Origin of the sequence: Kitasatospora sp. SC0581 (assembly GCF_048159585.1) — a bacterium.
Lineage (GTDB): Bacteria > Actinomycetota > Actinomycetes > Streptomycetales > Streptomycetaceae > Kitasatospora.
This window is the reverse complement of sequence record NZ_JBLRWA010000043.1, coordinates 1-47,927: the sequence shown is the minus strand read 5'-3', so window position 1 is coordinate 47,927 and position 47,927 is coordinate 1. Positions and strand designations below refer to the sequence as shown.

Genomic DNA, 47,927 nt, shown 5'->3' with positions numbered 1-47,927 from the left:
TACGCGGTGCCGGCCGAGGCGCAGGTCGGCCTCGATCCGCTGGTCCAGCGCGCAGAGCCGGGTCTCCTCCAACCGCCGGGCCTCGACGGCGAGTTGGCCGCCGACCGGGACGTCCGCGAAGGCCGGCCCGCGCCACAGCGCGAGCGCCTCGCCGAGCAGCCGGGCCGCCCCCGGGTAGTCCTCGCCGTCCATCGCCCGGTAGCCGGTGCCGGCCAGGCGCTCGAACTCCCGGAGGTCCGTCAGCCCGCCGCCGCTGTTGAGCATGTAGCCGCCCGGCGAGGTCACCAGGACGTCCTTGGCGCAGGACACCCCCCGCGCCGTACCGGCCGTCGCGAGCGCCCGGTCGATGAGGTCGCGCAGCTGGAGCACGTACGTCTGCACGGTGGTGCGTGCGCTGCGCGGCGGACGGCCGGACCACAGCTCGTCGGCCAGCACCCCGGCCGACACCACCTGGTCCGCCCGCAGCGCCAGCAGTCCCAGCACCTGCCGCGGCTTCGGCGCCGACGGCACCACCGATATCCCGCACACCCGGACGTCCAGCGCCCCGAGCACCCGAATTTCCACGATGACCACCCCAATCACACGGAACGCCGCAGCCTCCACGACCACGGCCGGCACCCGGGTCGACACCCTGGGTCAACTGCTACCAGTCAAAAACAGGACGCGCGGTTTGTCAATACAAAACCGAACGTGCTGTTTGTTTTGCGCGGACGTTGCGGCCCGCCACCCTCGGCAGTGCCACCGCCGCACCGCGTGACCGGGCCCGGGCAAACCAAAGGCGGCGCCGGACCCCCGTGGTCCCGTCGCCGCCGATTCGCCCGCCCCCGCCGCCCTCGCTCACCCGGATTCCCGCAGGTGGGTCGGGCGGTGAACCGCCGTCAGCCCACCCCGACCTCCGTCTGCACCTCGGCGCGCACGGCGCCGCCCGCACCGTCCGGACCGCCGTCCGGACCGCCGTCGATGTCGCCGCCCTCCGGGTCGCCCTCCGCCGCCGCACGGGCCGCCGCGGCCTCGGCCACCACCTGGGCACCGCGGTTCGGCCCCATCTGCAGCGAGCCGAGCACGCCCGGCACCGCGATGCTCGGCATCAGGTGCTGGTACAGCGCGGACACCCGCAGCTCCAGGTCGGCCCGGCCGCAGAGCTTCTGGGACTGGATCTGCACCCCCGTCCACGCGGCGACGAGCAGCCACGCGGTGTCCGCCGGCACGACGTGCGGGAGCAGCTCGCCGCGCTCGCCGGCCGCGACCAGCAGCGCCTCGAACCGGCTGATCCAGCCGGGGATGGCGCCGCCGCCCAGATCGTCGAAGAGGTCCTGCCCGAGCGACAGCCGGGCACCCGCGCTGAGCAGCGGGTCGCGCGGCATCAGGTACGCCACCACCATCCCGGTGTCCACGAACTCCTGGAGCTTGCAGCTCCGTTCGGGAACTCCGTCCTGGACGAACTGCTCCTCCACCACGCCCTGCGCCAGATCGCGCTTCGAGGCGAAATGGAAATACACCGCACCGCGCGTCACACCGGCCCGGGAGACCACCTCGCCGATGGTCGCGCCCTCGTACCCGAACTCGTCGAAGACCGAGGCCGCCGCCTCCAGGATCAGCCGACGTGTCCGGAGCGCCCGTTCCTGCCGTACCACCGAAACCACCCCGCCCTGAGCTCCCGGAAAACAAAACCAAACACCCCGTATCTTAGCTTCGCCCCACCCACGACCGACAAGACGATGCCGAGGAATCCCGCCAACCACTCCCCCTCCCCACACCCCGTCAGGCCCCACCGCCCCGTGGGTGACCGCACGCCTCGGCCGCCCCGGCGGATCGGCCTCCGGCACACCGCCTCCCGCGCCCGAAAAACCGAACGAACGGTTTCTTCCAGGCGTTCGCCTCCGTACCAACATTCGCTCCCATCCGTACGTGACCTCCGAGCCGGGCCGGTCGTTGCACCGGATCTGCGGGATTCCTCGACGGAAGCGGGTGCGGATGGGCCTCAGGCTGGGCGTGGTGGTACTGACGATGGGCGACCGGCCCCGGGAGCTGGGCGCGCTCCTCGACTCGGTGGCCGCCCAGGAGGGCGAGGCCGCCCGGGTCGTGGTGATCGGGCAGGGCGTGCGGCTTCCGCCGCTCCCGGACTGGGTCGACGCGGTGGAACTGCCGGAGAACCTCGGCATCCCCGGCGGCCGCAACCTCGGTGCCCGGCGGCTGCGCGAACTCGGCGGCGTGGACGTAGTGGTGAACCTGGACGACGACGGCCTGCTCCCCCGCACCGACACCTTCCGGCTGGTCCGGGAGGCCTTCGAGCGGGAGCGGCTCCTCGGCGTCGTCGGCTTCCGGGTCGCCGACGGGACGGGGCACACCCAGCGCCGCCACCTCCCGCGCCCGGGCTCCTCCGGCGCCCTGCGCTCCGGCGAGGTGACCACCTTCCTGGGCGGCGGCCACGCGATCCGGATGAGCGCCATCGACCGGGTCGGCGGCTTCCCCTCGCGGTTCTTCTACGCCCACGAGGAGACGGACTTCGCCTGGCGCGTCCTCGACGCCGGCTGGTCGATCCGCTATCGGGCCGACCTCCTGCTCCAACACCCCCGGACCGAGCCCGCCCGACACGCCGCCTACTACCGGCTGACGGCCCGCAACCGCGTCTGGCCGGCCAAACGCCGACTGCCCGCCGTCCTGGTCCCGCCGTACCTCGCCTCCTGGTCGGTCTACACCCTCTCCCGCCGCCCGCCCGCCGCCGGACTGCGCGCCTGGTACTCCGGCTTCCTGGAGGGCGTCCGCACCCCGTGCCCACCCCGCCGCCCGATGCGCTGGGCCACGGTCTGGCGGATGACCCGACTGGGGCGTCCCCCGGTGTTCTGACACCCGGGCGCGGGGGCCCGCTGTGGGCCCTGCTCTTGTAGCACCCCCTACCAGTCGCTACGCTCACCGGTATGAAGCAGTTGAACGTCCGACTGGACGACACCGTGCACGAGGCCCTGGAGCAGCGCGCGGAGGCCGCCGGGATGAGCCTGCCGGACTACGCGCGCAAGGTGCTGGCCGAGGAGGCGGACGAGCGGAGGGAACGGTTCCTGACCGCCGCGGCGCACTTCGCCCAGACCTGGGGGCCCGCCTTCGAGGAGGAGTTCGGGCCCTATCCCCTGAGCACCCGCGCCGCCGAGGCGGACGCCGCGTGATCCTCCGGATCGACCGGGCCTGGCTGCTCGACATCGCCCACCAGTTCCTGCCGAGCGACCCGGACGTCACCGACTACGGCACCCTCGCCGCCGCCGTCGCCCGGCACGCCGACACCGTCATGGAGGTACCGGTGTACGGGGCCGCGCACCAGCGCGCGGCAGCCCTGATGCACCAGCTGATCCGCGTCCCTGCGCTGGACTCCGCCAACGAGCACTTCGCCGCCGTGGTCGCCGCCTCCTACCTCAGCGCCTCCGGCGTCATCGTCACCGCCGAGCCCAAGCAGGCCGTCGAGCTGGCCGCCCGAATCCGGGCCGGCGACGCCGACGTCCGGGAGACCGCGGCCGCGATCCGTACCTGGTACCGCTGAGCCTTCCGGGGCAGCGCGAGAAGTCGGCCGATCCGACTTCTCGCGCGCCCGCACGTACCGTCTCCTCCCCGCAGGTGCCGGGCTCAGCCGGCGGGGCCGTCGAGGGGCCAGGTGGCGCGGTCGCGGACGTGGTCGTAGGCGGGGACTTCGGCGGCCAGGACGTCGAAGTGGAGCAGCGGGGCCCACAGGGCGCGGTCGCCGATGACGTAGAGGCGGCGTTTGGCGCGGCTGGCGGCGACGTTCAGGAGGTGTGGGGTGCCGGCGGCCCAGTTGCGGGCGCCGGGGCGGCCGGCGCCGAGGAGCAGGATCACGACGTCGGCCTCCTTGCCCTGGGCCTTGTGGACGGTGGCGCAGCGCTCGTCGAGCAGTTCGGCCGTCCAGCCGGGGAGCGTGCGGCAGGTTTCGCGGGCTTCGGCGATGAGGGCGCGGAAGGGGGCGATGATCCGCAGGCGTTCGACGGTGACGCCGTGGTGGTCGAGGCGGCCCAGGAGGAAGGTGAGGGCGCGGCGGTCGCGTTCGCCCCAGGGGGCGTCGGCGGGGCGGTCGGGGTCGGGGGTGTCGAGCCAGCGGCTGGGGAGGAGGCCGTCGTGGTCGGGGTCGGGGAAGGGCTGGGGGTGGGTGCCGTGGACCATGAGGCCGCCGTACGCGACCTCGTTGCTGACGGTGAACATGGGCTCCTCGCAGCGGCGGTGGACGCGCAGCGGTGAGCCGACCCAGACGGTGTCCTCCTCCGCGCCGGTGGGCGCGGGCAGGTAGGTGCCGTAGCGGTTGACGCGGTCGGCGACGGCCTGGGCGGAGGTCGCCGAGGGCAGCCATTCCTCGTCGACGCCGTAGGCGAGCAGGAGTCGGCGCTGCAGGGCGGTCGGCATGGTGACGACGGGTTCGAGCTGGAGCGGGTCGCCGACGAGGACGGCGCGGCGGGCCCGCCAGAGGGCGCCGACGGCGGCCTGCGGGGTGGCCTGGCCGGCCTCGTCGACGAGGATCCAACCGATGGATCCCTGGCCGAGGCGGGCGAACATGCTGCCGATGGAGGAGAAGGTGGTGGAGACGACGGGGACGAGGAGGAAGAGGGTCTGCCAGGCCTGCAGGACCTGCTCCTCGGGGACGGGCCCGCTGTTGCCGGCCATGAGCTCCACCAGGACCTGGAGGTTGCCGCGGATCCGCTTCGCGGTGTTGGCGACGAGGGCGCGGTGCAGGTCGAGGGCGCGCAGGAACAGGTCGCTGCGGGCGGTGCTCCAGGCCTCGTCGGCCCAGGGGGCGCCGAGTTCCTGCTCGTGGTCGGGGAGCCGCGGCCAGTCGAGGGGCAGGGACGGGAGGTCGGCGGCGGCCGCGCGCAGGGCCCGGTGGGCGGCGTCGAGTTCGGCGGTGGCGCCCTCCAGCTCGCGCCGGGCGGCCCACGCCTCCTGCCGGGCCCGCTCGGCGTCCGTACGGGCCGTGGATTCGGCGGCGCGGGCGGCGGCCTCTTGGGCGCGGGCGCGGCCGGCGGCCGCCTCGGCCTCGGTGACGGCCGAGGTGGAGCGGGTGTCCAGGCCGGCCGCGACGTCCTCGGCCTGGGCGCAGCGGGCGACGTGGGCGTGGGCGGCCTCCAACACGGTGCGCTGCTGGACGAGTTGGGCGAGGAGTTCGCCCCGGCTCTGTTCGCGGTGCTGCTCGGCGGCCTCGCGTTCGGCGCCGCTCCGGAGCAGTCGGCGCAGCCCGGCCCGCAGGCCCGGCTGGGCGCCGGGCGGCTCGTCGTGCAGGGCCGTCAGCACGTCGACCTGCCGGCGGTGCCCGTCGGCGTGTTCGCGGGCGGCGGCCAGCGCGGCCCGGGCGTCGGCGAGGGCCTCACGGGCCCGGGGGACGCGCTCGACCGCGGTCCGGTGGGCGGCCTCGGCGGCACGGGTGGCGGTGCGGGCTGCCTCGACGGCCGTGCCGGCGGCGGCCTGGCGGGCCTCGGCGGCCGCCGCGCGGTCGTCGGCGCGGGCGATGGCGGCGCGCAGGGCGTCGAGGCGGTGCTGTGCCTCGCCCGAGGCCGTCTCCGCCAGGGCGGCGGCGAGGCGGACGCGTTCGGCGCGCAGGCGCTCGACCTCAGCCTGGGCGGCCTTGAAGGCGGCGACGGCCTCGGGCCAGGAGGGGACGGGCTGGGCGGAGGCGGCGGGCGTGGCGGGGACGGTGGATGTGGCGGTGGGTGCGGTCGTGGCCTCGGCCGTACCGGTGCCCGGGGCGGCGCGACGGTCGCTCGGGGTGCGGGCCGGTCTGGGCACGCTGGGCGGGACCCAGTCGCCGAGGACGGCGTTCATGCCGCGCAGCGGCGGGAGCCCGGCGGCGTCGCGGGCGTCGGTCTCGTCCTCGGGCAGCCGGCCCCACCAGAAGCGCTCGGTGAACCTCGTCCGGTTGGACTTGTTGCCGAGCACGGCGGCGACCAGCCCCCAGGCGGGGGCGCCGCCGAGCAGGGCGGAGGCGAGGTCGGAGAAGTGGTCGGGGCCGCCGTGCCAGTGCTCGTCCAGGGCGTCGGCGCCGGGCAGTTCGGCGGTGATGTTCTCCACGGCGCCGTTGTTCGAGGAGGTCACCACGATCTCGCGGCCGGTGAGCCGCGGGTCGAGGGCGGAGACGAAGCGCGCGTGGACGCCCTGGCGGTCCTTGCCCCGCCAGGGGCGGCCGACGAGCGCCTCCTCGGGCCGCCGGTAGCCGGCCATCACGGCGGCGCGTTCGACCACGAGGGCGGCGACGAGGTCGCGCAGCATGGTGGTCTTGCCGGTGCCGGGCGGGCCGTTGACGGAGAACAGGCCGCCGGCGTCGGCGTCCGCGGCGGTGCGGTCGGCGAGCATGCGGTCGACCGCGAACTGCTGGCTCAGCGCGAGCGGGTACCGCGCCTTGGCGGGCCAGCGCCCGGCGGGGACGAGGGCCGGGTGGACGCCGTCGAGGACGGTGAGCCGGTCCTCGCGCAGATCGGTGCGGGCGCCGACCGGGATGTCCCGGCGGCCGGTCAGGTAGGCCTCCAGCGCCGGGCCGAGGCCGGCGTCGAGCGCGGCGCGGACCCGGGCCAGGTCGGGCGGCAGCAGGCTGTTGAGGAACGGCTGCGCGGCGGCGGGCTTGGCCTTCGGGTCGCGCGGGCGGTGGACCAGCCGGCTGCGGACCCGGATCACCCGCGGATCCAGGTGCTCCTCGACGCCGCAGAGGTGGGCGATCTGGGCGGTCAGGGCGACCAGGTCGGCGAGCCCGACCGGGCGCGGGCCGGTGTCCCGCGCCACTTCGTCAGCGGGCGGCTCCGGCGGCACGGGCGCGGGCGCCCCCGTCGCGCTCTCCTCGTCCGGACGGCGGGCCGCCGACCAGTCGGCGACGCGCCGCACCAGCGGCTCCGTCGCCCCGCGCACCGCCGCCCCGGCGACCTCGCCGAACAGCGCACCGACCGCCGCCACCGCCGCGCCGCCCAGGATCTCCGCGATCAGCTGCCGCCAGCCGCGGACGGCCTCCTCCCCCACGGTCACCGGGTTCGGGAGCGGCGAGGGCCCCGGCGCGTACGGGATCGGCGTGGCGGTCAGCCGCCCCACCGCGACCTCGAACGCCTCCCCCAGCTCCTCGAACCCGTCCAGCCACCCGGCCACCGACGGCCCCGGGTCGAAGAGCCGACCCGCCGCCCAGCCGCACGCGGAGACCACCGAGGTGTCCTCGACCGGCCGCCCGTGCTCGTCCAGGACCAGCGCGAACATCGCGCTCCGCCCCGACAGCACCAACTCCTCGTCCGGCACCCCCGGATCGGGGTCGGTCCCCTCCGGCAGCACGGCGATCATCGCCTGGCGCAGCAGCTCCAGGTCGTACACCCCGCCGTACACCTCGTGCCGCCACACCATCCCCCGCGGCGCCCGCCGCGCCGCCGTCTCCGGGTGCTCCGGCGCCCACGGCAACAGCACCGCCGCCTGCCCGGCCACCGGCGTCACATCGACGACGACCGCGTCCGACGCCCGAGGCCGGCCCGCCCGACGCTTCCGCGGCACCTCCGGAATCGGCGGCGGACTGAACAACTCAACGGCCCGCCAGCACTCCAGCAGACCCCCCACGCGCCCGTCCCCGCTCCGCACCCGTCGCCCCCTGCGTCGAACCCACGGCACCCGGCCACTTCGTGTGCCGATCAACCGGGCGCAGAATCTACCGGACGCCGGGCGGGTAGGCCGAGTCCCAGCGCACGCGCACGCCTCCCCGCGCCGCACGGCAGGATGCCCCGTGGCACTCCGGCACAGGCGCCAGCAGTGGATCGAGGTCTAGGCTCACGGGAGTTGACGTTCCTCGGCTTCGGGAGGATGCCCCATGGCAGCCGTGCACGTGACCGTCTGGGATGACCGCGACCGGGTCGGCGGAGGCCCGGCCCCGACAGCTTCGGAGGCCCCGGCGGCCCCGACGGCCGTCCCCGCCCTCTTCGTCCACAACATCTTCACCTGGGGCAGCGACCCCGCGTACGGGTTCGCCGGGCAACGGCCCCTCGCGGACAGCCGGCGGCTCCTCCTGATGGACCGCCGGGGCTACGGCGACAGCCCGGACACCACGCGCAGCGACTTCGACGTCGACGCCCAGGACATCGAGGGGCTTCTCGGCGACGGGGCCTCCGCCGCGGGGTTCGGCGGCGCCCACCTCGTGGGGCACGGCAACGGCGCCGTCGCCGCGCTCATCGCCGCCGCGCGCCGACCCGACCTGGTCCGCTCCCTCGCCCTCGTCCAGCCCTCCGCCTTCACCGCCGCCGCGCACCACCCGGTCGTCGCCGAACTCCTCGACCGGGTGCGCGACGGCGCCCCGGGCATCCCGGACGACGTCACGCCGGAGCAGTACCTGCGGGCGTCCACCGAGGGGCTGGGGATGGCCATGCCCGAGCCCACGCCGCGCCGGCTCCGTGCCGTCGCCACCTCCATGGGGGAACGGCCCGTCTGGGAGGCGCGGATCCCCCTGGAGCCGATCCGGCGCGCCGCCCTGCCGGTCCTGGTGATCTGCGGAACCTGGGAGCACGCGCCGGCCGCGTACCGCGAGCACGTGGGGCTCCCCCTCATGGCCGTGGCCGAGTCCCTCACGGACTCCCTCGGCGGCCGCCTCCTGCGGGTGCCCGGCTACTACCCGCACACCCAGGAGCCCGCCGCCGTCAACGCCGCCCTGCGGGAGTTCTGGGGCTGAGCCTGTTCCGCGAGGGGAGCCGCCACGCAGCTACCAGCTTGTCGATCAACTGGTTTGTTTCGTCGTGGAGATGGCCGGCCCGGCGCCGGCTGCGGGGTGGTCCCGCAGCCGGCGCCGGGCGGTGGCACCCGGAGCGCGCGTGCCGAGGGCGGGTGCTCAGGCGGAGATGCCGCAGTACTGCTGCTGCTTGCCGATCGCGCGGTAGACGCAGTCGGCCGTCTCCACCAGGCGGAGGACCGCTTCGCGGTTGCGGGCGGTCTCGCGGCCGATGACCTCGTCGGGCGGGTAGAAGCCGCTGCTGCCGTTCGGGCCGGGGTACATCTCGAAGGTGTAGGCGAAGACCCGCTGGGCGCCCCACAGCCAGTCGTCGATCGCGCCGTCGGTGATGTAGAGCTCGCTGGACTGCTCGGGCGTGTAGCCGTTGGTGCCGGCCATGTCCCGGCCGATGGCGGCGAAGGTGTTGTACTCGTCGGCGGTCATGCCGGGGACGGTCTCGGCGGTGGTCCAGCCGAACGGCCAGAGCACCAGTTCGCTGTAGGTGTGGAAGTCGATGGCGGCGGTGATCTGCTGCTTGCCGCCGACGACCCGGCTGCGGACGAAGTCGGCGACCACCTTGGTCTCCTTGGCGGACTCCGGGGCGCTGCCCCGGTAGGTCTCGTTGGAGGTGGAGCCGGAGGAGCCGCCGCAGCAGCCCCACTTGTAGTTCCAGTTGCGGTTGAGGTCGGTGCCGACGCTGTTGCTGCCGGAGTTCGGCTGGCGGTCCTTGCGCCAGCTGCGGTAGCGGCCGGTGGCGATGTCGTACTCGCCGCCGTCCGGGTTGAGGTCGGGGATCACCCAGATCTCGCGGCTGTTGACGGCGTTGGCGATGCGGCTGTCGGTGGCGTACTTGTCGCCGAACTCGTGCAGCAGGTAGAGCGCCATCTCGACGGTGAGGTGCTCGCGGGCGTGCTGGTGGGCGGTGAACAGCACCTCGGGCTCGTCCTCGTCGGTGCCGACGTTGTCGCTGATCTTCACCGCGACGATCGGCCGGCCCTCGTAGGAGGTGCCGATGACGCGCTTGCTCATGATGTCCGGGTGCGCGGCGACGACGGCGTCGATGTCGGCGGTGGCCTCGGCGTAGTTGTGGTAGCCGGAGTCGGCCGGCGGGAAGTCGTACTCCGGCCCGGCCAGGCCCGCGCCGCCTCCGTCGCCTTCGTCGCCGTAGCGGGGGCCGGGCAGCGCGACGGGCGACCAGCCGAGCGTCCGCAGCCGGGCGGCCTCGGCGGGGGTGGCGGTGACCACCACCGCGTCGGGCAGGACGGCGTCGACGGAGGCACCGGTGGCGGCGACGGCGGTGCGCTCGGCGACGGTGCGGGGGCCGTCGAGCCGGTACTGCCGCGCGCCGTCGTTGTCGGCGGCACCGATGGTGAACGGGGCGGGGGTGCCGGTGTCGGCGGCACTGGCGGTGAGCGGGGTGGCGAGGGCGAGGGCCAGCAGGACGGCGGTGGCCGCGGCGGGCTTCCCTCGGCGGGGCAGTCGCATGACTGTCCTCCTGTGGGGGTCCGTGGGGGGCGGAACGGTGGAGGAGGTTCGGCGCGCGCCAGCTTGATGGTCCGCCAGTGTCATGGGTTCGTCAAGACATCGGAAAGCCCGCGATCCGGCGACGGCCGGCACGGGCGAACCAGAAGGCCCGACGGACCCCACAGGTCGCCAACCCGCACCGGCGCCGCCGGCCGCTCGCGTCCAGGAGGAGGTCGTCAAACGCTTACCGATGGACCTGACGCCGTCCCTCCTGCCCCACGGGTGAACAACCGGAGAGCGAGCACTGGCTCGGGACACGGATCGCCCAGCGGGAGGCTTCGGGCGGCGGCGGCCCGGGGATCGTGGTGAGAATCCGGTCGGGGGCGCCTGCCAGGCTGGGCCCCCGCACGTCCGACACCTCGCCAGGAGGACCGATCATGCGACGAATCCTGCTCACTGCCGCGGCCACGGCGCTGGCCGCCGTCACCGGGCTGGCGGCCGCTCCGGCCGGCGCCGCGACCGTCCCGCCCGCCTCCGCCGCTTCCTCTGCCGCTTCCTCCGACGCGCCCGGGGCCGTCGCCGGTCAGGGCGGGTGGGAGGCGTGGCCCACGTCGGCGTCCGACCTCCCGGCCGGCTCCCGCTGCGACTTCCCCGTGCACCTGGAGCCCGTCGTCGACGAGGGGCAGCGGCGGGTGCTGGAGTACGCCCCCGACGGCACCACCGTGCGGCGCGCCGCCTTCCGGGGCGCCCTCGTCCTGCGGATCACCAACGCGACGACGGGCGCCTCGTACGTCGCGGACGCCGGCGGCCGGGCCGTCGTCGACTACCGCCCCGACAGGTCCCAGACCTGGCACGCCCACGGCCCGGTCCTGCTCGGCGTCGGCCCGAACGGCGGCAACCTGCCCCGCGACCTCTATCTCGTCGACGGCGTCTACACCATCGACATCGGCTCCACCGGCTACAAGACGCTGACCCTCAGGCACGGCTCCGCCGAACCGCTCTGCGCGAAGCTCGCCTGACAGCCGCTGGAGCATCCCCGCCAACTCCTGCGGCTGCCCCGTCCGGCGCAGCGTGGCGCGCGCCGCGGGCGGGGGCCTGCGATCTTCGGAGGGCACCCGGTCGCCGCCCGACGGCCGGGTCCCGTCGTCCCGAGACCGTGGAGGCCCGGATGTGGCAGGCTCCTCCCGCCCCCGTCAGCCGTGAGTGGCTCCCGGTGCTGGACATGCCGGCGCCCGCCCCGCAGAACCGCTGGACGGTGCTGCTGCGCGCGCTGCTGCTGATCCCCCAGTTCGTGGTGGTGTGGGTGCTGTCGGTGGTGGCGTTCTTCGTCACCGTCGTCGGCTGGTTCGGCGCGCTGGTGCTCGGCCGGCTGCCCGACTTCGTGGCGGACTACCTCACCGTGTTCGTCCCGTACGACACCCGCGTCACCGCGTACCTGATGCTCACCGTGGACCGCTATCCGCCGTTCCGGTTCGAGGTGCCCGAGTACCCGGTGCAGGTCGAGCTGCGGCCGGGCGAGCTGAACCGGCTGGCCGTGCTGTTCCGCATCATCCTGGTCATCCCGGCCTCGATCGTGCAGGGCCTGGTGTACGCGGGGTGGTGGACGGTGTCGTTCGTCCTCTGGCTGGTGGTGCTGGTCCTCGGCCGGATGCCGCAGCCGCTGTACGAGGCGACGGCCGCGATCCTGCGCTACCGGGTGCGCTGCACCGCCTATCTGACGATGATCTCGTCCGCCTACCCCAAGCGCCTGTTCGGCGACGAGCCGGGCAGCGAGCCTGCGGGCCCGGTCTCGGCCACCCGCCCGCTGGTCCTGGGCGGTGCCGCGCGTGGCCTGCTCGTCCTCTTCCTGCTCCTCGGCCTGGCCTCCTCGCTGACGGGCTCGATCACCGCCTCGGTGACCTCGGACGACGACGACAACGACGACAACGACAGCACCGCCCCGACCCAGCGCGTCACCGCGCCCCTCGTGCCGGGCCCCGCCGACCGTGCTCCTCGGGGGCCGCTCGGCGAGGCGTAGCGGGTAGCAGGTAGCGGGTGACGGGTGACGGGTAGCGGGTCGCGGGCACGCCCGATCCGGGGGCGCGTACGCACCGGCGCACCGCTGCCGCGTACGCGCCGTCTGATCGAGAAAGCAAGGTTACCGGCGGTATGTGCGCGGCTACGTTTGGCATATGACGCACTCTCGAGTCCGCCGACTCCTCGTCCGTACCGCCGGGGCCCTCGTGCTCCTGGTCGCTCCCCTCGGGGCGCAGGCCGCCGCCGCGCCCAGCCAGGCCGGGGACCAGAGAGCCATCATCACCTCCCTGAGCGACGGCGACCGCGACGTGCTGCAGCAGGCGGTGGACGCCCAGCTCGCCGCGGGCAAGGGCGGTCGGCAGACCGCCGCCAACGAGATCACCTTCCCGGACGGAGCGGTGCTGGTGCTCCCGCTGCCCGGGCAGGCGCAGGCGCCGCCGTGGAGCGGCGACCACCGCCGCCGCACCGTCCGGAGCCCGGACTGGAAGCACTGCCCCACCCCGGTCAGCGAGCCGTCCTACTACTGCTTCTACTCCGACCGGAACTGGGGCGGCCGCCGGCTCCAGTTCAACCTCTTCCACGAGGACGCCGCCGTGTACTTCACCGACTACGGGTTCCGCGACCAGGCGAGCAGCTGGGTGAACACAGCACGCGGTCTGGAGGTGATCGTGGACAACGACCCGGGCGACGGCCAGTGGCAGATGCTCTGGAAGGAGCCGGCGGAGTCGCTGTCCGCTTCGGTCGCGTACGACAACATGGCCGACCGGTTCTGGGCGGTCCGGCAGTAACGGCCGCCCCCGCCTCCGGACACCGGCCGCCCGCTACCGGCTACTGGCTACCGGCTACCGGCCGAGGCAGCCGAGGCCGGGGGCGAGACCGCGCCGGTGGCGACCGGCTCCGGCGTGACCGTGATGTAGGTCGGCGCCGGAGCGGTCTGCCGGGAGTCCGCCGCGAACCAGCCGGCACCGAACGCGACGATGCCGAGCAGGAGGCCCGCGAGGACCAGCGTGACGATGTGCTGTTTCATGGCCCAAGGGTAGGGGCGGAGCGGCCAACTTCCTTGCAAACACGGCCCGCTGGGCACGGTAAGCGTCAATCGGCGTTGACACGGTGGCGGCCGCCGCCCCGCTCGGCGGGACCCGTCCGCGGACCGTCGCCGCCGACTGGGAGAATCTCCGCATGACCTCCCCGCTCCACCCCGTCCGCGTCCTCCGGGTCCTCGGCGACCGCCCGTTCGCCGAGGTCGGCCGCCCCGTCCTCGCCGTGCCCGACGAGGCGCGCGGCCTGCTCGCCGTCGCGGGCGAGCGCGCGTTCGCCCGGACCGCGACGGTGGGGGTGTACGGCACGGGGGACCTCGGCTGCCGGGCCGTGCTCCGGACGCGTTTCCCGGTGCACGCGCTGGCCTTCCACCCCACCGCGCCCCTTCTCGCCGTCGGCACCGGCGCGTACGACGGCGGCTACTTCTTCGAGGGCGAGCTGCTGCTCCTCGACTGGGAGACGGGCACGACCACCTCGCTCATCGAGCACGACTTCGGCCGCAGGGTCCTCGGACTGACCTGGCTCGACGACCAGGCCCTGCGCGTGCTGATGTCACCGCCGGACGACTGGAAGGACCGGAAGGCGCACGTCGAGGGCCACGTCGCCGTCGTACGGCGGCCCGACTGGCGCACCGCCGCGCCCCGTTCGCTCACCTTCGACGACCTGGCCGGCCCGCGGGTCCCGGCCCCGCGGGCCGACGGACGCGAGGAGGCCCACCGGGCGCTCTCCGCCCTGAGCCCGGACTGGGAGCCCCGGCGGCACGTCCTCGCCGTCGAGGAACGACCGGACGGCGCGGTCCTGGCCACCCTCGCCCGCGAGGAGGACGACGAGGAGGGCGACCAGGACGACGCCCCGGAGCAGCCCGGGTGCACCACGCTCCCCGACGGCCTGCTGCTCCGGCACCGCACCGTCCCGTATCTCGACGTGCACGACCGCCTGCGGATCCGGCGCGGGAGCCGGGACTACGCCAACCAGGCCCCGCCGCCGGGCCGTCGGGAGACGGAGCCGTACGTGCTCTCGGTGCGCTCCCCCGACGGGGCGGCCCCCCAGCCCCTGTTCCCGTTCTCCTGGGAGCCCGGGGAGACGCACTTCCCCGGCCCGGGCGCCGAGACCGCCGACGGCGACCTGGTGTACGCCGGCACCGTCTACAGCGGCCACGGGCTGCAGCCCGGCGGCTCCTTCGTCGTCCGCCGCTCGGGCACCGACGGCACGCCGCGCTGGGTGTTCCGGACCGACCACGTCGCCCTCGACCTCGACACCGACCCGGACACCGCCCACCTCGCCTACCGCGACGGCGAACTCCTGGCCCTCGACCTCCGCACCGGCGCCCTCCGTCGGCGCCACCGGCTGACCGTCGCCGGTGTCCCCGTCGTCCCGACCGCGCTCACCGCCACCGGGGCCGGCCGCCTGCTCGTCGGCACGGCCGACGGCCGGGTCCTGGAGTGCACGACCGGTTGGCCCTCCGGGCCCGGGGCTGCGGACCGGGAGGGCACCGTCTGAGCTTTCCTCCGGCATCGGCGAACTCCCCTTGTATAAAGGGACGGAGGGGACCGAGGAGGTCGCAGCATGCACTCGAGGGAACAGCCGCAGAAGGCCGGGCAGCCTCAGCGCGACGCGGGCCCGGCCCGGCGCCCCGGCACCGGAGCACGCTCCGAAGGGGACGCGCCCGCGCGGGGCGCCGCGGCCCTGCAGCGCACCGTCGGCAACGCGGCGACGGCGCGCATGATCGCGGAGCAGCGGGACGGCACCGGCCGGGACGACCGCCGGGCGGCCGTGGGACTCCAGCGCGCACCGGGCGACCAGGCCGCCCCGCGCCGGCCCCGGGTGCAGCTGGACCAGAACAACGTGCTGAGGATCTGCGAGGCCGCCACGCCCGACGGGCAGGCCGCCTCCGGCGGACGGGCGGCCGACCTGCGGAACATCGTGTGGGAGGACCACTGGGCCGCCATCTCCGAGGTGTGCCGGAAGCACAAGTACACCATCGCCGTGCGGGAGACCGGGGAGCACTCGATCCGGCGCATCGCGGAGGGCGCCAAGCCCAAGCCGCACACCATCCTGGAGAAGTCCATCAAGCCCTCCTCCGTCCGCAAGAAGTACGGCACCGGGCCCGGGCAGGCCGAGGGCGACCCGGCGACGGTGCTGCGCTGGCTGCAGGCCCAGGACCTGAGCGGCTTCGTCGGCCACTGGAACGACCAGGGCCTGGCCGGCATCCGGATCGACCGCCCGCCCCGGTCCGTCCTGGACCTGGGCATCGTGCAGACCGGCCCCGGGGGCGAGCAGTACGTGCCGATCGACCTGCGGACACAGGACGGCGGCCCGGCGCTGACCCGGCTGAAGGCCGATCCGCACTGGAAGCGCTACCTCTACACCGGCGACTACGACCTGCACGAGGTCTACTCCGCGCAGGGCGGCACGGGCGGCGGCCAGATCCCGGAGGCCACCCCCGAGAAGGCCAAGCTGCTGGACCGGCTCAACGCCGGGATCGCCGGGACGGCCCAGGAGGGCGAGGTGGTGCGCAGCGGCAAGGTGGCCATGGAGCACGGCCGGCTGCACATGGCGGGCGGCTCGGAGTACGCCATGTTCCAGCACGGCGACCAGGCCACCTACCGGATGAACCAGTACCTGGAGGCGCTGGAGGGCGAGGTGGCCCGGCACGCGGCGCAGCTGGTGCGGGCGGTGGCCACGGAGGCCGACGAGCCGCTGGCCTGGTGCCGCATGGGGCAGTGGTACGTGACCAGGAACCGCGAGGAGCACGCCGTCCTGCGCGCCCGCTGGAAGCTGGCCGTGCCGCACACCTGGGGCGCCGACGAGGTGGACCGCACCGCCCGCGGCGGCTACCGCACGGCCGGCTACATCGACTGACCGCGGAGCGGGCCGCGCCGCCGGACAGGCCGTGCCGCAGCACCGGCCGTACCGGGGCCGCTTCTCGTGCGGCGGCCCCGGCGGCCGGGCGGCCTGTCCTGACGGTCGGTCGTACGGCTCGGCGCGGTGTCAGGCGGCGGTGGCGGCGGGGTGTCAGCTGTCGGAACCGCCTCCCGTCCCGTGGCCGTCGGAGAGTTCGGCGGCGTAGCGGTCGGCGGCCTCCGCGAGCTGGTGGGTCATCCGGTCCACCTGGCTGCCGAGGTGGCCGGAGACGACGCGGTGGGCGCCGTCGAGGTCCCCGCCGAGCAGCTCGCCGGTGATCACCAGGGTGTTGTCCGGGAGCATGCGGCGTCCGGACATCCGCCGCTGGACCTCGTCCATGCCGGCGTCCGCCAGCGTCTGCCGCAGCTCCTCGGTCAGCGGGGCGAGCCAGCGGGCGCGCAGCGCGTACTCGCCGTGGTCGGCGAAGGTCGGGTGGAGCCGGGCGAGGAGCTGCGCGGGGTACTCCTCGACGGGTTCGGCGAACTGCGGGTAGTCCTTGGCGAATTCGTCCCAGTCGACGTCGAGTCCGGTGATCTGCTCCGGGAAGACCGGCCAGTACAGGCAGTTCGGGTCGGACTGGGTGAAGACCTCCCGGAGCAGCTCGTACGGAACCTCGGCGGTGCGCGAGAGCAGGGCCGCGTCGTACAGGTCCTTGCCCTGCGGGTGGATGTCCGAGACGAGCCAGAGGATCTTCCAGGCGAGGGAGAGCTCGGGCGTGGCGCCGAGCAGCGGGCCGGTGACGCCGGGGAGCAGGTAGGGCTGCGGCGGGACGGGCAGGTGCTCGGTGAAGACGAAGTCGAGCTGGACCGACCCGCCCGGAACGCCCGGGGCCGTCCACGGCAGGACGAGCCGGCGCCCGGGCACCCGGTCGTAGGTCCAGATCTCGTCGCTGACCGCCTGGTCGGCGTGCACCCGCACGGTGCCCGAGAGCCGTTCGGCGCCGGCGGCGAGCTCCCGGAACATCCGGCCAGTGCGCTCGTCGGCCAGCTCCCAGTCGGCCGGGCGGACCACGAAGTCGAGGTCGCCCGGCTCCCGCGCCTGCTCGCCGTACCAGGCGCGCAGCAGGACGCTGCCACGCAGCACCAGGTGGTCGGCCCACGGCGAGTCGGCGACGGCGGAGAGCACGGTGGCCAGCGCCTCGCGCCGTGCGGCGAGCCAGCGTTCGGCGAGCCGCGGGTCGGCGAAGGCCGGCTCGCTGGGCCGGAGGGCCCGGGCGTACCCGGCGAGGGCGGGGTCGAAGACCGGCTGCTGGCTGACCGCCTCGTCGTCGACCGGCCGGATGGTCCTGGGCAGGTCCCGGTCCTCACGGACGTCCTCCGACGGCGGCCGCTTGGGCAGCACCACGTTCTGCCACGGCCCCCACTGCAGTTCCTCCCACGCCACCGGCGACGGGGACTTGCCCTCGGTCATCCTTGCTCTCCTTCTCCGTCTCCGTACGGCCGGGCGCCGTGCCCGTGCTCGCTGATCCATCCCGCGTCCAGGTCCTCGTGGCTGTCCACGACGACGAACTCGCGCTCCACGGACACCACCTCGCGGCCGTCGGCGGCGAGGTCCCGCAGCAGCGCCTCCAGCCGGCGGCCAGCGGTGTCCAGGCCCACCGAGCGGCACCGCTGGGTCACGAACCACTCGTACCGGCCGTCCGCGCGCACCCGGCGCGGATTGCGCGACAGGTGCGCACCGTGCCGGACGGCCAGCTCGGTGAGGGTGGCGAGGCGCGCGTCGTCCGCCTCGGGCACCGGGCCCGGGAGCAGCAGCTTGACGTGGTGTTCGAAGTACCGGCCGGCTCCGTGCGGCACGGCGTCCTCGTCCGAGGCCGGGACGCCGTGTGCCCACGGCGCGGCCTCGATCTTCGCCCGCAGGACGGTGAACCCGGCTCGGGCCAGCCCCTCGGCCGTCCGGGACGTCACCGCGGCGACCTCCGCCAGCGTGCCGTCGGCGCGCAGGGTGAGCATCGGCTGCGAGGGCGCCGCACCGCGGGCCAGCAGGATGTGGGTGAACTTCACGTCGTGGCCCCGCGCCCACGCGGCCAGCGCCTCGGCGGCTCCGGGCTCCACGGTCAGGTGGACCTCGAAGTCGCCCCGGACGTCGGGAGGCGCGGGCCGGTCGTCACGGCGCTGGTCGGAACGGGTCAGGAGCATGGGGAGCATCCTGCCAAGCCGCTCCGACAACGCCGCGGGCGCCCCGGTGCCGCCGCGGCCCTCCTCCGCCGGGACGGCTGGTCGGGGCCCGCCGGCCCCGTCGACTCCGGTCGGCACCGGTCGACTCCGCTCGGATGAGGACGACTCAGGAGGGCAGGACGGCCACGGCCTCCACCTCCACCAGCTGGTCGTGGTACCCGAGCACGGCGACGCCGAGCAGGGTGCTCGGGGCGTCGTGCTCCCCCATGTAGGCGCGGTAGACGTTCCACACCTTCACCAGGTCCGCCTGGTCGGCGGAGGCCACGTAGACCGTCGTCCGGGCGATGTCGGTGAGGGAGGCGCCGGACTCCTCCAGCACGGTTATCAGGTTCCGCATCACCTGGTGGGCCTGGGCCTCGAAGTCGCCGACGGCGACCGTCCGGCCCTCCTCGTCGAGCGGGCAGGCCCCGGCCAGCCAGAGCGAGCGGACCGGGGCGTCGACCTCCGCCGCGTAGGCGTAGTCCACCGCCCTGGTCAGCCGCGTGGTGCGGATCAGTTTGACGGCGCTGCTCATGTGGTCCTCCGACGGTCCCGACCGAACGTTCGCGCCCATCGTTGGCCTCTCCTGAGCGACCGTCAAACCATTTAACCGGTGAACTCCCTTCCGTTCCGGGCCTCCTGCGTCCACGATTCACCGTTGCGGGGGATGGCGGACCGGCCTGCCGGAGCGCCATCCTGGTGCCTGCGCCCGGGGACCACGCCCCCGGGCGCTCATCCACCTCCAGCCCCGGGAGGCACCGCCATGGAGCCCCAACCGTCCGGCCATAACCAGGCTTCCGGAGTCCGTCGGCGCCGCATGCTCGGACTCGCGCTCGGGGCGGGCCTCGTCCCGGCGCTCGGCCCGGCGGCCCAGGCGGCGTCCGACACCCCGCCGGAGACGGCCGGGTCGCTGCCGGCGGCAGCGCTGGGCCGCCGGGTCGCCGCCGTGGCCGCGAGCCAGCTCGGCGTGCCGTACGCCTGGGGTGGCGGCGACCGGCTGGGCGCGAGCCTCGGCTTCTGCGACGAGGACAACGGCTGGTTGAACGGCGTGTGCATGGGCGAGAAGACGGTCGGCTTCGACTGCAGCGGCCTGTCGCTCTACTGCTGGTACCGGGCCAGCCACGGCACCGTCGAGCTCGGGCACTACACCGTCGCCCAGTTCAACCTCAGCGCCCCGGTGGAGCGCGACGCGCTCGCCCCGGGCGACCTGCTCTTCTTCTCCCGCCCCGACGCCCCCCTGCACCACGTCGGGATCCACGTCGGCGAGGGCGCGATGATCCACGCCGAGCGGACCGGCACCCTGGTCGCCCGGGTCGAGAACGTGCTCGACGTCCCGCGCTGGGCGGGCGAGTTCGCCGGTGCCCGCCGCCCGGGGCAGCCCACCGCCTGAGCCGGTCAAGCCGACCGGCTGTTCACAGGCCGCCGCGCCGCTCCCCCATCCCGTGGTACACCCGCAGCAGCAGCTCCTGCAGCGTCCGCCGCTCCCCCGCGTCCAGCGGCGCGAGCACCTCGTCCTGCACCGCCCGCGCCTGGGCGTCGAGTTCGGCGAGCAGCGCCCGTCCGGCGTCGGTGACGGAGACCGAGACCCGCCGCCGGTCGGTCTGGTCCCTGGCGCGCTCGACGTACCCGGCGGCGGCGAGCTGGTCGGCGACCTTGGCCAGGTCGCTCGGGTCGATGGCCAGCCGCCGCACCAGGTCCCGCTGGGCCTGCGGGCCGAAGTCGGCAAGCGCCGCCAGCACCGCCATGTCCCAGAGCCGCAGCCCGCGTTCGGCCAGCCGCTCGGCGAACCGGCCGCGCGCCGCCTTGCCGACCCGGGAGAGCAGGTAGGTGGTGAGGTCCAGCAGGGTCGGGGGGAGCCCGGCGGCGGACTGGGGGTTCTCGGTGGCGTGCTGGGGATTCTCGGAGGCCATGGCGACAGTCTAGGGTCCGTCCCTATAGTGGGTGCCGACCCACTGATTCGGAACCGCCGCCCCCTTGCCAGGAGTTCGCCCGTGGACGCCCTGTACCCCCGCCTGCTCGCCACCCGCTTCGCCGAGTGCTTCGGCTTCTACCGCGCCGTCCTCCCGCCGCTCACCGGTGCCACCCTGGTCAAGGGCTCGCCCGAGGGCCCGTACGCCAACTGGGACCTCGCCGACCAGGCCCTGCTCGCCCTCTTCGACCGCTCCGCGATGGCCGCCGCCCTCGGCACCGCCGAACCGCCCGGGCACACCAGCGCACCCACCGTGCCCGCCGCTCTCGCGCAGGACGCCGCGATGCTGGTCCTGCGGGTGGCCGATGTGGACGCCGCCCTCGACCTCTGCCTGCGCCACGGCGGCACCCCGGTCGCACCCGCGACCGACCGCCCGGAGTGGGGCCCCACCCTGCGCAGCGCCCATCTGCGCGACCCGGACGGCCGCCTGGTCGAGCTCCAGTCCTACTGACCGGCCCGCGCCGCGCGGGGCCTCGGACTCCTGCGGCGCGGGCCGGTCGACGGAACGTCCCGGCCTGGCCTACTCCATCGGCAGCGAGGGCCGGTCTGCCGGCCCGGACGCCGCGAAGTCACGTTCGGCCTGGGCGAGTTGCTCGGCCCGGTAGTCCGAGGAGCAGGCCCGCCCGAGGGCCTGCGAAGCGGCATCGGCGCCCGGGACGTGCCCGAGTACGGCGGCACAGTACTGGACGGCGGGGCTGGGCAGCGGCCGCAGCTCGGCCGAGCCGGCCGGGGTGGCGGCCACCGCCCCGGCGAGGGCGAGCGAGCCGGCCAGGACGGGAGCGGCGAGGCCGCGGGGAATGCGCATCGGGGTACCTCCGGACGGGTGGGGACAGCGGCGGTGGACTCGGCCGCCCGGCCCATTCGACGGGCGGCCGCCACCCGCGGCCCGGCCGACACACCGTGCACCGCACTAGTCGTACGTACGCCACCGGCGCGGCGGCCGACGGAGCCGACGGCCGCCACCCCCCTCGATCACGGCCGCCACCTCCCCGTTCCCGGCCGCCGCCCCGGCGATCAGCTCTCCGGCCGCCCCGAGGCGCCCTCCGGCCACAGCTCCGCGTCGCACGCCGCCACCAGCGCGCCGATCCGCGCCCACGCCTCCTCGGCCGGCAGCGGCTCCAGCCGGCGGCCGTCCCGCAGCCGCAGCGCGACCCGGTCGTCCACGGCCTCCTTCGCCCCGATCACCGCCTGGTACGGCACCAGCCGGGCCGCGCGGATCCGGGCGCCGAGGCTGCCGTGCTCGGGGCCGGCGACCTCGGCGCGCAGCCCGAGGTCCAGGCAGCGCTGCCGGAACCGCTCGGCCTGCGGCAGTTCGGCCTCGGAGACGGGCAGCAGCACCACCTGGACGGGTGCCAGCCAGGCCGGGAACGCGCCCCCGTACAGCTCGATCAGGTGGGCGACCACGCGCTCGACGCTGCCGATCACGCTGCGGTGCACCATCACCGGGCGGTGCTTGGCGCCGTCCGCGCCGATGTAGTGCAGGTTGAACCGCTCGGGCTGGTGGAAGTCGATCTGCACGGTGGAAAGGGTGAACTCGCGCCCGGCGCCGTCGGCGATCTGCACGTCGATCTTGGGACCGTAGAACGCCGCCTCGCCCTCCGCCGCCTCGAACGGCACCCCGGAGCGCTCCAGCACCTCGGTGAGCAGGGCGACGGCACGCTCCCAGAGCGCCGGGTCGGCGACGTACTTGCCGCCCGCGCCGGGCAGCGAGAGCCGGTAGCGGACCGGGACGACGCCCAGTGCCCGGTGCGCCTCGCGGATCAGCTCCAGCGCGGCGACGGCCTCGTCGGCCGCCTGCTCCGGGGTGCAGAAGATGTGGGCGTCGTTCAGCTGGATCGCCCGGACCCTGGTCAGCCCGCCCAGCACCCCGGACAGCTCGGACCGGTACATGCCGCCCAACTCGGCCATGCGCAGCGGCAGTTCCCGGTAGCTGTGGGAGCGTGAGCGGTAGATCAGCGCGTGGTGCGGACAGAGGCTGGGGCGCAGCACCATCTCCTCGGAGCCCAGCTCCATGGGCGGGAACATGTCCTCGCGGTAGTGCGCCCAGTGGCCGGAGATCTCGTACAGCTCGCGCTTGCCGAGCACCGGGGAGTAGACGTGGCGGTAGCCGGCCCGGCGCTCGCGGTCGCGGATGAACTCCTCCAGGGAGTGCCGGATCGCGGCGCCGTCGGGGAGCCAGTACGGCAGGCCGGAGCCCATCAGCGGGTCGGTGTCGAAGAGGTCGAGTTCACGGCCGAGCTTGCGGTGGTCGTGGGCCGCGTGACCGTGGCGCTCGTGGTCGTGGGCCGCGTTGTCGTGCGAGGGCTGGTTACGCATGGTGGTCTCCACTCGGTCTGCGGGCGAGTGGGACCGGAAACGGCGAAGCCCCGGGGCACTCGCCCCGGGGCTTCGGACTAGGTCAGCAGTCAGCGCGCCGGGACTCTCTCCGGCGTCGTCGTGGCGAGTGCAGCGCGCTTCATACGTTCCACGGTAACAGCTCCGGCCCGCCGACGGTGATCTTTTCCAGAGCGGGATCGGGGCCCGAATCCCGGCCCGGCGGCTCAGAAGAGCGTGACGCACCCGCGTGCGACCAGCGCCGCCAGCAGCCGGGCCGACGGCCGCACGTCGTTCCACCGGAGGTCCAGCTTCTCCAGCGCGGGCAGCGCCCCCGGGTCGGCCAGCCAGTCGGGCAGTTCGGTGATCCGGTTGCCGCGCAGGTCGAGGCGGCGCAGTCGCGGAAGCCCGGCGAGTACGGCGGGAAGTTCGGTGAGGGCGTTCTCCCGGAGTTCCAGCTCGCGCAGCTCCGCAAGGCCGCCGACCGACTCCGGCAGTCCGGTCAACTCATTGCCACGCAGCCAGAGTTCACGCAGCGCACCGAGTCCACCGATCGACTCCGGCAGGGCGGTGAGCCGGTTGTGCTGGGCGCGCAGCTCGACCAGCGAGGCCAATCCGCCGATGGTGGCGGGGAGTTCGGTGAGCCGGTTCTCACCGACGTTGAGGTAGCGCAGCGCGGTGAGCCGGCCGAGCTCATCAGGCAGGGCGGTCAGCGCGTTGTCGTGGAGGTAGAGGAAGTCCCGGAGCCCGGTGAGGCCACAGAGCTCGGCGGGCAGCGCGGCGAGCCGGTTGTGCCCGAGGTCGAGGATCCGCAGCCCGGTCAACCGACCGATGCCGGGCGGGAGTTCCCGGATGCCGGTCTCGGCGAGGATGAGCACGGTCAGCTCGGTCCGGTCCCACACCTCGGCCGGCACCTCGTCGAGCGGGCGGCGCCAGAGGTTGAGCGTCACGTCCGCCGCTCCTCCCCCCGCTGTCATGCCTGCCCGCCCTGGGCCGGGCCGATGCGGAACTCCGCCAGCTCCCGGCCGTACCAGCGGTCGGTCAGTCCGGTACTGGTCATCCCGAGGCGCCGGCAGACCGCCGCCGACCGGGTGTTGTCCGGGGCGAGGATGGCGCGGATCTCGGTCAGGCCGTCGGCGAAGCCCTTGGCCAGGACGGCCCGGGCGGCCTCGGTGGCGATGCCCCGGCCCCAGCTGTCCGGGTGGAGGTGCCAGCCGATCTCGACCTCGCCGTCCCCGTCCGGCACGGGAAGCAGCAGGACCGCTCCCGCGACCACGCCGGTGTCCCGCCGTTCGACCGCCCAGACCCCGTACCGGGGGCCGGTGGAGCGCTCACGGCAGTGTTCGATGTACTGGCGGGCCTCCTCGGGGTGGGCCAGGGCGCGCGGCGTCCGGCCGAGCCACTGAGCGACCTCCCAGCGGGAGTAGATGTCGAACGCGCGCTCCTGGTCCGCCACCGTCCACTGACGCACCACCAGCCGTTCGGTGGTCAGCACCGTCTCCGAGCCCGGTTCCGTCCCCGCCATGGCGCGCACCCCTCTCCGATGATCTGTGTGGATCACCGTACGCACCCGAGCCGCCCACCGGAACTCCGAAGCCCGCCCGACCCCCTGTTGTCGAGGGCGGGCGGGGCTCCGACTGCCGGCCGCCGGACCGCCGGTCAGATCGCGGACGGGAGGTGGAGCGCGGCCACCAGCCCGGCCACCGTCCGGAGCCTGGCGACGTACTCGCGGCAGTACTGCCCGTCGCCGACTGCCCCGTTGCTCAGTGGCAGAACTCGGCCTCCGCGAGCTTGCGTTCGCCGTCCACCCAGTCGGCGTTGGTGTTGAACACCGCCGCGTGCCGTCCGTCCCGGGTGGTCAGTGCCACCGTCGACGAACCGTGGATGCCTCCCGTGTGGCCCCAGAGGGTGATCCCACAGCTGAGCTTCACATCGCCGATACCCAGCCCGGGGCCGCCGGTGGCGGTGGCGGGGACCATCTCGTCCAGCTCGGCCTTCGGCAGCAACTGTCCGCGCATCAGGGCGGAGTAGAAGCTGGTCAGATCAGCGGTGGTGGAGATCATTTCCCCGGCCGCCCCGGCCCACGAGGGGTTGAGTTCGGTGGTCTCCACTGGCGTCGTGGAGCCGCCGAACAGCTTGGAGTAGCCGAGCGCGTGCGGCCGGGGCAGGTCGACCGCGGTGCCGGGCAGGCTCGTCGCGGAGAGGCCGAGCGGTCGGATGATCCGCTGCTCGATCGCTTCGCCGTACGGGCGGCCGGTCACCTTGGCGATGATCATCCCGGCCAGGAGGTAGTCGGTGTTGGAGTACTTGACCTGCTTCCCCGGCTTGAAGAGCAGCGGGTGGCGGACCGCGAGCCGCACCAGGTCCTCGGGCCGGTAGGTGTCGTAGCGGTGGTTCAGGAAGTCCGGGGAGGCGAGCCGCTTCAGCATCAGCGGATCCTGATCGAAGGAGAACAGTCCGCTGGTGTGCCCGAGGATCTGCCGGATCGTGATCGCCGATCCCTTTTTCCCGACCCCTTGCAGCACGCCGGGCAGCCACTTCTCCACCGTGTCGTCCAGGTCGAGCCGGCCCTCGGCCTGGAGCTGGAGCACCACGGTCGCGGTGAAGGTCTTCGTCACGCTGCCGATCCTGAACCGCTCCCGGGGCGACCGGGGCTGTCCGGTCGCGGTGTCGGCCGTCCCGACGGCCGCCGACCAGTTGTCGTCACCCTCTCGGACGCCTGCGATCGTCCCGGGGAGGCTCTCGGCCCGGACGAGGTCCGCCATCGCGGTCCGCGTCGCACCGTGCCCGCCGCCGTGCTCTCCCTGGACATCGGCCGCCGCGGCCGCGGTCACCGTGCCCATCACCATCGCAGCGGCTACCGCCACCGCACCGAACCCGCGCCGAAGCGCCCCCTGCCGAGCCATGCCGACCTCCAAGGTCTGTGTCGTTTGTCCCCCCTGACCGGACCGGCGGCCCCGCCTCGCCCGGATGATTTCCGCCCGAGATCCGAGGACGGCGGGGCCGCAGGTCCGGGGAGGTGTCAGCAGGCGGTCGAGACGGTGACCCAGTGGTCCTCGTACCAGACCTCGATGGTGCACTTCTTGTGCGCGACCGACGCCGAGGCGGTGCCCGCCGTTCCCGCGGTGATGCCGACCAGCGCGACGAGTGCGGCGAGCGCGGTGGCCGCGCGCCGCTTACCGGTGCGTGCGGTGGTGGTCCTGGTGGCCATGGCTGGTTTCCTCTTCCTGTGGGCCGGCCTCGCCGAGGAGGCCGTGCCGGCTGGGTGATGCGAGGCAGGAGTGCGTCCCCGATCGTGGGTTCCGCCGCCCCTGCGCCCTCCGGCCGGAGGGCGTAGGACGAGGATGCGCCGCGGCCTCGCCCCCGAGGGAGGGCAGAGTGTGCCCTGGCGGACCGGCCGTGGTTGTGCGACCGGTCGCGGCCCCGGCGCCGTCGGGCCGTCGGGCCGTCCGCCGTAGGGGTCGGGTACCGCTACGGTCGGAGTCCCGCCGGACGGTGTCGGTCTCGGGGCGTATGGGCGGACCGTGGTGGGCATGCTGACAATCGTCGGTATGGACATCGCCGAAGCTCTTCGTGACTTCCTGGTCTCCCGCCGGGCGCGGCTTCGCCCCGAGGAGGTCGGATTACCTGCCCACGGCGTCCGCAGAGTGGCCGGCCTGCGCCGCGAGGAGGTCGCCGCATTGGCGGCCATGAGCGTGGAGCACTATACGCGGCTGGAACGAGGACAGGCGTCGCGGGTCTCGGACGCCGTCCTCGCCGCGGTGGCCGATGTCCTACGGCTCAGCCCGGGGGAACGCCGCTACCTGCGCAGTCTTGCGCGTCCGGTCGGCATCGAGGAGGCCGCCCTCCCCACGGACCGGCGGTCGAACATGCAGCACGTGCTGGACTCGATGGTTCTCACGCCTGCCTACCTGGTCGGCCGGGGTGGCACGATCCTGGCCTGGAACGGGCTGGCGGCAGCCGTGTTCGCCGACTTCTCCCGTGTCCGCCCGGACCGCCGCACCGTTGGGCGGCTGGTCTTCACCGACCCGCGCGCCCGGCGGCTGTACGTGCACTGGGAGGAGAAGGCCCGCGAGACCGTGGCCTATCTGCGCACCGAGGTCGGCAGGTGGCCGCACGACCCCGGCCTCGCCCGGGAGATCGGCGAACTGAGTGCGCACAGCGCGGTGTTCCGCCGGCTCTGGGACGAGCAGGTGGTGCAGGAGAGCAACCACACGAAGCTCCTGCTCGCCTGCCCGCCGGTGGGCCGCCTCAGCCTCTCCGCCGAGGCCCTCTACGTCGCAGGACACCCGGACGAGGTGATCGCCGTGTACACCGCCGTCCCAGGCTCCGACGACGAACAGGCCCTGCGCCGCCTGGCCCGCGCTGTCGTGCCCGCGTCCGCACCTGCGTCCGCACCGGTGTCGACGCCCACGGCCGATCCGGCCGGGACCTGACGGAAACCGTCAGGGCCGGCCACCTCCCCACCGACCTCACCCTCGCCCCGCCGCGCCGCACCCGCACCCGCACCCGCACCCGCACCCGCACCCGCACCCGTCCACGACTACCCGACGGAACCGCGCCGCGCGGCCCGAGTCAGGGCGCTGCCGGACGGCGCACGGCGGAAACCGCACCGCTCCGACCCGCCGACGCCGGTCGAGGACCTGCGCGGACGAGCCGGAGCGGTGGAACCACGTGACGGCAGACGGTCAGCCCAGCTTCGGCATCACGGCGGCCGGCCCCTGCACCGCCGAGCCCGTCGCCTTCCCGGTGCCGCAGAAGGCCTGCTCCAGGAAGCCGACCTCCGCCCGCATCTGCGCGACGAGCTCAGCATCGCCACCACGCGGGGTGACGGACATCGACACCTGCCGGTCGCCCGAGCTCCACAGCTCGGAGCTGTACCCGGACACCGAGCCGTTGTGCCCGTAGATCGGACCGCAGGAGAGCTGCCAGCTGGCCATCCCGAGCCCGTAGCCCAGCCCGCTCGGCACGCCCTCGACCTCGATCGGGGTCGTCGTGTTCATCTCCTTCAGCAGCGCGGGCGGCAGCAACCGGCCGCCTTGGAGGGCCTTGTCGAAGCGGTTCAGGTCGCCGAGGGTGGAGACCGCCTCGCCGGCCGCGTTCGCCCAGGTGACGCTCGCCACCGTCACGTCCCGGTCGCTGTGGTCCGCCGGGCCGGGGCCCTCGGGCACCGTCCAGTAGCCGTGCGCGTGCGGGCCCCGGATGCCGGTGGCCGTGCCCGGGAAGTACGTGTCGGTGAGGCCGAGCGGGCGCAGGATGCGCGCGGTGACCTCCTGGGCGTAGGCGTGCCCGGTCACCTTCTCGATGATCATGCCGAGCAGGGTGTAGTTGACGTTGGAGTAGCCGTACCCGGTGCCCGGCGGGAAGTCGGGCGCGTGCGCCACCGAGGAGGCCACCACCTGGGCCGGGGTGATCTGCCGGGTCAGGCCGCCCTGGTCCAGCCAGTTCCGGACGACCGCCGCGTCCGTCCAGTCGGGGAACACCCCGCCCTTCTCGTTGGTGGAGTCCCAGAGCCCGGAGCGGTGGCTGAGCAGTTGACGGACGGTGATGTGGTCGCCGTTCGGGACCAGCCCGGGCAGGTACCGCTCGACCGGCTCGTCCAGGCCGATCCGCCCCTCCCCGACCAGTTGGAGCACCGTGGTGGAGACGAACACCTTGGTGACGCTGCCGACCCGGAACCGCCCGTCGGCGCGGACCGGCGCGCCGGTGGCCCGGTCGGAGACGCCGGACGCCCCGCGCCAGACCCCGTTCCCGTCCCTGACCTCCGCGATCGCCCCGACCGCGCCCGCACCGGTCACCGCCCGCAGCGCCGCCGCCCTCGGGTCGCCGGAGCCCGGCCGCGCGTCGGCGGCCCCGGAGGCCCCGGCGGCACCCGCGGAGACCACCGGCCCGGCCAGTGTCAGACAGACCGCCCCCACCAGCGCGGAAACAAACGTACGACGTGCCATGCGACCCACCTTCGCAGTCGGCGAGCAGCTCCTCGCCTTCGTCGCCCAGCCTCGCCGCACCGTTGACGGTCCGTCATCCCCCGCCGGGAGGAGCCGGTCGTACACCGGACAACGGAGGGCGTCCACCGGAAGGCGTACATCCCCGCCGGCGCCGCCACCGCGCGCGGCTACCGGGCCGGGGCCGGGCGGACCGGGTGCTTGCTCAGGATCGACACCCGGTTGAAGGCGTTGATGGCGATCGACACCCAGACCGCCGCCGAGATCTCCTCGTCGCTCAGCACCTCGCGCGCCACGCCGTACGCGGCCTCCTGGAGCGCCGCGTCCGCCGGGGCGGTGGTCGCCTCGGCCAGGCCGAGCGCGGCGCGCTCGCGGTCGCTGAACACCTCGGTGTCCCGCCAGGCCGCGAGCACGCCCAGGCGCTGGGCGGTCTCGCCCTCGCGGATCGCGGCCCTGGTGTGCACGTGCAGGCAGTAGGCGCAGCCGTTGATCTGCGACACCCGGAGGTTGACCAGCTCGATCAGCCGGCGGTCCAGTCCGGCCGCGGCCGCGACCTCGCGCGCCGCCTCGGCGGCGGCCAGGAACGCCTTGTACGCCTGGGGGCTCTGCTTGTCGATGAACACCCGCCGGTCCGTCGGAACCGCCGCCACATCACTCACCTGGACTCCTTAGGCTGATCGGGCTGTCGTGCGCCACTCTGCCATGGCATGATAGTTGAATATAGAACTAATTGCACCTGGGAGGGACCACCCGTGAGCACCGCCGAGACCGACCGCGCCGCCACCCCCGCCGCCGACCCGCGGGTGGAGGTCCTGCCCGCCCGGGACGTGCCGCTCGGCGGCCCGCGCGCGATGACCGTACGCCGCACCCTGCCCCAGCGCTCCCGCAGCACGATCGGCGCCTGGTGCTTCGTCGACCACTACGGGCCCGACGACGTCACCAGCACCGGCGGCATGGACGTCGCCCCGCACCCGCACACCGGACTGCAGACCGTGAGCTGGCTCTTCACCGGCGAGATCGAGCACCGCGACAGCCTCGGCGTCCACGCGTACGTCCGGCCCGGCGAGGTCAACCTGATGACCTCCGGCCGCGGCATCGCCCACTCCGAGGTCTCCACCCCGGCCACCACCGTCCTGCACGGCGTCCAGCTGTGGGTCGCCCTGCCCGAGGAGCACCGGCACACCGGGCGCGACTTCCACCACCACGTGCCCGCCCCCGTCGCCCTGGACGGCGGCGAGGCCCGGGTCTTCCTCGGCACCCTCGCCGGCGACACCTCCCCCGTCCCCACCTTCACCCCCCTGCTCGGCGCCGAGCTGACCCTGCACCCCGGGGCCACCGTCACCCTCGACGTCGACCCCGCCTTCGAACACGGCCTGCTGGTCGACAGCGGACACGTCCGCCTCCTCGACACCCCGCTGCGCCCCGCCGAACTCGGCTACGCCGCCCCCGGCCGCGACACCCTCACCCTCACCAACACCGGCGACACCGACGCCCGCCTGGTCCTGCTCGGCGGCACGCCCTTCGAGGAGCAGATCGTCATGTGGTGGAACTTCATCGGACGCTCCCACGAGGACATCGTCCAGGCCCGCGACGAGTGGCAGGCCGCCACCGACCGCTTCGGCGCCGTCCAGGGCTACCCCGGCGACCGCCTCCCCGCCCCCGAACTCCCCGGCCTCCCCCTCAAGCCCCGCGGAAACGCCCGCTGACCCGCGCGTTACGCGATCGGGGGTGCGGCGTCCGGGTCCACCGCACCCCCGAGCCGGGGCACAGGGCCGGCCGTTCAGCGGTGGAAGCCCCGGTGGGGGCCGCGGGCCGTGACGTTCCCGAACGGTTCGAACCAGGCCCCCGCGCGCAGGTCCCCCACACCGGGCTGCCGGTTGGCGTCGCCATCGGGATCCTCGATGCCGTCGAAGCGGGAGCTGTAGAGCATGAGGACGTCGGTGTCCTGTGAAGAACATGTCCGTGCCGGCACCGAAGTCGTAGTCGTCGCGGTGGGCCGGCGGTGTGCTGTGCGAGTCGGCCACGGGTGTCGTCGGGGTCGTCGTCGAGAGCCGTGGCGTACAGGCTCATCAGACCGGTGAGTGCCACGGACAGCAGAAGCTCGGGGCGGAAGAGGAAGTCGAACAGGAACCCCGCCATCGGGACGAGCGCGAGCCGGGGGTGCGTGCGGCGCCACGGCAACGGTGCCACCGCGCACGCCGCCGTGACCAGAACCGTTCATGGAGCCGATGTCGGCGGACGTGATCTCGACGACCGCGACCACCGCGGGTACTGCCCCGGTGGCATACGGGAACGCGGCCGAACGGCTCCAGGCCTACAGGTGGGCGAACGCGGAGCGCCACACGGGACTCATGCCCCGATTCTGCGGGAGAGGACGGTGATCGTCGTCAACTGACGGGTTGACAACGGGGGTTGGCGTCATACCACGGGTTGACGCCCGGGATCGCATCCCGGTTTGACGATCCCGGCCTCCCGGATCCCGAGACTGGTGTGCACATCCCGACCAAGGAGGCTGGGCCGGTTGAGCGCACCACGTCTGCTGACGCACCGCACCATTTCCAACACCGCGTCCGAGCCCGGTGCCTGGCGGGCACACCGGCTGCCGCCCGTCGTCGCCTGGACGCTGTGCGCGCTCTTCGCCGGAGGACTGGGCCTGGCATCGACCCTCGGCCCTCACCGGGTGTGGGGCGCGACGGCGGCCGGGGGGTACCTGGCGGCCGCGCTGCTCAGCGGACTCGGGCAGGGGGTGTGGCGGCGCCGGGCGGTCCGGGTGGCCGCGGCCGGGTCGGTTCTGGTCCCGCTGGTCCTGCTGGTCCTGCGCGGCCAGGGGCAACTGGAGCTCGACGTCGTCCAGCGCTCGGGTGAGCGACTGCTGTCCACGGGCGTTCCGTACCTCGACCGGCCCGCCGCCCTCGCGGACTACAACCCCTACCTTCCCGGCATGGCGGTCTTCGGCCTGCCACACGCGCTGCTGGGCGACGTGGTCGCCGGCGACGCGCGCTGGTGGTTCACGCTGTCCTTCCTCGCGGTGATCGCCGTCTCGGCCCGCATCACCGCGGGGCGTCGCGGAAGCGTGGGGCTGGCGGCACTCGCCGCTTTCCCCGCCGTCGCCCTCCCACTGGCCGTCGGAGGGGTGGACCTGCCGGTGAGCGCGCTGATGTGCCTGGCGCTGGCGCTGGCCGGGACCGGGCGGCCGGGCGGCACCGGACTGGCGCTGGGCGCGGCGGCCTCCTTGAAGTGGACGGCCTGGCCGCTCGTCCCGGTCGCGCTCGTCCTGCTCGCGACGGTCCGGGGACGGAGCGCGGCGCTGCGGGCCCTCGCCGTCACCGTCGCCGTCGCCGGGACGGTGGTGATCCCGTCCGTACTGGCGACCCCGGGTGCCCTCCTGGAGCACACGGTTCTGTTCCCCACCGGCGCCGGCGTCACCGCCTCCCCCGCGGACAGCCCGCTGCCCGGTCATCTCCTGGCAGCCCACGTGCCCGGGGGCCGCGCGCTCGCCCTCGCCCTCCTGGCGCTGGCCGCGGCCGCGGTGGGCACCTCGCTCCTGACCCACCCGCCCCGGACCGTCGTCGCCGCCTCCGACCGGCTGGCCCTCGGGCTGGCCCTCGCCATCTGCCTGGCCCCGGCCACCCGCTTCGGCTACCTCGTGGTGCCGTTCGTCCTGGTCGGCTGGGTCCGGCTCCGCCCGGATTCCCTCGATCCAGGAGACCGCATGCGCACCGTCGCCGTCCCCCGGCAACACCCCACCGGCCGTCACGCCCCCCGACGCCGACTGCGCTGGACCCACGCCCTGCTCCGGCGACTGGGCCGCCGGGCCTGAACCGTGCCGCGCACACTCGTGGTCACCAACGACTTCCCGCCCCGACAGGGAGGGATCGAGACCTTCGTCCACGCGATGACGGAACGCTTCGCCCCGGACGGCGTCGTCATCTACACGTCCTCCACCCCGGGCGCCGCCGCCTTCGACAACGCCCTCCCCGTGGAGGGGCTCGGCATCGTGTTCCTGGAAGCGGCGGCGGCCGGCCTGCCGGTGCTGGTCGGCAACTCCGGCGGCGCCCCGGACGCCGTGCTCGACGGGGAGACGGGACGAGTCGTGGGCGGCACTCCACCCTGTCGAGCACCGCGAATGACGACAGGCGCGGGGCGAGGGGTCAGGGCGTGGCGGTGAGGGTGGGCCAGAGGGTGGCGGCGGTGACGGACCGGGCCAGGGCGGGCGCCCAGGTGGTTTCGTCACCGTCCTCGTCACGCCAGGACCACAGGCGGGTGGTGGCGAGGTGGAGCGGGCTGAGCCGGGTGATGCCGATCGCGCCGTGGAGTTGGTGGGCGATGCGGGCGATCTCGGCGGCCGAGGCGGATGCCTGGGTCTTGGCGGCGGCGACGGCGAAGTGGGCGGCCACCCCGCCGGTGTCCAGGGGGGTGGCGGCGGCTTGGACGGCGGCGCGTACCAGGGCGGCCTCCTCGATGAGCCGCGCCTCCTCCTGCTTGACGGCCTGGAAGCGGCTGAGCGGACGGCCGAACTGGGTGCGGGCGGTGGTGTGGGCGACCGTCAGTTCCACGCAGCGTTCGGCGGCTCCGGCGATCAGGGCGGCCCGGGCCAGGGCTGCGCGGAGCCGGGCCTCGTCGAGCAGTTCCGGGGAGATCCGGCGGACCTGCGAGGCGGGGATCTCGAGAGCGGCGAGGTGCAGGTCGTCGCGGGGCTCCTCGGCGAGGTTGCCGCCGGGGGTGAGGACGGCCCGGTCGGGGGCGAGGGTGAACAGGACAGGTCCGGAGGGGGCGGCGGCCAGGACGGTGACGGCGGTGGCGGTGCGGGCCCAGGGGACGCGACGCAGGGTGCCGGTGACCAGCAGGGTGTCGTCGTCGCCCAGGCAGCCGGCCGAGCCGACCGGGGAGGCGGCCGGACGGGCGTAACGGATCGTCAACTCGGGCGCGATGGCGTAGCTGAGCGGGCCGTCGGGGACGGGGAGGCCGACGCGGCGCAGCAGCGGGCGGGCGACCAGGGCGGTCTCGGCGAGAGGGGCGGGGACGGCGCGGCGTCCTGCCTCCTGGGCGGCGGCGAGGAGTTCGGCGGTCGGGGCGTCCGGGGCGGGGAGGGCTACGGCGTCCGGGGCGGTCGTGTTGGTGACGACGGCGATGGAGTCCGCGTCGGCGTGGAAGGCGGTGGTGTCGTAGGCGTCGGCGGAGATGACGGGGGTGCTGGTGTCGATCGTGTGGGTGTTCATCAGTGCTGCTCCAGACCGCGAGTGATGATGCCGCGAAGGATCTCGTTGGTGCCGCCGCGCAGCGTGTAGCCGGGGCTGTGCAGCAGGGCGAAGGCGAGCAGTTCCGGGTGGCTGCCGGGGGTGGCGTGCGGGTCGGCGGTGGTCGGCAGGACGCTGCGGACGGTGTCGACCAGGGTGCCCTCCAGGCGGGTGCCGAGGTCCTTGACCAGGGCGGCCTGGGTGTCGGGCGAGGCTTCGGTGTCCAGGGCGGCGGCCACGCCGAGGGACAGTCGGCGGATGCCGTGCAGACGCGCTGCCAGAACGCCGACCTGGGTGAGCTGTTCGGCCGTCGCGGGGCGCTGCTCCAGTTCGCGGAGCAGGGAGACCAGCAGGGGGAAGGTGGACAGGTAGCGTTCGGGGCCGCTGCGTTCGAAGGCGAGTTCGCCGGTGACCTGCTTCCAGCCGTCGCCCCGCTGCCCGAGCAGCATGCCGTCGGGGACGTCGACGCCTTCGAGGTGGAGGGCGTTGAAGCGGTGCTCGCCGCTCATCAGCCGGATCGGCTCGACCCGCACGCCCGGGGCGCGCAGGTCGACGATGAACTGGCTGAGGCCGGCGTGCCTGTCCTCGGCCTCATCGGTGCGGGCGAGGACGATGGCGTAGTCGTTGACGTGAGCGCCGCCGGTCCACATCTTGGTACCGGTCAACCGCCAGCCGTCGGCGGTCCGTTCGGCACGGGTGGCGACCGAGGCGAGATCGGAGCCGCTGCTCTTCTCACTCATGCCGATGGAGAAGAAGCACTGCCCGGCGGCGATCCGGGGCAGGAAGAAGCGGCGCTGCTCCTCGGTGCCGTGCTGGAGGACGGACGGGCCGGTCTGCCGGTCGGAGACCCAGTGGGCGCTGACCGGGGCGCCGGCGGCGAGCAGTTCCTCGATCACCACGTAGCGCTCCAGGAAGCCGCGGCCGGCGCCGCCGTACTCGACGGGCAGGGCCATGCCGACCCAGCCGCGCTCCGCGAGGCGGCGGCTGAAGTCGGGGTCCCAGCCGGCCAGCCAGGAGTCGGGGCGGCCGAGTACGGTGCCGCGGGCGCGCTCCTCGTCGAGAAAGGCGCGGACCTCGGTACGGAGCCGGCGGGCCGATTCGGGCAGGACGACGTCGGGGAATGCCATCGGTGAAGGCGTTGAAGGCGACATGGTTCATTCGCTCCTGGGCTGGTGAACGAGCGGTTGGCTTCTTCTCGGTACGGGAGTTCGGTCAGCCTGTGGGGTGCAGCAGGGAAGGGTCGAAGCCGGCTTCGCGGAGGACCTCCTCGGTGTGCTGGCCGATGGCCGGGCAGGGCCGCAGCTCCGGCTCCGGGTAGGCCGAGTAGCGGACCGGGAGGCCGATGACCCGGTAGCGGCCCTCGGTGGGGTGGTCGGCCTCGCGCAGCAGGCCGCCCTCGCGGGCGTAGGCGGTGGTGGCGGCGGAGGCCAGGTCGAGCACGGGGGCGGCCGCGATGCCCGCCCGGTCGCAGAACTCCTGCCACTGGGCACTGGTGTGGTGTCCTGTCAGTCCGGCGAGCAAGGGATAGAACGCGTCGGCGTTGCGGGCCCGGTCGGGGCCGGTGGCGAAGCGCGGGTCGGCGGCCAGTTCGGGGCGGCCCACGAAGGCGGTGAAGTCCCGCCAGTTGCGGTCGCTCTGCGGCAGGATGCACATCCAGCCGTCAGCGGTGCGCAGGGCGCGGCGCTGCGGGCTGAGCGAGCGCGGCGAGCCGAACGCCCCGTCGGTCTCCAGGGCGGCCGCGCCCAGGTGCTCGACCAGGTTGAAGGCGAGCATGGTGTCGGCCATCGGGACCTCGATGTGCTGTCCGGTGCCGCCGTGCTCCCGGTGGTGCAGCGCGGCCAGGACCGACTGGGCGATCTGCATGCCGCAGATCTTGTCGGCCAGCACGGTGGGAACGTAGTGGGGTTGGCCGGAGACCTGGTGGTTGAGCCAGACCAGGCCGCTGGCCGCCTGGATGATGTCGTCGTACGCGGCGTGGGTGCCGTAGCGGCTGTCGCTGCGGAAGCCCTGGGCGTTGGCGTAGATCAGGCCGGGGTTGACGGCCGCGACGTCGTGGTAGCCGAGGCGGAGCTTCGCCAGGGCCTGCGGGCGCAGGTTGGTGATGAGGACGTCGGCGGTGCGCAGCAGGGCGAGCAGGGCGTCGCGGCCGTGCGGGGCCTTGAGGTCGATGGCGGCGCTGCGCTTGTTGCGGTTCAGGTTGAGTGCCGCGCCGCCCATGCCGGGGTGGCGCTGGGGCGGGTAGTGGCGCGTCATGTCACCGCTGGGCGGCTCGACCTTGATCACGTCGGCGCCCAGGTCTCCCAGTTGCTGGGCGGCGTACGGAGCCATGATCACGCTGGCCAGTTCGATGACGCGGACTCCGGCGAGGAGTCCCCGGCCGGACGGGCCGCTCGGCTGCTCGGACATCGGGCTGTGCCTCCTGGGGTGTCGGGTGGGGTGGGTGAACGGTGGTGCGGTACGGGCGGCCGCGGACCCGTGCTGCCGACGAGGCGGATGCGAAAGGACTCGCCGCATCGGTCGGCACGGGGTAGCGGTTCCGGTTGCCAGGGCTGGTCGCGCAGAAGTGGCTTAGCGCCACTGGAGCGCAGCGGACCCGAGCGGGGTCCGCCGGCCGGGCTGGGGGACCGTGCGCCCGCTGTACGCGAACGGTGTCGCCGGTTCGGTGAGCGGGCCGAAGTCCGTCTCCGTGGTCGACAGCGCGGCAAGCGGCGCGCGCCCGGGCCGGGGCAGGCCGAGTACGTCCTCCCGCGCGAGCAGACCGAGTTCTCGCACCCAGTGGCACACCCCGGCCAGGGTCACGCGGATCCGCCACGAGCCGCCCTCCGCCGCACGTCGGCGCAGGACGGTTGCGACGGCGGCAGCCCCGAGGTAGGCGGCGAGGTAGTCGTTGAGCAGGTACGTCGGCGGCAGCGACGGCCGGTCGGTCCACTCCTCGACGGCGAATCCGGTGGCCGAGCAGGCGAGTTGGTCGAACCCGCCGCGCTCGCCCCACGGACCGTCGGCGCCCCAGGCGTGGTATTCGAGGGTGATGAGTCCGGGGCGGCGCCGGACGAGTTCCTCGGTCGACGCCCCGTGCCGGGCGAGTCCCCGGTAGGCGTGGACGAAGACGTCCGCGTCCTGGAGCGCGTCGTGGAAGGCCGCACGGTCGTGGTCGTCGCGCAGGTCGCAGTAGGCGTTGCGCTTGCCGCCGCCGGTCATCGCGATCATCGGGATCGGGTCGGGGCGGTCGGGACGCGACAGGTGCAGCACGTCGGCGCCGAACTGGGCGAGGAGCCGCGCCGCGACGGGACCCGCGATGACGTGGGTGAGATCGAGCACCCGTACGCCCGCGAGCGCCTCGTCCGCCGCCCCGATCGGCTCCAGCGGCCGGACCGGTCCGTCGCCGACACGTTCGATCTCGACGACCGGGCGCTGTGCGACGTACCGCCCCGCCGGGTGCGCGAGCCACTCGTCCCGGCTGCGCACCGCGCAGGCGACGCCGCCCCGCGCGCAGACGACCTCCTCCAGCGTGAAGGCGTCCCAGCCGGCCACGGCCTGCGCGATCCCCACCTTGTCGAGCCCGCACCTCAGCACGGAGTGGACCGCGTCCCGCAGATGCGGATAGGTGGTGATGATGAAGATCCACCGGCCGTCGCGCGCCCGGTAGAAGTCGCTGTTGCCGAGCAGGGTCGGGTCGTCGAGGAGGGAGAGGAGCGGGCGTCCCGAGAGCGTCGTGTGGTACGTCGCCATGAGCTGGTCGATCGCGGCCCCGGCCTGCACCTCGACCCTCTGGTGCGGGTGGCCGCGCTGTTCGCCGACCGCCGCCGTCTGCCGCCCGAAGACACCGATCGCGGCGGACATGGCGTCGGCGAGGCGGTGCACCGAGGGCACCAGGGGATCCGCCCCGACGACGGTGACGTCCTCGGCCCCCCGGGCCGGATCGGGGTCGCCGAGCGTGTGCAGCAGCCAAAGGACGATCTCGGCGGTGGACGGCGGAGGCGTCGGCCCGGCCGTGGTCAGCGGGTTCGAAGTCATGCCGGGATGTTCGTTCCCGACACGGCACGAGCGCCCGCGTTCACGGATATCCGTGAACCGGTGCGGACGTCACGTCCGCCCCTCCTGGATGTGCGCGAGGAGCCGGGCCGCCGCCCGGTCCAGACTCAGCCGCTCCGAGCGGCCACGGCGCCGGTGCGTCAGAACGAGGGCACCCGTGACGACGGGGCCGTCGGTGACGGGGATCGCGAGCGCGCTGACCTCGGGATCGGCCAGACCCTCGCTGCGGCTGATCCGCGACGCCCGGATCCCCGGAAGAGCGCGGCGGAACTCGGCGACCGCCTCGGGGTCGTGGCGGGCAAGCTCGTCGAGCAGCCCGCGGCGCTCCGCCTCGTCGGTGAGGGCCAGCAGCAGACGGCCCGCGGCGGTGCGCAGGAGCGGCCGGGCCATGTGCTCGTCGGCCAGCGGCAGGAGGCGGGGGATCTCGTCCTCGCCGCCGCGCGCCAGGTGCACGGCGTCGAGCCCGACCCGCACCGTGAGCAGCACCGGGGTACCCGCGACGCGGCTCAGTTCGTTGAGCTCGTCCTGGCTGATCCGCGGGACGACCCGGCCGGCGATGAGGTTGAGGACGTGCGGGGCGGGCCCGAGCCGGAAGCGCCGGCGCTGTTCCAGCAGGAACCCCGTCGCGACGAGTCCGTTGACCAGGTCCTGCACCGAACTCGCCGGTGCCCCGGCCGCCCGCGCCAACTCGGCCACGGTCACCCCGCCCGGCGCCCGCGCGGCGGCCTCCAGGATCCACACGATCCGGTCCACCGTGCGGTGCGGCCGTCGTCGGCCGTGCTCGCTCATCCCGCCCGCCCTGTCCCTGTCGTACGTCGCCGGCCGATCACGCCGGCACGGCCCGCCGGCTCTCCCCCACCCGACGATCAGGCCGGCCCCGGCCTGGCACCTGCCTACACCGGCGCCTGATCCACGCCGTCATGCCGAGGCTCGTGCGAACGGACGGGGCCGCGCCAGGCGCTACCGTGCCGCGAAGGCCCCGACCTTGAATTCGGTGCCGCAGACGCTGAAGACGCCGCCCGGCGAGCCGTTCGCCTTCATGACGTTCACCGTGGTGCCCGCGTCCTTGGGCAGCGCGACCTTGACGTGGGACGCCTGCACCGCGCACGTGTAACGGGCCGACGCGGTGCCCTCGCCGTTCACGTCGTTGTACAGCACGTCCGCCACCACCGCGGCGCCCGCCGGGATGTCGACCGCTGCCGAGCCGGCCGTGGAGTTGTCCCCCGAGACCGGGCTCGCCTTGCCCTGGTCGTCGGCGGCGACCACGGTCGTCGGGCCGACGATGGTGCAGGGGGCACCCGAGCTGTTGGTGATCTTGAGGGTCGCGGCGGCGGGCTGCGCGTCACTGGCGTGGCCCGAGGACTGGAGGAACGCCACCGAGGTGTTCTTGGTCGTGCAGGCCGCGGTGACGCCGCCCCCGCCGGTGCCGGAGGACGTCTTGCCTCCACCGCTCGTGCTCGTCTTGCCCCCGGACGGCGCCGAGGCCGCAGCCGATGCCGAGGCCGCAGCCGGCGCCGACGCCGAGGTGGAACCCGACGGGGCGGCTGCTGACGCGCTGGTGCCGGCGGCGCCACTGTCCTGCGTGCCGCTGACGTCGTTGCAGGCGGTCAGGGACAGGGCGAGCGCGGCGACGGCGCCGACGGCGAGCAGGGTGGGACGGGTGGTGGTGCGCATGGCTGGTTCCCCCGATTCTCGTTCGTGGGTCGCGATCCTGTACGAGGTCGCTTCCCCTTGCAGGAACGAGGGTGTTGCGGCGCGCTGGCAGATCACTAACGAGCGCGGCGGCGGTCCTAACGCCTGGCTAACGCGCCAGGATCCTGGCGTGTGCCGCCGCGTGCCGGCGCCGCAGTTCGGGCAGTGCGTCCTGGTCGGCGATGTGCAGCAGGGCATCGAGCGCGGTAACGGCGCCCGCGTCGTAGCCGGTCCGCTCGGCCTCGAGCGCGGCCTGCGTTAGGCAGCGCCGCCCGGCCACGGTGTCGCCGAGCCCGGCCAGCGCCTCGCCCTGCCAGGTGCGCAGGAGCACCCGCCGGGCGACCGCCTCGTGCTCCGGGCCGAGGCCGAGCGCCACCTCGGCCGCCTCGTACGCCTGCCGGTGGCGGCCCGCGCCGAGGTGGATGCGGGCCAGGTGCTGGAGCGCGAGCATCCGGGTGTGCGCGTCGTCGGCCTCGGTGGCGAGGGCGAGGGCTCGGGTGCAGGCCGTTTCGGCGGCGCCGGGTTCGTCGTCGGGGAGGGCCGCGGCGAGGTTCACCAGGGCGGTGGCCTCGCCGAGTACGTCGCCTGCGCAGGCCGCGAGTTCGGGTGCGACGCGCAGGTGCCGGACGGCCTCGGCGGTGCGGCCCTCCTCGGCGAGCACCCAGCCGAGCAGGGTCAGGACGCGGGCCTCCGCATAGGGGTCGGCGCAGGCGCGGGCGTCGGCGAGGGCGGCCTCCAGGGTGGGCGCCCAGTCGGCGAGGACCCGCCAGACCACGAGCGGCCACTGGGTCACCGCGATCCGCCAGGCCCGCTCGGGCCGGTCCTCGGCGCGGGCCGCGGCGGCGATCAGGGCGAGGTCGTCGCGTTCGGCGGCGAACCAGCCGAGCGCCTCCTCCCGGCTGGTGAAGTCACGTACTGCGGGCGGCTGTTGAAAGTCATCGGGCTGCACGAAGGCGGGCTCTCCGCCGGGTTCCGCGGCCTCGGACGCGGACAGCGCGGTCGCCACGCAGTGGTCGTACAGGCGCAGCCGGGCCGCGGCGCGGGCGGCCGGGTCGCGGCTCTGGCCACGCGCGTAGAGCCGGACCAGGTCGTGCAGGACGTAGCGGCCGGGGGCGGTCTCGGTGACCAGGTGCGCGGCGACCAGGCGGTCGAGGGCGCGGGCCGCGTCCGGCGGGGTCGTGCCGGCGAGCGCGGCGGCGCTGAACCGGTCGACGTGCGTGCCCGGGTGATGGCCGAGCGCGGTGAACAGCTGCGCCGCGTCGGCGGGGAGGTGGGCGGTGGTGAGCCGCAGCGCGGAGGCGACGCCGATGTCTTCGGCGGCGAGCAGCTCGAGCCGCTGGCGCTCGTCGGCGAGCCGGTCGGCGAAGGAGGCGAGGCCGAGGGCGGGGAGTTCCACGAGCCGAGCGGCGGCGACCCGCAGCGCGAGCGGCAGCCCGCCGCACAACTCGGCTGTACGCCGGGCCGCTTGGGGATCGGCGGCGGTGCGGTGCTCGCCGAGGAGACGGGTGAGCAGGGCCACGCTGTCGTCGGTGGCGAGGACGTCGAGGGCGAGGACGCGGGCGGCGTCGGAGGCGACGAGACCGGCGAGGCGGGCACGGCTGGTGACGACGGTGACGCAGCCGGGTCCCGTGGGCAGCAGCGGACGCACCTGGGCGGAGGTACGGGCGTTGTCGAGGACGACGAGCAGGCGCAGTTCGGCGGTGAGCGAGCGGAACAGGGCACCGGCGGCGTCCGCCGACTCGGGCATCCGGCGCGGTGGAACGCCGAGAGCGACGAGGAACTCCCGCAGCAGCTCGGCCGGTTCGGGGTCCGAGGTGTCGCTGAACCCGCGCAGATCGGCGTAGAGCGTCCCGTCGGGGAAGTCGGAGTGCCGGTCGGCCGCCCAGCGCACGGCCAGCGCGGTCTTGCCGACCCCGGCGGGCCCGGTGACCACGACGACCGGCCCGTCAGGTCCGGCCGCGGCCGCGGTCAGCGCGGCGCTCTCGACGGTGCGGCCGTGGAATCCGCGCGGGGTACGGGGCAGCAGGTTGGGCCGGAACTGCACTGACTCCAGGACGGGTTGGGGCGCATCTGCCCGGACCGCGGGGGCGCTTTCGGGGCCGAGAGCGACGGTGAAGGCGGCGGTCAGCTCGGCGCCCGGGCGGGCGCCGAGCTGGTCGGCGAGGACCTGGCGGGCGTGGTGGTAGACGTCCAGGGCCTCCGAGGAACGCCCCGCGTGGTGCAGCGCCTCGACCAGTCGGGCGGCCAGCGGCTCGCGCAGCGGATGGGCCCCGGTCTCCGGCCGCAACAGCTGGACAGCGCGCTCGTGTTCGCCGCCCGCGACGTACGTGTCGGCGAGCAGCTCGACCGCGGCGAGCCGCGCCTCGTCCAAGGTGTGCGCGGCGGAGCGCAGCAGCGGCGACGGGTAGGCGCCGGCCAGCGCGGGGCCCTGCCACAGGGCGAGCGCCTCGGTGAGCAGCGCGGCCCGGTCACCGGGGTCGGTGGCACGGCGGGCGAGCGCCACCAGGCCGTCGAAGCGGTGGGCGTCGAGCAGCGTCTCCGGCAGTTCCAGGTGGTACGCGGAGCCGCGCGTGCTCAGCTCGACGCCGTACGCCGATGCGTCGACGCCCGCCAACAGTGCCCGCAGGCGCGAGACATGGCCTTGGATCACGGTGCGCGCGTGCAGGGGAGGTTCGTCGTCCCACAGCGCCTCGGTGAGCGTGTCGACCGAGACCGCGACATTGGCCCGCAGCAACAGCATCGCGAGCAGGCTTCGCCGCTTGGCGGGCCCGAGCGGCAACGGCCCGTCGCTCCCGCTGACCGACACGGGGCCGAGGACCTGGAACTCCATGGACGGAACCCTATCGTCCGATGGCTACTGGGAATCGGGAGGTCGAACTTCACGGATACCGCACTGCTCCGTCACCGACCACGTACTCCCACTCGACTGCTCTGTGCCCCGGCCCGCACCCTCGCCGGACACCGACTGCTGCGCGAGCTGCGCCGCCGACACCCCCTGAACGCGGCGGCAGCGCCAGGTGGCACACCGCCGGGGCCCGACGGGGCAGGACTGCTGACCGCGCTGTACGGACGCCGGGCGCCGCGCCTGCTGCTGCCGGACTTCGCCACCCGGGCCGCGCTGCTCGGCGGGCGCGGGGCCCGGGAGAGCGTCGCCCGCACCGGCAGCGACTACGGCCCGTCCGAGGGGGCCGGCTGCACGGTAGGTGGTATCGGGTGGCGGAGGGACGGCCTCGCCCCGCCCGCCGCGTGCCCCCGAGCCCCCGGGCGGTCCTGTGGAAGCCGACCGTGCTGGTCCTGGTGCTCACCGTCGGGCGGTCCTCGCCCGGCAGGCCTCGCAGGCGTGGACGCCGGTGTCGCCGTAGCGGCGGATCGGTGTCCCGCAGCCGGCGCACGGGCCGATCTGCCAAGGCTCGCAGCCGTGGGCGAGGGCGGCTTCGCGGCGCTGGGTCTCGGTGGCGTCGAGCCGGCGGTCCTGCCGGGGCACCGTGAACAGCCGTTCGGGGACCTCGTCGAAGGTGTGCAGGCCGGTGCCCGCGGAGTTCCCGTGCCGGGGCCGGGGGTCGTTGAAGGTGAAGGTCTCCTCGCCGTAGCGGCAGGTCGCGTCGAGTTCCTGGCGGGTGTAGGTGATGCCGGCGTCCCCGGCCCCGGGTTCGGCCGGGGAGTCCTCGTCCTCGTCGGGGCCGAACATGTCGTGCCAGCGGTCCCGATCGACCGCGGGCACCCACATCCGGGAGACGGAGCGCGGGTCGTGCTGGTCGGGGATGCGCATCGGCACGAACTCGCCGTCCGCGCTGGCGACGACGAGCTGGTCGACCTCGGTGGGTGCCTTCGCGGGCAGGCACAGCGCGGGCAGGAACCACTCGGCGTGGAAGCGCCCGCAGGAGCTGCCGTTGACCGGGCAGGGCCGCACGCTGCTCGGCAGGCACTTCCACTGCTGCAGGTGCCGCACCCCGGCGCGCACCACCATGGCGAGCGGGGAGGCGATCTCCTTCCAGCTGAAGTCGTCGACCCGGGCCCAGGGTGCCCGCTCGACGACGGCGGAGCGGTCGGTGTCGGTCACCCACAGCGGGACGATCCCGTGCTCGGCGGCGGCGCGGGAGCGGCGGCGGACGGTGTCGGCGGTGATCGGCGAGTACTGGGCCTCCCATCCGATCCGCCGGCCATTGTCGCCGGTGACGAGGACGTCGGTGCGGATCCGGCCGTCGGTCGCGCGGGCTTCGATCTCGGCCCGGTGGCCGTGGCGTTCGGCGGCCCGGGCGATCCGCTCCTTCATCGCCTGGTGCTTCGCGCTCTCCTCCGGGGTGGGGGTGTGGCGCACCGGCAGGTGGGCGGCCACCCAGACGGTGCGGCCGCCGACCGTCCGGCGGCGGATCGTCATCCACGGGGACCGGCCGTCCTCCTCGGCCTGGCAGGCGCCGTCACCGTGGTGCTCCAGGCACTCCAGGAGCTCGCGCTCGCGCCGGTCGATCGGGGTGGTGACCTCCTCCAGCAGGCCGGGCCGACCCGGATGGCCGAGGTCGGGCATGGTCAGGTTGATCTCGATGCCGTACGCGGTGTGGAAAACTCCGTTCGCCATATCCGGAGAATAGAAACAGGAAGCGGCAATTTAAACACCGGTGCGAATGTTTAGAATCGGCGAATAAAAGCCTCGAATAACATCAGTCCCACGGTCAACAGGGTCCGGCATTCTGTTTGAATTCCACCCGTGCCCGCCGGTCCGACCAGCGGACCTGCGGGCATCCGCGGGTACCGCGAAGGGCCTGGGAGAGGACCTGGGCACACCCGTCCGGAACGCGGCGACCACCGTCCCGGCCTACGTCGGCGACCACCAGGCCGAAGACGTCCTCGCCCGGGTCGCCACCGGCATCGGCATCACGGAGAAACCCACCCGGCCCTAGCGGGCCAGCGCGGCGGAATCAGCGGCGCGAGGCCGCACAACGGTCGCCTCCGGGCGGTACGGATCGGGCCTCAAGGCGTTTGCCAGAGGCGACGAGCGCAGGACGTGCCGGTAGCCGGCAGCACCGCCACCCCACAGGGACTCCAGATAGAACACCTTCAGGATCACGGCGAGCTCTGCCTCGGTGACGTCCACGCTGCGCCGACTGGAGCCCTCTACGGTCCGCGCCCTGGCGATCGCCGCGCCCAGCAGGTCGGCGTCGACCCCGGGGAGGAGGCCGGCCTTCGCTTCCTCGCGGACGGCGTGGAGAAGGGGCATGTCGAAGGCACGCACGCTGATCGTGGTGTCCGGCACGCAGTCGTCCACCGGTACGACGGGCTGCTCGGCTGGACGGTCCCGCAGGGCCCGGTAGCGCAGCAGGTCCTGCCCCAGGCCGGTTACGCGAACTGCCCACGCCGGGCGGGCTTCGCCGACGGCGAGACCGTCGAGCAGTTCGGGACTCGCGAACTCGCACACCTTCGCTCCGACGAGCCGGCGCACGGTCCCGTGCTCCGCGATCCGGCGTTGCAGAGGCAGCTCCCCGGTCAGCCAGCCCGAACTCTCGGCAGCGACGGCCTCCAGCAGCACCCACTCATCGTGACTCAGAGCCACAAAACTCTCCCTCAAAGTGACTGTGCCGCCGATCCTGCCACGCCGCCCCCGACGGCGCCCCGGCCTTCACAAATCCCGGGGGAACACGGCCGGCACCGTCCGACCCCTGACCCCTCATGCCACCGTCGCCCGGACCGGGTGCAGCGCGATGCCCAGGCATCGGTCTGGACAGGCGGCTCCCGGACGACGGGCAGGCCGTGGGGGCGGCGCCGATCCAGCGGGACTCTCACACCACCACCACTCCCCCGCCGCTACCGCGGGCGACGCCCACCACGGCCATGTACCCGCGCAGTCAGCCGTCGTACGGGGTGGGGTCGGCGCTGGCCGCGAGCCGGCCGAGCACCGGGCGGCTGGCGGACTTGTACGCGGCGGCCTCGCAAGGCGATGCCTGGACCGGTCGGCAAGTCCCTTCCCAGGCAGAGGAGTTGAACACTGGCGGCGACCGCCGCGCCGTCAGCTACCGCCGTCGCCGGCGACCGCTCCGGCCGCGGTGCAGTGCGGGTGCGAGAGGGCTACGTGCCCCGCACCCGTCGGCGCCGAACTCTGCTTTCCCGGTCGGGGGTTCGGCCTCCCGGGAGGGGCGGGCCAGGGGTTTGCGCGATCACCGACAGGCCATTCCGGTCATTCGGTGGCCGATACCCGCGAAAGGTCGCCTTCTTCCCGGATGCCGCACCCCGGGGTGCGGGGGACTGCCATGCTGGCACCAGCGGAATGTGACATTTCACATTCCGCCCATCCTCCTATCCCTGCCCCGAGGAGAGACACCCATGAAGACCACCGTCATCGCCGTCGTTGCCGCCGCCGCGACCCTAACCACCCTGGCCACCGCCCAGGGGGCCGCCGCCGCGCCGGCCGCGCCGGCCGGGCCGGTCGGCGCGGTCGTGACCTGCGGCACCCCTGGCGCGCCCGGTCCGCTGCTGACCCGGGCCTGCGTCGAGGTGACCGGCAACCAGGTCCGCTTCTACGGGGTGGCCACGGCCGGTGACCCGTCCTGGCAGCCCCAGTCCGTCGGCTTCGCCGTCTCCGGCACGGTCGTCGGCGGCGCCCCCCTCGCCCCCGTCAACCCGACCGTCCTCGTCCAGGCCGGCTCGAACCAGGTCGGCAGCGTCTTCTCCAACGCCCCGTGCGGCGCCACCGTCAGCAGCACCTTCTCGGTGAACCAGCCCGGCTGGCCCGCCTCGACCGCCACCGTCTCCACCGTGGTGGCCTGCTGACACCGGACTCCCGCAGGTGTGCCCCGGCCCGCCCGGGGCACGCCTCGCCACCGCCCCTCGGCGGGAGGGCACTCTTCCAGCCGCAGCAGGTCAACCGGGACCCGCAACCCGCCACGGCGAACCGGCCGATGTCGCGCAGCCCGAGCACGGGAGCCGGCCACCGCTTCCTCCCCGGTCGCGGCGGCAGCGTCCAGCGCAACCGCCCGCTCACTGCGCCTCCCGACGCCGCCGGAACCCCGTTCGCCGCCAGCCGCACGCTCGGGAATCCGGGCGATCGAAGCCCAGTTCCGGGTGCGGGAGGGCTACCGGGTACTGGCGACGTGGGCCATTGTCGACCTGGAAACGATCGCCCGCGACACCTACCGGAGCGCCGAGCTCGGCCGGGGCAATCACTCGCCGACCGACCTGGCCGAGCGGCTCGGCGGCTCGCCATCGGCAATCTCCGCCGCCGCGTCCGGGACCGGCTGGAATCCCCCGATCAACAGGTCAACCGGCGTGCTGGCGCACCGAAGAACCGGCGCCTTCAGTAGAGGTCGAGGAACGCCGAAGGGGCGGACACGTGACTGTGTCCGCCCCTTCGGCGTTCGTGGTAGCGGGGACAGGATTTGAACCTGCGACCTCTGGGTTATGAGCCCAGCGAGCTACCGAGCTGCTCCACCCCGCGTCGTGCTCCCGACTGTACGGCACCAGCCGGTGATCACCAACTCGGTTCGGCCCGGGCATCGGCGAACAGCGCGAGGGCCGCGCTGATCTCGTTCGGCTTGAGGGCCGCCGTGGCCAGGTTCTTGCTCTCGCCAGCCGGGGGCTCGGGCGGCTGCCAGTCGATACCGACGGCGGTCAGCACGGCTACCAGGTGCTGTACGGCGGAGGCCAAGCGGTCGGCGTTCTCTCCGGACAGGACGCGTCCCGCCTTGCTCTGGAGGTCCGCCAGGGCCTTCCTCTGGGAGGCGACCCGTTCCACGTCGGGCGTAGGGCGGCCACCGCCGCGCCGGGGTCGGTGCGGTGGTGGCCGCCCTCCTCGCCGTCGGCGAGCCGCCCCGCCCGGTGGGCCGCCGCTGCGAACGGTGGTCCCGTGCAAGCGCATTGGCCGGGCAGGACGAGTCGGAGGAGTTGGACGGGGCCGACCGGCCGGTCACCAGCCGTCGGTGAGCCGGAGGGCGTGGGAGAAGGAGGCTCCGCCCGTGTTCGTCCATTCGTCGAGGACGCCGTAGGTGTCGTCGCGGGCGATGAGGTCGGCGCGGCCGGTGCCCCGGAAGTCACCGGCGACCGTCTGGGAGAACGGACCCCACCCGTCGGTGACGAGCACCCGGCCGGCGAAAGTACCGTCCCCGTTACCCGGCCACATGTACAGGTTGCCCGTCGCGTCCTCCCTCGCCATCAGATCCGCGTGCCCCGTCCCCCGGAAATCACCGGCGACCGTCTGCGAGAACGGACCCCACCCGTCGGTGACCAGCACCCGACCGGCGAAGGAACCGTCCCCGTTACCCCGCCACATGTACAGGTTGCCCGTCGCGTCCTCCCTCGCCATCAGATCCGCGCGGCCGGTCCCCCGGAAATCACCGGCGACCGTCTGCGAGAACGGACCCCACCCGTCGGTGACCAGCACCCGACCGGCGAAAGTACCGTCCCCGTTACCCCGCCACATGTACAGGTTGCCCGTCGCGTCCTCCCTCGCCATCAGATCCGCGCGGCCGGTCC

At 74.2% G+C, this 47,927-nt stretch carries 44 protein-coding genes, 1 tRNA gene and 1 pseudogene; 16 read left to right on the top strand and 30 right to left on the bottom strand.

Going from position 1 to position 47,927, the window contains the following annotated elements; translation table 11 throughout:
- Both ACLWS4_RS35470 and ACLWS4_RS35465 read right to left on the bottom strand, forming a co-directional pair.
- On the bottom strand, positions 1-564 hold a 564-nt coding region (locus tag ACLWS4_RS35470), incomplete at its 3' end, for an AfsR/SARP family transcriptional regulator (RefSeq protein ID WP_416876296.1).
- Between the two features lie 314 nt (positions 565-878).
- On the bottom strand, positions 879-1,634 hold the full coding sequence (locus tag ACLWS4_RS35465) for a ScbR family autoregulator-binding transcription factor (RefSeq protein ID WP_380782531.1): 756 nt from the start codon (positions 1,632-1,634) through the stop codon (positions 879-881).
- 340 nt (positions 1,635-1,974) lie between these two features.
- On the opposite strand from ACLWS4_RS35465, the gene ACLWS4_RS35460 reads away from it, so the two are divergent.
- From ACLWS4_RS35460 to ACLWS4_RS35450, 3 genes are all read left to right on the top strand, one after another.
- The gene (locus ACLWS4_RS35460; RefSeq protein WP_416876295.1) at positions 1,975-2,847 is read left to right on the top strand and encodes a glycosyltransferase family 2 protein; all 873 of its coding nucleotides are present in this window, start codon (positions 1,975-1,977) and stop codon (positions 2,845-2,847) included.
- Positions 2,848-2,918: 71 nt separating this feature from the next.
- Positions 2,919-3,161: a plasmid mobilization protein gene (locus ACLWS4_RS35455; RefSeq protein WP_143204553.1), complete on the top strand. Its 243-nt coding sequence runs from the start codon at positions 2,919-2,921 to the stop codon at positions 3,159-3,161.
- Positions 3,158-3,529 carry a fic family toxin-antitoxin system, toxin component gene (locus ACLWS4_RS35450; RefSeq protein WP_074002898.1) on the top strand — a complete coding sequence of 124 codons (372 nt, stop codon included), beginning with the start codon at positions 3,158-3,160 and terminating at the stop codon, positions 3,527-3,529. Before ACLWS4_RS35455 ends, ACLWS4_RS35450 begins: the two co-directional genes overlap by 4 nt.
- An 83-nt stretch (positions 3,530-3,612) precedes the next feature.
- Here ACLWS4_RS35450 and ACLWS4_RS35445 read toward each other — a convergent pair whose 3' ends face one another.
- Positions 3,613-7,437: an AAA domain-containing protein gene (locus ACLWS4_RS35445; protein ID WP_416876294.1), complete on the bottom strand. Its 3,825-nt coding sequence runs from the start codon at positions 7,435-7,437 to the stop codon at positions 3,613-3,615.
- 376 nt (positions 7,438-7,813) lie between these two features.
- Between ACLWS4_RS35445 and ACLWS4_RS35440 the strand changes: the two genes are divergently transcribed.
- Entirely contained in the window at positions 7,814-8,665 is an 852-nt protein-coding gene (locus ACLWS4_RS35440) for an alpha/beta fold hydrolase (protein WP_416876293.1), read from the top strand.
- 156 nt (positions 8,666-8,821) lie between these two features.
- On the opposite strand, the gene ACLWS4_RS35435 is transcribed toward ACLWS4_RS35440, so the two are convergent.
- The gene (locus ACLWS4_RS35435; protein ID WP_416876292.1) at positions 8,822-10,186 is read right to left on the bottom strand and encodes a M14 family metallopeptidase; all 1,365 of its coding nucleotides are present in this window, start codon (positions 10,184-10,186) and stop codon (positions 8,822-8,824) included.
- 416 nt (positions 10,187-10,602) lie between these two features.
- Here ACLWS4_RS35435 and ACLWS4_RS35430 point away from each other — a divergent pair, with 416 nt between their 5' ends.
- From ACLWS4_RS35430 to ACLWS4_RS35420, 3 genes are all read left to right on the top strand, one after another.
- Positions 10,603-11,184, top strand: a complete 582-nt coding sequence (locus ACLWS4_RS35430) for a hypothetical protein (RefSeq protein WP_416876291.1) — start codon at positions 10,603-10,605, stop codon at positions 11,182-11,184.
- 149 nt (positions 11,185-11,333) lie between these two features.
- A complete protein-coding gene (locus ACLWS4_RS35425) occupies positions 11,334-12,182 on the top strand; it encodes a DUF4389 domain-containing protein (RefSeq protein WP_416876290.1) in 849 nt (282 codons plus the stop codon).
- A 154-nt stretch (positions 12,183-12,336) separates the two neighbouring features.
- A complete protein-coding gene (locus ACLWS4_RS35420) occupies positions 12,337-12,969 on the top strand; it encodes a peptidase inhibitor family I36 protein (RefSeq protein WP_079272205.1) in 633 nt (210 codons plus the stop codon).
- Positions 12,970-13,016: 47 nt separating this feature from the next.
- Here the strand turns inward: ACLWS4_RS35420 and ACLWS4_RS35415 are convergent, their stop codons facing one another.
- On the bottom strand, positions 13,017-13,208 hold the full coding sequence (locus tag ACLWS4_RS35415; protein WP_049652898.1) for a hypothetical protein: 192 nt from the start codon (positions 13,206-13,208) through the stop codon (positions 13,017-13,019).
- 152 nt (positions 13,209-13,360) lie between these two features.
- Between ACLWS4_RS35415 and ACLWS4_RS35410 the strand changes: the two genes are divergently transcribed.
- Positions 13,361-14,719: a hypothetical protein gene (locus tag ACLWS4_RS35410; RefSeq protein ID WP_416876289.1), complete on the top strand. Its 1,359-nt coding sequence runs from the start codon at positions 13,361-13,363 to the stop codon at positions 14,717-14,719.
- Positions 14,720-14,785: 66 nt separating this feature from the next.
- Positions 14,786-16,081: a hypothetical protein gene (locus ACLWS4_RS35405; RefSeq protein WP_416876288.1), complete on the top strand. Its 1,296-nt coding sequence runs from the start codon at positions 14,786-14,788 to the stop codon at positions 16,079-16,081.
- Positions 16,082-16,234: 153 nt separating this feature from the next.
- On the opposite strand, the gene ACLWS4_RS35400 is transcribed toward ACLWS4_RS35405, so the two are convergent.
- The 3 genes from ACLWS4_RS35400 to ACLWS4_RS35390 all read right to left on the bottom strand — a co-directional run bounded on the left by ACLWS4_RS35400 (position 16,235) and on the right by ACLWS4_RS35390 (position 18,814).
- Complete coding sequence (locus ACLWS4_RS35400; protein WP_416876287.1) at positions 16,235-17,533, bottom strand: nucleotidyl transferase AbiEii/AbiGii toxin family protein; 1,299 nt, start codon at positions 17,531-17,533, stop codon at positions 16,235-16,237.
- The gene (locus tag ACLWS4_RS35395) at positions 17,530-18,261 is read right to left on the bottom strand and encodes a hypothetical protein (protein WP_387827882.1); all 732 of its coding nucleotides are present in this window, start codon (positions 18,259-18,261) and stop codon (positions 17,530-17,532) included. Before ACLWS4_RS35395 ends, ACLWS4_RS35400 begins: the two co-directional genes overlap by 4 nt.
- A gap of 145 nt (positions 18,262-18,406) precedes the next feature.
- A complete protein-coding gene (locus tag ACLWS4_RS35390; protein ID WP_049652920.1) occupies positions 18,407-18,814 on the bottom strand; it encodes a RidA family protein in 408 nt (135 codons plus the stop codon).
- Positions 18,815-19,096: 282 nt separating this feature from the next.
- On the opposite strand from ACLWS4_RS35390, the gene ACLWS4_RS35385 reads away from it, so the two are divergent.
- The gene (locus ACLWS4_RS35385; protein WP_416876286.1) at positions 19,097-19,669 is read left to right on the top strand and encodes a C40 family peptidase; all 573 of its coding nucleotides are present in this window, start codon (positions 19,097-19,099) and stop codon (positions 19,667-19,669) included.
- Positions 19,670-19,691: 22 nt separating this feature from the next.
- On the opposite strand, the gene ACLWS4_RS35380 is transcribed toward ACLWS4_RS35385, so the two are convergent.
- Positions 19,692-20,189, bottom strand: coding sequence for a MarR family winged helix-turn-helix transcriptional regulator (locus ACLWS4_RS35380; protein ID WP_416876285.1), 498 nt, complete (start codon positions 20,187-20,189; stop codon positions 19,692-19,694).
- 81 nt (positions 20,190-20,270) lie between these two features.
- Here ACLWS4_RS35380 and ACLWS4_RS35375 point away from each other — a divergent pair, with 81 nt between their 5' ends.
- Complete coding sequence (locus ACLWS4_RS35375; protein ID WP_416876284.1) at positions 20,271-20,699, top strand: VOC family protein; 429 nt, start codon at positions 20,271-20,273, stop codon at positions 20,697-20,699.
- Between the two features lie 69 nt (positions 20,700-20,768).
- Here the strand turns inward: ACLWS4_RS35375 and ACLWS4_RS35370 are convergent, their stop codons facing one another.
- The 6 genes from ACLWS4_RS35370 to ACLWS4_RS35345 all read right to left on the bottom strand — a co-directional run bounded on the left by ACLWS4_RS35370 (position 20,769) and on the right by ACLWS4_RS35345 (position 25,772).
- The gene (locus ACLWS4_RS35370) at positions 20,769-21,053 is read right to left on the bottom strand and encodes a hypothetical protein (protein ID WP_074002912.1); all 285 of its coding nucleotides are present in this window, start codon (positions 21,051-21,053) and stop codon (positions 20,769-20,771) included.
- A gap of 209 nt (positions 21,054-21,262) precedes the next feature.
- Positions 21,263-22,564 (bottom strand): threonine--tRNA ligase, encoded by a 1,302-nt coding sequence (thrS, locus tag ACLWS4_RS35365; protein ID WP_416876283.1) that lies wholly within the window; start codon positions 22,562-22,564, stop codon positions 21,263-21,265.
- A 224-nt stretch (positions 22,565-22,788) separates the two neighbouring features.
- A complete protein-coding gene (locus ACLWS4_RS35360; protein WP_416876282.1) occupies positions 22,789-23,511 on the bottom strand; it encodes a leucine-rich repeat domain-containing protein in 723 nt (240 codons plus the stop codon).
- A 23-nt stretch (positions 23,512-23,534) separates the two neighbouring features.
- The gene (locus ACLWS4_RS35355; RefSeq protein ID WP_049650601.1) at positions 23,535-24,086 is read right to left on the bottom strand and encodes a GNAT family N-acetyltransferase; all 552 of its coding nucleotides are present in this window, start codon (positions 24,084-24,086) and stop codon (positions 23,535-23,537) included.
- A gap of 238 nt (positions 24,087-24,324) precedes the next feature.
- Positions 24,325-25,428, bottom strand: coding sequence for a serine hydrolase domain-containing protein (locus tag ACLWS4_RS35350; protein WP_416876281.1), 1,104 nt, complete (start codon positions 25,426-25,428; stop codon positions 24,325-24,327).
- 155 nt (positions 25,429-25,583) lie between these two features.
- Positions 25,584-25,772, bottom strand: coding sequence for a hypothetical protein (locus tag ACLWS4_RS35345; RefSeq protein WP_074002916.1), 189 nt, complete (start codon positions 25,770-25,772; stop codon positions 25,584-25,586).
- 340 nt (positions 25,773-26,112) lie between these two features.
- Here ACLWS4_RS35345 and ACLWS4_RS35340 point away from each other — a divergent pair, with 340 nt between their 5' ends.
- On the top strand, positions 26,113-26,997 hold the full coding sequence (locus ACLWS4_RS35340; RefSeq protein WP_416876280.1) for a helix-turn-helix domain-containing protein: 885 nt from the start codon (positions 26,113-26,115) through the stop codon (positions 26,995-26,997).
- 252 nt (positions 26,998-27,249) lie between these two features.
- Here ACLWS4_RS35340 and ACLWS4_RS35335 read toward each other — a convergent pair whose 3' ends face one another.
- Both ACLWS4_RS35335 and ACLWS4_RS35330 read right to left on the bottom strand, forming a co-directional pair.
- Positions 27,250-28,509 carry a serine hydrolase domain-containing protein gene (locus ACLWS4_RS35335; RefSeq protein ID WP_416876279.1) on the bottom strand — a complete coding sequence of 420 codons (1,260 nt, stop codon included), beginning with the start codon at positions 28,507-28,509 and terminating at the stop codon, positions 27,250-27,252.
- A 167-nt stretch (positions 28,510-28,676) separates the two neighbouring features.
- Positions 28,677-29,165 carry a carboxymuconolactone decarboxylase family protein gene (locus ACLWS4_RS35330; protein WP_074002918.1) on the bottom strand — a complete coding sequence of 163 codons (489 nt, stop codon included), beginning with the start codon at positions 29,163-29,165 and terminating at the stop codon, positions 28,677-28,679.
- Positions 29,166-29,258: 93 nt separating this feature from the next.
- Here ACLWS4_RS35330 and ACLWS4_RS35325 point away from each other — a divergent pair, with 93 nt between their 5' ends.
- Positions 29,259-30,212 carry a pirin family protein gene (locus ACLWS4_RS35325; RefSeq protein ID WP_074002919.1) on the top strand — a complete coding sequence of 318 codons (954 nt, stop codon included), beginning with the start codon at positions 29,259-29,261 and terminating at the stop codon, positions 30,210-30,212.
- A gap of 74 nt (positions 30,213-30,286) precedes the next feature.
- On the opposite strand, the gene ACLWS4_RS35320 is transcribed toward ACLWS4_RS35325, so the two are convergent.
- A complete protein-coding gene (locus ACLWS4_RS35320) occupies positions 30,287-30,436 on the bottom strand; it encodes a hypothetical protein (protein ID WP_416876278.1) in 150 nt (49 codons plus the stop codon).
- Between the two features lie 591 nt (positions 30,437-31,027).
- On the opposite strand from ACLWS4_RS35320, the gene ACLWS4_RS35315 reads away from it, so the two are divergent.
- Both ACLWS4_RS35315 and ACLWS4_RS35310 read left to right on the top strand, forming a co-directional pair.
- On the top strand, positions 31,028-32,326 hold the full coding sequence (locus ACLWS4_RS35315; RefSeq protein WP_416876277.1) for a glycosyltransferase 87 family protein: 1,299 nt from the start codon (positions 31,028-31,030) through the stop codon (positions 32,324-32,326).
- 153 nt (positions 32,327-32,479) lie between these two features.
- Positions 32,480-32,608: pseudogene (locus ACLWS4_RS35310) on the top strand (glycosyltransferase); the annotation flags it as partial.
- Positions 32,609-32,657: 49 nt separating this feature from the next.
- Here ACLWS4_RS35310 and ACLWS4_RS35305 read toward each other — a convergent pair.
- The 9 genes from ACLWS4_RS35305 to ACLWS4_RS35265 all read right to left on the bottom strand — a co-directional run bounded on the left by ACLWS4_RS35305 (position 32,658) and on the right by ACLWS4_RS35265 (position 44,991).
- The gene (locus ACLWS4_RS35305; protein ID WP_416876276.1) at positions 32,658-33,725 is read right to left on the bottom strand and encodes an acyl-CoA dehydrogenase family protein; all 1,068 of its coding nucleotides are present in this window, start codon (positions 33,723-33,725) and stop codon (positions 32,658-32,660) included.
- Positions 33,725-34,870: an acyl-CoA dehydrogenase family protein gene (locus ACLWS4_RS35300; RefSeq protein WP_416876275.1), complete on the bottom strand. Its 1,146-nt coding sequence runs from the start codon at positions 34,868-34,870 to the stop codon at positions 33,725-33,727. Before ACLWS4_RS35300 ends, ACLWS4_RS35305 begins: the two co-directional genes overlap by 1 nt.
- Positions 34,871-34,955: 85 nt before the next feature.
- The gene (locus ACLWS4_RS35295; protein ID WP_416876274.1) at positions 34,956-36,149 is read right to left on the bottom strand and encodes a CaiB/BaiF CoA transferase family protein; all 1,194 of its coding nucleotides are present in this window, start codon (positions 36,147-36,149) and stop codon (positions 34,956-34,958) included.
- A gap of 162 nt (positions 36,150-36,311) precedes the next feature.
- Positions 36,312-37,757 carry a CoA transferase gene (locus tag ACLWS4_RS35290; protein ID WP_416876273.1) on the bottom strand — a complete coding sequence of 482 codons (1,446 nt, stop codon included), beginning with the start codon at positions 37,755-37,757 and terminating at the stop codon, positions 36,312-36,314.
- 69 nt (positions 37,758-37,826) lie between these two features.
- Entirely contained in the window at positions 37,827-38,564 is a 738-nt protein-coding gene (locus ACLWS4_RS35285) for a helix-turn-helix domain-containing protein (protein ID WP_416876272.1), read from the bottom strand.
- A 171-nt stretch (positions 38,565-38,735) separates the two neighbouring features.
- Entirely contained in the window at positions 38,736-39,449 is a 714-nt protein-coding gene (locus ACLWS4_RS35280) for a DUF4232 domain-containing protein (RefSeq protein WP_416876271.1), read from the bottom strand.
- Positions 39,450-39,576: 127 nt separating this feature from the next.
- Positions 39,577-42,297: a BTAD domain-containing putative transcriptional regulator gene (locus tag ACLWS4_RS35275; RefSeq protein ID WP_416876270.1), complete on the bottom strand. Its 2,721-nt coding sequence runs from the start codon at positions 42,295-42,297 to the stop codon at positions 39,577-39,579.
- Between the two features lie 471 nt (positions 42,298-42,768).
- Positions 42,769-44,043 carry a hypothetical protein gene (locus tag ACLWS4_RS35270; protein ID WP_416876269.1) on the bottom strand — a complete coding sequence of 425 codons (1,275 nt, stop codon included), beginning with the start codon at positions 44,041-44,043 and terminating at the stop codon, positions 42,769-42,771.
- Positions 44,044-44,361: 318 nt separating this feature from the next.
- Positions 44,362-44,991, bottom strand: coding sequence for a hypothetical protein (locus ACLWS4_RS35265; RefSeq protein WP_416876268.1), 630 nt, complete (start codon positions 44,989-44,991; stop codon positions 44,362-44,364).
- Positions 44,992-45,782: 791 nt separating this feature from the next.
- Here ACLWS4_RS35265 and ACLWS4_RS35260 point away from each other — a divergent pair.
- Entirely contained in the window at positions 45,783-46,229 is a 447-nt protein-coding gene (locus ACLWS4_RS35260; RefSeq protein ID WP_416876267.1) for a hypothetical protein, read from the top strand.
- 587 nt (positions 46,230-46,816) lie between these two features.
- On the opposite strand, the gene ACLWS4_RS35255 is transcribed toward ACLWS4_RS35260, so the two are convergent.
- From ACLWS4_RS35255 to ACLWS4_RS35245, 3 genes are all read right to left on the bottom strand, one after another.
- Positions 46,817-46,893, bottom strand: a tRNA-Met gene (locus ACLWS4_RS35255).
- 33 nt (positions 46,894-46,926) lie between these two features.
- Positions 46,927-47,103 carry a hypothetical protein gene (locus ACLWS4_RS35250; protein WP_416876266.1) on the bottom strand — a complete coding sequence of 59 codons (177 nt, stop codon included), beginning with the start codon at positions 47,101-47,103 and terminating at the stop codon, positions 46,927-46,929.
- A gap of 258 nt (positions 47,104-47,361) precedes the next feature.
- The gene (locus ACLWS4_RS35245; protein ID WP_416876297.1) at positions 47,362-47,910 is read right to left on the bottom strand and encodes an FG-GAP-like repeat-containing protein; all 549 of its coding nucleotides are present in this window, start codon (positions 47,908-47,910) and stop codon (positions 47,362-47,364) included.
- Positions 47,911-47,927 lie beyond the last annotated feature (17 nt).

What these genes read in the sequence shown, in the direction of transcription:
- ACLWS4_RS35460 (WP_416876295.1), top strand. Translation starts at nt 1,975, where the DNA reads ATGGGCCTCAGGCTGGGCGTGGTGGTACTGACGATGGGCGACCGGCCC.
- ACLWS4_RS35455 (WP_143204553.1), top strand. Translation starts at nt 2,919, where the DNA reads ATGAAGCAGTTGAACGTCCGACTGGACGACACCGTGCACGAGGCCCTG.
- ACLWS4_RS35440 (WP_416876293.1), top strand. Translation starts at nt 7,814, where the DNA reads ATGGCAGCCGTGCACGTGACCGTCTGGGATGACCGCGACCGGGTCGGC.
- ACLWS4_RS35435 (WP_416876292.1), bottom strand. Translation starts at nt 10,186, where the DNA reads ATGCGACTGCCCCGCCGAGGGAAGCCCGCCGCGGCCACCGCCGTCCTG.
- ACLWS4_RS35430 (WP_416876291.1), top strand. Translation starts at nt 10,603, where the DNA reads ATGCGACGAATCCTGCTCACTGCCGCGGCCACGGCGCTGGCCGCCGTC.
- ACLWS4_RS35425 (WP_416876290.1), top strand. Translation starts at nt 11,334, where the DNA reads ATGTGGCAGGCTCCTCCCGCCCCCGTCAGCCGTGAGTGGCTCCCGGTG.
- ACLWS4_RS35420 (WP_079272205.1), top strand. Translation starts at nt 12,337, where the DNA reads ATGACGCACTCTCGAGTCCGCCGACTCCTCGTCCGTACCGCCGGGGCC.
- ACLWS4_RS35415 (WP_049652898.1), bottom strand. Translation starts at nt 13,208, where the DNA reads ATGAAACAGCACATCGTCACGCTGGTCCTCGCGGGCCTCCTGCTCGGC.
- ACLWS4_RS35410 (WP_416876289.1), top strand. Translation starts at nt 13,361, where the DNA reads ATGACCTCCCCGCTCCACCCCGTCCGCGTCCTCCGGGTCCTCGGCGAC.
- ACLWS4_RS35405 (WP_416876288.1), top strand. Translation starts at nt 14,786, where the DNA reads ATGCACTCGAGGGAACAGCCGCAGAAGGCCGGGCAGCCTCAGCGCGAC.
- ACLWS4_RS35400 (WP_416876287.1), bottom strand. Translation starts at nt 17,533, where the DNA reads ATGACCGAGGGCAAGTCCCCGTCGCCGGTGGCGTGGGAGGAACTGCAG.
- ACLWS4_RS35395 (WP_387827882.1), bottom strand. Translation starts at nt 18,261, where the DNA reads ATGCTCCTGACCCGTTCCGACCAGCGCCGTGACGACCGGCCCGCGCCT.
- ACLWS4_RS35390 (WP_049652920.1), bottom strand. Translation starts at nt 18,814, where the DNA reads ATGAGCAGCGCCGTCAAACTGATCCGCACCACGCGGCTGACCAGGGCG.
- ACLWS4_RS35385 (WP_416876286.1), top strand. Translation starts at nt 19,097, where the DNA reads ATGCTCGGACTCGCGCTCGGGGCGGGCCTCGTCCCGGCGCTCGGCCCG.
- ACLWS4_RS35380 (WP_416876285.1), bottom strand. Translation starts at nt 20,189, where the DNA reads ATGGCCTCCGAGAATCCCCAGCACGCCACCGAGAACCCCCAGTCCGCC.
- ACLWS4_RS35370 (WP_074002912.1), bottom strand. Translation starts at nt 21,053, where the DNA reads ATGCGCATTCCCCGCGGCCTCGCCGCTCCCGTCCTGGCCGGCTCGCTC.
- thrS (WP_416876283.1), bottom strand. Translation starts at nt 22,564, where the DNA reads ATGCGTAACCAGCCCTCGCACGACAACGCGGCCCACGACCACGAGCGC.
- ACLWS4_RS35355 (WP_049650601.1), bottom strand. Translation starts at nt 24,086, where the DNA reads ATGGCGGGGACGGAACCGGGCTCGGAGACGGTGCTGACCACCGAACGG.
- ACLWS4_RS35345 (WP_074002916.1), bottom strand. Translation starts at nt 25,772, where the DNA reads ATGGCCACCAGGACCACCACCGCACGCACCGGTAAGCGGCGCGCGGCC.
- ACLWS4_RS35340 (WP_416876280.1), top strand. Translation starts at nt 26,113, where the DNA reads ATGGACATCGCCGAAGCTCTTCGTGACTTCCTGGTCTCCCGCCGGGCG.
- ACLWS4_RS35335 (WP_416876279.1), bottom strand. Translation starts at nt 28,509, where the DNA reads ATGGCACGTCGTACGTTTGTTTCCGCGCTGGTGGGGGCGGTCTGTCTG.
- ACLWS4_RS35320 (WP_416876278.1), bottom strand. Translation starts at nt 30,436, where the DNA reads ATGCTCTACAGCTCCCGCTTCGACGGCATCGAGGATCCCGATGGCGAC.
- ACLWS4_RS35305 (WP_416876276.1), bottom strand. Translation starts at nt 33,725, where the DNA reads ATGAACACCCACACGATCGACACCAGCACCCCCGTCATCTCCGCCGAC.
- ACLWS4_RS35300 (WP_416876275.1), bottom strand. Translation starts at nt 34,870, where the DNA reads ATGGCATTCCCCGACGTCGTCCTGCCCGAATCGGCCCGCCGGCTCCGT.
- ACLWS4_RS35295 (WP_416876274.1), bottom strand. Translation starts at nt 36,149, where the DNA reads ATGTCCGAGCAGCCGAGCGGCCCGTCCGGCCGGGGACTCCTCGCCGGA.
- ACLWS4_RS35290 (WP_416876273.1), bottom strand. Translation starts at nt 37,757, where the DNA reads ATGACTTCGAACCCGCTGACCACGGCCGGGCCGACGCCTCCGCCGTCC.
- ACLWS4_RS35285 (WP_416876272.1), bottom strand. Translation starts at nt 38,564, where the DNA reads ATGAGCGAGCACGGCCGACGACGGCCGCACCGCACGGTGGACCGGATC.
- ACLWS4_RS35280 (WP_416876271.1), bottom strand. Translation starts at nt 39,449, where the DNA reads ATGCGCACCACCACCCGTCCCACCCTGCTCGCCGTCGGCGCCGTCGCC.
- ACLWS4_RS35275 (WP_416876270.1), bottom strand. Translation starts at nt 42,297, where the DNA reads ATGGAGTTCCAGGTCCTCGGCCCCGTGTCGGTCAGCGGGAGCGACGGG.
- ACLWS4_RS35270 (WP_416876269.1), bottom strand. Translation starts at nt 44,043, where the DNA reads ATGGCGAACGGAGTTTTCCACACCGCGTACGGCATCGAGATCAACCTG.
- ACLWS4_RS35260 (WP_416876267.1), top strand. Translation starts at nt 45,783, where the DNA reads ATGAAGACCACCGTCATCGCCGTCGTTGCCGCCGCCGCGACCCTAACC.